This is a genomic window from Streptomyces sp. NPDC002577, from assembly GCF_053594815.1.
Window position 1 is genome coordinate 171,199 of record NZ_JBSFWK010000011.1, and the last position, 51,221, is coordinate 222,419.

46 protein-coding genes (1 of these 46 running past the window's edge) are annotated in these 51,221 nt (G+C 68.0%); 19 read left to right on the forward strand and 27 right to left on the reverse strand.

Features of this window, described 5'->3' with window-relative positions; all coding sequences use genetic code 11:
• From ACWD4J_RS17910 to ACWD4J_RS17920, 3 genes are all read left to right on the forward strand, one after another.
• Window positions 1-488 carry the end of a ParA family protein gene (locus ACWD4J_RS17910; RefSeq protein ID WP_451396375.1) on the forward strand. The gene continues 589 nt to the left of window position 1, outside the view, so the window shows 488 of its 1,077 coding nt (coding positions 590-1,077); the start codon falls outside the window, past its left edge; the stop codon is at window positions 486-488.
• Window positions 485-1,588 carry a ParB/RepB/Spo0J family partition protein gene (locus tag ACWD4J_RS17915; RefSeq protein WP_451396327.1) on the forward strand — a complete coding sequence of 368 codons (1,104 nt, stop codon included), beginning with the start codon at window positions 485-487 and terminating at the stop codon, window positions 1,586-1,588. The genes ACWD4J_RS17910 and ACWD4J_RS17915 overlap by 4 nt, the downstream gene beginning before the upstream one ends.
• A gap of 387 nt (window positions 1,589-1,975) precedes the next feature.
• A complete protein-coding gene (locus tag ACWD4J_RS17920) occupies window positions 1,976-2,593 on the forward strand; it encodes a GNAT family N-acetyltransferase (RefSeq protein ID WP_451396328.1) in 618 nt (205 codons plus the stop codon).
• A gap of 87 nt (window positions 2,594-2,680) precedes the next feature.
• Here the strand turns inward: ACWD4J_RS17920 and trxA are convergent, their stop codons facing one another.
• The 7 genes from trxA to ACWD4J_RS17955 form a co-directional block, all read right to left on the reverse strand.
• Entirely contained in the window at window positions 2,681-3,013 is a 333-nt protein-coding gene (gene trxA, locus ACWD4J_RS17925) for a thioredoxin (RefSeq protein WP_067281759.1), read from the reverse strand.
• A gap of 40 nt (window positions 3,014-3,053) precedes the next feature.
• On the reverse strand, window positions 3,054-4,013 hold the full coding sequence (gene trxB, locus ACWD4J_RS17930; protein WP_451396329.1) for a thioredoxin-disulfide reductase: 960 nt from the start codon (window positions 4,011-4,013) through the stop codon (window positions 3,054-3,056).
• 195 nt (window positions 4,014-4,208) lie between these two features.
• Complete coding sequence (locus tag ACWD4J_RS17935) at window positions 4,209-5,120, reverse strand: anti-sigma factor family protein (protein WP_451396330.1); 912 nt, start codon at window positions 5,118-5,120, stop codon at window positions 4,209-4,211.
• Window positions 5,117-5,848 (reverse strand): RNA polymerase sigma factor SigM, encoded by a 732-nt coding sequence (sigM, locus tag ACWD4J_RS17940; RefSeq protein ID WP_451396331.1) that lies wholly within the window; start codon window positions 5,846-5,848, stop codon window positions 5,117-5,119. Before sigM ends, ACWD4J_RS17935 begins: the two co-directional genes overlap by 4 nt.
• 25 nt (window positions 5,849-5,873) lie before the next feature.
• Window positions 5,874-7,613: a protein kinase family protein gene (locus tag ACWD4J_RS17945; protein ID WP_451396332.1), complete on the reverse strand. Its 1,740-nt coding sequence runs from the start codon at window positions 7,611-7,613 to the stop codon at window positions 5,874-5,876.
• Window positions 7,614-7,732: 119 nt separating this feature from the next.
• Window positions 7,733-9,973, reverse strand: a complete 2,241-nt coding sequence (gene murJ / locus ACWD4J_RS17950; protein ID WP_451396333.1) for a murein biosynthesis integral membrane protein MurJ — start codon at window positions 9,971-9,973, stop codon at window positions 7,733-7,735.
• Window positions 9,974-10,020: 47 nt separating this feature from the next.
• Window positions 10,021-12,363 carry a DUF6049 family protein gene (locus ACWD4J_RS17955; protein ID WP_451396376.1) on the reverse strand — a complete coding sequence of 781 codons (2,343 nt, stop codon included), beginning with the start codon at window positions 12,361-12,363 and terminating at the stop codon, window positions 10,021-10,023.
• Between the two features lie 222 nt (window positions 12,364-12,585).
• Between ACWD4J_RS17955 and ACWD4J_RS17960 the strand changes: the two genes are divergently transcribed.
• Window positions 12,586-14,058 carry a CCA tRNA nucleotidyltransferase gene (locus ACWD4J_RS17960; RefSeq protein WP_451396334.1) on the forward strand — a complete coding sequence of 491 codons (1,473 nt, stop codon included), beginning with the start codon at window positions 12,586-12,588 and terminating at the stop codon, window positions 14,056-14,058.
• A 139-nt stretch (window positions 14,059-14,197) separates the two neighbouring features.
• Here ACWD4J_RS17960 and ACWD4J_RS17965 read toward each other — a convergent pair whose 3' ends face one another.
• The 4 genes from ACWD4J_RS17965 to ACWD4J_RS17980 all read right to left on the reverse strand — a co-directional run bounded on the left by ACWD4J_RS17965 (window position 14,198) and on the right by ACWD4J_RS17980 (window position 18,092).
• Complete coding sequence (locus ACWD4J_RS17965; RefSeq protein ID WP_451396335.1) at window positions 14,198-14,707, reverse strand: LppU/SCO3897 family protein; 510 nt, start codon at window positions 14,705-14,707, stop codon at window positions 14,198-14,200.
• A 139-nt stretch (window positions 14,708-14,846) separates the two neighbouring features.
• Window positions 14,847-16,139, reverse strand: coding sequence for an MFS transporter (locus ACWD4J_RS17970; RefSeq protein ID WP_451396336.1), 1,293 nt, complete (start codon window positions 16,137-16,139; stop codon window positions 14,847-14,849).
• A 116-nt stretch (window positions 16,140-16,255) separates the two neighbouring features.
• Window positions 16,256-17,338, reverse strand: coding sequence for an inositol-3-phosphate synthase (locus ACWD4J_RS17975; RefSeq protein ID WP_451396337.1), 1,083 nt, complete (start codon window positions 17,336-17,338; stop codon window positions 16,256-16,258).
• 58 nt (window positions 17,339-17,396) lie between these two features.
• The gene (locus tag ACWD4J_RS17980) at window positions 17,397-18,092 is read right to left on the reverse strand and encodes a helix-turn-helix transcriptional regulator (protein ID WP_451396338.1); all 696 of its coding nucleotides are present in this window, start codon (window positions 18,090-18,092) and stop codon (window positions 17,397-17,399) included.
• A gap of 371 nt (window positions 18,093-18,463) precedes the next feature.
• Between ACWD4J_RS17980 and ACWD4J_RS17985 the strand changes: the two genes are divergently transcribed.
• The gene (locus ACWD4J_RS17985) at window positions 18,464-21,118 is read left to right on the forward strand and encodes a transglycosylase domain-containing protein (protein ID WP_451396339.1); all 2,655 of its coding nucleotides are present in this window, start codon (window positions 18,464-18,466) and stop codon (window positions 21,116-21,118) included.
• Window positions 21,119-21,230: 112 nt separating this feature from the next.
• Window positions 21,231-22,751, forward strand: a complete 1,521-nt coding sequence (locus tag ACWD4J_RS17990; RefSeq protein WP_451396377.1) for a glycosyltransferase family 87 protein — start codon at window positions 21,231-21,233, stop codon at window positions 22,749-22,751.
• Between the two features lie 110 nt (window positions 22,752-22,861).
• Here the strand turns inward: ACWD4J_RS17990 and ACWD4J_RS17995 are convergent, their stop codons facing one another.
• The 3 genes from ACWD4J_RS17995 to ACWD4J_RS18005 all read right to left on the reverse strand — a co-directional run bounded on the left by ACWD4J_RS17995 (window position 22,862) and on the right by ACWD4J_RS18005 (window position 25,761).
• The gene (locus ACWD4J_RS17995; RefSeq protein ID WP_451396340.1) at window positions 22,862-23,893 is read right to left on the reverse strand and encodes an alanine racemase; all 1,032 of its coding nucleotides are present in this window, start codon (window positions 23,891-23,893) and stop codon (window positions 22,862-22,864) included.
• A 97-nt stretch (window positions 23,894-23,990) separates the two neighbouring features.
• Window positions 23,991-25,112, reverse strand: coding sequence for a peptidoglycan bridge formation glycyltransferase FemX (gene femX / locus ACWD4J_RS18000; protein ID WP_451396341.1), 1,122 nt, complete (start codon window positions 25,110-25,112; stop codon window positions 23,991-23,993).
• Window positions 25,113-25,446: 334 nt separating this feature from the next.
• A complete protein-coding gene (locus ACWD4J_RS18005) occupies window positions 25,447-25,761 on the reverse strand; it encodes a hypothetical protein (protein WP_451396342.1) in 315 nt (104 codons plus the stop codon).
• Between the two features lie 306 nt (window positions 25,762-26,067).
• Here ACWD4J_RS18005 and rpsF point away from each other — a divergent pair, with 306 nt between their 5' ends.
• The 4 genes from rpsF (at window position 26,068) to rplI (ending at window position 27,768) form a co-directional block, all read left to right on the forward strand.
• A complete protein-coding gene (rpsF, locus tag ACWD4J_RS18010) occupies window positions 26,068-26,358 on the forward strand; it encodes a 30S ribosomal protein S6 (protein WP_004950685.1) in 291 nt (96 codons plus the stop codon).
• A gap of 72 nt (window positions 26,359-26,430) precedes the next feature.
• A complete protein-coding gene (locus tag ACWD4J_RS18015) occupies window positions 26,431-27,009 on the forward strand; it encodes a single-stranded DNA-binding protein (protein WP_451396343.1) in 579 nt (192 codons plus the stop codon).
• Between the two features lie 57 nt (window positions 27,010-27,066).
• The gene (gene rpsR / locus ACWD4J_RS18020) at window positions 27,067-27,303 is read left to right on the forward strand and encodes a 30S ribosomal protein S18 (protein WP_003949403.1); all 237 of its coding nucleotides are present in this window, start codon (window positions 27,067-27,069) and stop codon (window positions 27,301-27,303) included.
• An 18-nt stretch (window positions 27,304-27,321) separates the two neighbouring features.
• Complete coding sequence (rplI, locus tag ACWD4J_RS18025; protein ID WP_451396344.1) at window positions 27,322-27,768, forward strand: 50S ribosomal protein L9; 447 nt, start codon at window positions 27,322-27,324, stop codon at window positions 27,766-27,768.
• 184 nt (window positions 27,769-27,952) lie between these two features.
• Here rplI and ACWD4J_RS18030 read toward each other — a convergent pair whose 3' ends face one another.
• Window positions 27,953-29,290 carry an MATE family efflux transporter gene (locus ACWD4J_RS18030; RefSeq protein WP_451396345.1) on the reverse strand — a complete coding sequence of 446 codons (1,338 nt, stop codon included), beginning with the start codon at window positions 29,288-29,290 and terminating at the stop codon, window positions 27,953-27,955.
• Between the two features lie 459 nt (window positions 29,291-29,749).
• Here ACWD4J_RS18030 and dnaB point away from each other — a divergent pair, with 459 nt between their 5' ends.
• A complete protein-coding gene (gene dnaB, locus ACWD4J_RS18035) occupies window positions 29,750-31,228 on the forward strand; it encodes a replicative DNA helicase (RefSeq protein ID WP_451396346.1) in 1,479 nt (492 codons plus the stop codon).
• 88 nt (window positions 31,229-31,316) lie between these two features.
• Complete coding sequence (locus tag ACWD4J_RS18040) at window positions 31,317-32,705, forward strand: serine hydrolase domain-containing protein (RefSeq protein ID WP_451396347.1); 1,389 nt, start codon at window positions 31,317-31,319, stop codon at window positions 32,703-32,705.
• A 113-nt stretch (window positions 32,706-32,818) separates the two neighbouring features.
• On the opposite strand, the gene ACWD4J_RS18045 is transcribed toward ACWD4J_RS18040, so the two are convergent.
• Window positions 32,819-33,271 (reverse strand): N-acetyltransferase family protein, encoded by a 453-nt coding sequence (locus ACWD4J_RS18045; RefSeq protein WP_451396348.1) that lies wholly within the window; start codon window positions 33,269-33,271, stop codon window positions 32,819-32,821.
• A 28-nt stretch (window positions 33,272-33,299) separates the two neighbouring features.
• Window positions 33,300-33,821 (reverse strand): MarR family winged helix-turn-helix transcriptional regulator, encoded by a 522-nt coding sequence (locus ACWD4J_RS18050; RefSeq protein WP_451396349.1) that lies wholly within the window; start codon window positions 33,819-33,821, stop codon window positions 33,300-33,302.
• Window positions 33,822-33,960: 139 nt separating this feature from the next.
• Between ACWD4J_RS18050 and ACWD4J_RS18055 the strand changes: the two genes are divergently transcribed.
• Window positions 33,961-35,172 (forward strand): MFS transporter, encoded by a 1,212-nt coding sequence (locus ACWD4J_RS18055; RefSeq protein ID WP_451396350.1) that lies wholly within the window; start codon window positions 33,961-33,963, stop codon window positions 35,170-35,172.
• A 73-nt stretch (window positions 35,173-35,245) separates the two neighbouring features.
• Here ACWD4J_RS18055 and ACWD4J_RS18060 read toward each other — a convergent pair whose 3' ends face one another.
• Window positions 35,246-36,112: a GNAT family N-acetyltransferase gene (locus tag ACWD4J_RS18060; RefSeq protein WP_451396351.1), complete on the reverse strand. Its 867-nt coding sequence runs from the start codon at window positions 36,110-36,112 to the stop codon at window positions 35,246-35,248.
• A gap of 632 nt (window positions 36,113-36,744) precedes the next feature.
• On the opposite strand from ACWD4J_RS18060, the gene ACWD4J_RS18065 reads away from it, so the two are divergent.
• Window positions 36,745-38,265 carry a globin domain-containing protein gene (locus ACWD4J_RS18065; RefSeq protein ID WP_451396352.1) on the forward strand — a complete coding sequence of 507 codons (1,521 nt, stop codon included), beginning with the start codon at window positions 36,745-36,747 and terminating at the stop codon, window positions 38,263-38,265.
• A 76-nt stretch (window positions 38,266-38,341) separates the two neighbouring features.
• Here ACWD4J_RS18065 and ACWD4J_RS18070 read toward each other — a convergent pair whose 3' ends face one another.
• From ACWD4J_RS18070 to ACWD4J_RS18090, 5 genes are all read right to left on the reverse strand, one after another.
• Window positions 38,342-38,824, reverse strand: a complete 483-nt coding sequence (locus ACWD4J_RS18070; protein ID WP_451396353.1) for an NUDIX domain-containing protein — start codon at window positions 38,822-38,824, stop codon at window positions 38,342-38,344.
• A 92-nt stretch (window positions 38,825-38,916) separates the two neighbouring features.
• A complete protein-coding gene (locus tag ACWD4J_RS18075; RefSeq protein WP_451396354.1) occupies window positions 38,917-39,822 on the reverse strand; it encodes a LysR family transcriptional regulator in 906 nt (301 codons plus the stop codon).
• A 236-nt stretch (window positions 39,823-40,058) separates the two neighbouring features.
• Entirely contained in the window at window positions 40,059-41,240 is a 1,182-nt protein-coding gene (locus tag ACWD4J_RS18080; RefSeq protein WP_451396355.1) for a cystathionine gamma-lyase, read from the reverse strand.
• Window positions 41,237-41,728 carry a low molecular weight protein-tyrosine-phosphatase gene (locus ACWD4J_RS18085; RefSeq protein ID WP_451396378.1) on the reverse strand — a complete coding sequence of 164 codons (492 nt, stop codon included), beginning with the start codon at window positions 41,726-41,728 and terminating at the stop codon, window positions 41,237-41,239. Before ACWD4J_RS18085 ends, ACWD4J_RS18080 begins: the two co-directional genes overlap by 4 nt.
• A 45-nt stretch (window positions 41,729-41,773) precedes the next feature.
• Window positions 41,774-42,151: a phage holin family protein gene (locus ACWD4J_RS18090; protein ID WP_451396356.1), complete on the reverse strand. Its 378-nt coding sequence runs from the start codon at window positions 42,149-42,151 to the stop codon at window positions 41,774-41,776.
• Between the two features lie 58 nt (window positions 42,152-42,209).
• On the opposite strand from ACWD4J_RS18090, the gene ACWD4J_RS18095 reads away from it, so the two are divergent.
• The 4 genes from ACWD4J_RS18095 to ACWD4J_RS18110 all read left to right on the forward strand — a co-directional run bounded on the left by ACWD4J_RS18095 (window position 42,210) and on the right by ACWD4J_RS18110 (window position 44,597).
• Window positions 42,210-42,527, forward strand: a complete 318-nt coding sequence (locus tag ACWD4J_RS18095) for a cupin domain-containing protein (RefSeq protein WP_451396357.1) — start codon at window positions 42,210-42,212, stop codon at window positions 42,525-42,527.
• A 187-nt stretch (window positions 42,528-42,714) separates the two neighbouring features.
• On the forward strand, window positions 42,715-42,930 hold the full coding sequence (locus ACWD4J_RS18100) for a DUF5326 family protein (RefSeq protein ID WP_451396379.1): 216 nt from the start codon (window positions 42,715-42,717) through the stop codon (window positions 42,928-42,930).
• Between the two features lie 299 nt (window positions 42,931-43,229).
• A complete protein-coding gene (locus ACWD4J_RS18105) occupies window positions 43,230-44,075 on the forward strand; it encodes an IclR family transcriptional regulator (RefSeq protein WP_451396358.1) in 846 nt (281 codons plus the stop codon).
• Between the two features lie 84 nt (window positions 44,076-44,159).
• Window positions 44,160-44,597: an SsgA family sporulation/cell division regulator gene (locus tag ACWD4J_RS18110; RefSeq protein ID WP_451396359.1), complete on the forward strand. Its 438-nt coding sequence runs from the start codon at window positions 44,160-44,162 to the stop codon at window positions 44,595-44,597.
• Between the two features lie 75 nt (window positions 44,598-44,672).
• Here the strand turns inward: ACWD4J_RS18110 and ACWD4J_RS18115 are convergent, their stop codons facing one another.
• Complete coding sequence (locus tag ACWD4J_RS18115) at window positions 44,673-46,208, reverse strand: YibE/F family protein (protein ID WP_451396380.1); 1,536 nt, start codon at window positions 46,206-46,208, stop codon at window positions 44,673-44,675.
• 229 nt (window positions 46,209-46,437) lie between these two features.
• On the opposite strand from ACWD4J_RS18115, the gene thiC reads away from it, so the two are divergent.
• Entirely contained in the window at window positions 46,438-48,222 is a 1,785-nt protein-coding gene (gene thiC / locus ACWD4J_RS18120; protein ID WP_451396360.1) for a phosphomethylpyrimidine synthase ThiC, read from the forward strand.
• Window positions 48,223-48,292: 70 nt separating this feature from the next.
• Here the strand turns inward: thiC and ACWD4J_RS18125 are convergent, their stop codons facing one another.
• The 3 genes from ACWD4J_RS18125 to ACWD4J_RS18135 form a co-directional block, all read right to left on the reverse strand.
• A complete protein-coding gene (locus ACWD4J_RS18125) occupies window positions 48,293-49,180 on the reverse strand; it encodes a hypothetical protein (RefSeq protein WP_451396361.1) in 888 nt (295 codons plus the stop codon).
• A gap of 181 nt (window positions 49,181-49,361) precedes the next feature.
• Window positions 49,362-50,444: a metallophosphoesterase gene (locus ACWD4J_RS18130; RefSeq protein WP_451396362.1), complete on the reverse strand. Its 1,083-nt coding sequence runs from the start codon at window positions 50,442-50,444 to the stop codon at window positions 49,362-49,364.
• A gap of 277 nt (window positions 50,445-50,721) precedes the next feature.
• Window positions 50,722-51,221 (reverse strand): substrate-binding domain-containing protein (locus ACWD4J_RS18135; RefSeq protein WP_451396363.1); only part of this gene is annotated, 500 nt, incomplete at its 5' end.

A 51,221-nucleotide genomic window follows, 5' to 3' on the forward strand; every position in this document is an offset into this window, starting at 1 on the left:
CACTGGACTACATCCTCATCGACTGCCCGCCGTCTCTGGGGCTTCTGACGGTCAACGCCCTCGTGGCGGGTGCCGAGGTGCTGATCCCGATCCAGTGTGAGTACTACGCGCTGGAGGGGCTGGGCCAGCTTCTGCGCAATGTCGACCTGGTGCGCGGACACCTCAACCCTGACCTGCACGTTTCGACGATCCTCCTCACCATGTACGACGGCCGGACCCGACTGGCCTCTCAAGTGGCGGAAGAGGTACGCAATCACTTCGGTGAAGAGGTTCTTCGCACGAGCATCCCGCGCTCCGTGCGTATCTCCGAGGCGCCGAGCTATGGGCAGACAGTGCTGACATACGATCCAGGGTCGAGCGGTGCTCTCTCGTACCTGGAGGCGGCGCGGGAGATCGCGCTGCGCGGGGTGGGCATCCACTACGACGCACAGCATGCCCACCTGGGCGCTCAGAATGATCAGCAGAATTTGGCGGAGGGGATCCAGTGAGTGAGCGACGAAGGGGTCTGGGGCGTGGCCTCGGCGCCCTGATCCCAGCGGCCCCGACAGGCGAGAAGCCGATGCCCCCGGCAGCGAATGGAGCACCGGCCGCATCCTCCACCGTGCCTGTCCTGATCGCGGAACGGGGCGTGCCGGCCGCGAAGGTGGCCACGCTGGCTCAGCAGGGCTCTGTTTCACATGAAACAGCGGAGCCGTCGGACGCTGCGGAGGATTCTCTGCAGAGCCCGGCCGGAGCTCACTTCGCCGAACTGCCCCTCGACTCCATCACGCCGAACCCGCGGCAGCCTCGCGAGGTCTTCGACGAGGACGCCCTGGCTGAGCTCGTCACCTCGATCAAGGAGGTCGGGCTTCTCCAGCCGGTCGTCGTACGGCAGCTGGCGCCCTCCCGCTACGAGCTCATCATGGGCGAGCGCCGCTGGCGCGCCTGCCGTGAGGCCGGACTGGACGCCATCCCGGCGATTGTTCGGGCCACAGATGACGAGAAGCTCCTCCTGGACGCGCTGCTGGAAAACCTTCACCGTGCCCAGCTGAACCCGCTGGAAGAGGCCGCCGCCTACGACCAGCTGCTCAAGGACTTCAACTGCACGCATGATCAGCTGGCGGATCGGATCGGCCGGTCCCGTCCGCAGGTCTCCAACACACTCCGGCTGCTGAAGCTCTCGCCGGCCGTGCAGCGCAGGGTCGCCGCCGGCGTGCTCTCCGCGGGACATGCGCGTGCACTGCTGTCCGTGGAGGACTCGGAGGAGCAGGACAGGCTGGCGCATCGGATTGTGGCCGAGGGGCTCTCCGTGCGGGCTGTCGAGGAGATCGTGACCCTGATGGGTTCGCGGCCGAAGAGCACGGCGAGGTCCAAGGGGCCGCGTGCCGGAAGCCGGGTCTCGCCCGCGCTGAGCGACCTCGCCACGCGTCTCTCGGACCGTTTTGAGACGCGGGTGAAGGTGGACCTGGGCCAGAAGAAGGGCAAGATCGTCGTCGAGTTCGCTTCGATGGACGACCTGGAGCGCATTCTTGGAACCCTTGCCCCGGGGGAAGGACCGGTTCTGCCGCACGGCCTCACCGCGGACGCATCCGAGGAAACGGAAGACTGAGCGCTCTCCACGAAGGCTGAGGGCTCTCCACGAAGGCACAGCCTCTCCACGAAGGCTGCGTGCTGTCGAGCGGCGTAGACGATCTGATCTGCCCAGCAGAAAGAGCGGGCCATGTCCGGTCTGTACCGGAACACGGCCTGCTCTTTGCTTTCAGTCGGTATCGATGCAATCGCTGTGTGGATACGATGCGAAACGGGTTTGGCGCATCCATCTGGCGGCACCTTATGGGGAGGCGGGGGCCATGCGATCGGTGAGCCGCACCGGGCTGGTGACGACAGGCCTTGGGCTGGGGGCGGTCGGCGGGTTCGTCGGCAGTCTGCTCAGGGAACGGAGCGCTCTGACAGCCGCCCGTGATGCGGCGGGCGAAGGAAGTGAGGAACTGCCTTCATGGGGCGTCGGCTCGTACCGCTCACGCTGGACAATCTTCCGGATCTCCCCAAGCGTTGTCGCTCGTGTGTCTTCTGGGAGCTGGATCCGGTCAGCGGGCAAGCCGCGCTGAAGGCGGGGACGCAGGAGCTGGAGAAGGAAGCCTGGATCTCCGCCGTGCTGCTGGAGTGGGGCTCCTGCGGACGAGTCGCTTACGTTGACGACGTTCCTGTGGGCTTCGCCCTGTACGCGCCCCCGGCCTATGTCCCTCGGTCCATGGCGTTTCCCACGAGCCCTGTCTCACCGGACGCCGTCCAGTTGATGACCGCGTTCATCATCCCCGGTTACCAGGACCAGGGGCTCGGCCGCGTCATGGTGCAGACAGTGGCCAAGGATCTGCTGCGCCGCGGATTCAAGGCGATCGAGGCATTCGGGCACGCACAGTGGAAGGAGCCCGCCTGTGTGCTGCCGGCGGATCATCTGCTCGCGGTGGGCTTCAAGACGGTCCGGCCGCATCCCACATATCCGCGACTGAGGCTTGAGCTGCGTACGACACTGTCGTGGAAGGAAGACGTCGAGATGGCCCTGGACCGGCTGCTCGGAGCCGTCCAGAAGGAGCCGGCACTGCGTCCCCTGTAAAGGAGACCCGACACGGCCCGAGACATACGAATGGGCCAGCCCCACAGGGCTGGCCCATCCGTGTTTCACGTGAAACAGCGCCGCCGTTTACTCGGCGATGAAGTCCTCGAGGTCGCGCACGATCGCGGCCTTCGGCTTCGCACCGACGATGGTCTTCGCTACCTCGCCACCCTGGTAGACGTTCAGGGTCGGGATGGACATCACGCCGTACTTCGCGGCGGTGTTCGGGTTCTCGTCGATGTTGAGCTTCACGACCTCGATCTTGTCGCCGTACTCGGCCGCGATCGCCTCGAGGGACGGCGCGATCTGGCGGCACGGACCGCACCAGGCGGCCCAGAAGTCCACCAGAACGGGCTTGTCGCTCTTGAGCACGTCCTGCTCGAAGGAATCGTCGGTCACATTCTTCAGAGTGCCGGCCACGGCGGGCTCCTTAATCGTTGTGCGGTGGGGCGGGTGGTGGTCAGACAGTGGCGGCAGCGGTCTCGCTGTCCGAGAGGGCCGCGAGGTAGCGCTCGGCGTCGAGAGCCGCGGAGCACCCGGTGCCGGAGGCGGTGATCGCCTGTCGGTAGGTGTGGTCGACGACGTCGCCGGCGGCGAAGACGCCGGTGATGTTCGTCCGAGTCGAGGGTGCGTCGACCTTCAGGTAGCCCTCGTCATCGAGGTCGAGCTGACCCTTGAAGAGCTCGGTGCGCGGGTCGTGACCGATCGCGATGAACAGACCCGTCACGGGCAGCTCGGAGGTCTCGCCGTTCTTGATGTTGCGCAGCGTCAGGCTCGAGAGCTTCTGGTCGCCGTGGATCTCTGCCACCTCGCTGTCCCAAACGAACTTGATCTTCGGGTCGGCGAAGGCGCGCTCCTGCATCGCCTTCGAGGCCCGGAGGCTGTCGCGGCGGTGGACGATCGTCACCGACTTGGCGAAGCGAGAGAGGAAGGTGGCCTCCTCCATCGCGGTGTCGCCGCCGCCGATCACGGCGATGTCCTGGTCCTTGAAGAAGAAGCCGTCACAGGTCGCGCACCAGGAGACGCCACGTCCCGAGAGAGCGTCCTCGTTCGGGAGGCCCAGCTTGCGGTGCTGGGAGCCGGTCGTGACGATGACGGCCTTGGCCTGGTGCACGGTGCCTGACGTGTCCGTGACGGTCTTGATGTCACCGCTGAGGTCCACGGAGACGACATCATCGGGAACCAGCTCGGCACCGAAGCGCTCGGCCTGAGCGCGCATGTTGTCCATGAGCTCGGGGCCCATGATGCCGTCCTGGAAGCCGGGGAAGTTCTCCACCTCGGTGGTGTTCATCAGCGCGCCACCCGCGGTGACGGCACCCTCGAACACCAGCGGCTTCAGCGACGCGCGCGCGGTGTAGAGCGCCGCCGTGTAGCCGGCGGGCCCGGAGCCGATGATGATCACGTTACGGACGTCGCTCACGGCTTGATTCCTCGTCTCTGGGGACTGCTTCACTACTGCCGGTACTGCCGGTGGAGCCCGTTTCCGGGCTCTCACCCCACCCAACGGATCCTAAGGGGCGTGCATTCCCTCCGTGTCCGAGCACACGGCGGCGTACACGGTGGGGCACAGGGAGGTGTGCCGTGGCGTGATGGTTCCGGTGTTCCGTGGAGGCTGTCAGGGGTGGGCGTACGAGCGAGTGAGCAGGACCTTGCCTTTGGAGCCCGGCGACCCAGCCTTGCAGGAAGCATCGACCACGTACGCGGAGACCTTCATGGGATCGGATTCATGCGGGAGCACGACGAGGTAGGAGTTCTTGCCCTCGTAGGTGCCCTCCTCGACGCCGAGGGCGTCGTCGCTGCGACCGATACCTGCCCGGATGCAGGGGGGCACCCGGAGCGAGGGCTTCAGCATGGGCGCGTTCGGCTTCGTGTCCTCTGGATCGGTCTGAGCGTGGAAAGAGGGCTCGGAGCTGCCAGAACGGGATTCCGGGGACGAGCCCTTGCCGATGAGATCCTCCACCTGCTCCTCCAGCGTCCCTGCAGAGAAGGTCAGCTCGCTGGCGGCGCGTTCCTTTGTCGCCTGCAGGGGTTCGTCCGACGGAGTGCCGTCGAGTGACTGCACCAGCAGGGTGCCCAGTCCTATTGCGGCTGCCGTGAAGACGGCACCGAGCACCAGAGCCCTGCGACGGCGAGGGCGCACCTGGCTCTGACGCCCAGGGCCGGTGACCCCGCGGGGGCGTCCTGCCGGCCGGTCGGCCGGGCTGTCATGCTCGGCCGCGCGCGATGTTTCACGTGAAACATGGACGACGGTCTCTGCCGTCGCGGGCGTCGTGGCGTCGAGCAGTGCTTCCGCGGCCAGCGCGGCGTCGATACGTCCGGCGATATCGTCGGGCATCCGCGGCGGGCCCGGCAGGGTGCCGAGCAGGCCCCGGATCTCCTCGAGGGAGTCGTACGCATCGGCGCAGAGCGCACAGCCTTCCAGGTGCCGGCGCACATCGCCAGTGCGGGCGGGAGAGAGGAGACCCTCGGCCAGGTCGGAGATCTCGGTGACGTCCGGATGCCCGGCCGTGCCGGTCGTGGAACTCACGCGTGCCCACCTCCGCCCTTCACTGCGTCTGGGTCTTTCGGCTCTGCTGCTGGTGGGACGGATGACTCCTGCGTCCGGTTCCTTTCCGCACCAGGCTTCTTGCTCTGCTCCCGGCTCCCACCGCTGCTCCCGCTCTCACCGCTGCTCCCGGTTCCTGCCCGCAGATGTGTGAGCAGTGGGAGCAGTCTGGCTCTGCCGCGCGCACAGCGGCTCTTCACCGTTCCGGAGGGGACATCGAGAATGCGGGCGGCCTCGGCGACCGGATAGCCCTGCATGTCCACCAGGACCAGAGCTGCCCGCTGATCCGCGGGCAGGGTGTGCAGAGCCTCGAACAGCTGGCGATGGAGGTCGTTGCGCTCCGCGGGCGCGTCCGCTGACTCGTGCGGCTCGAGGAGCAGCTCCAGCCGTTCGGTCTCGTTGACGGGGGACGTCTTGCGGGAGGCGGCCTTGCGTGCCCGGTCCAGGCAGGCATTCACCGTGATCCGGTGCAGCCACGTCGTGACGGCGGACTGCCCGCGGAAGGTGTGAGCGGACCGATAGGCGGAGACCAGAGCGTCCTGGACCGCGTCAGCGGCCTCCTCGCGGTCCCCGAGCGTGCGCAGCGCCACCGCCCACAGGCGATCACGGTGGCGCCGCACGAGCTCGCCGAACGCGTCCTTGTCCCCCGCGACGTGGCGGGCCAGGAGGTCCTGGTCACTTACTGCGCCGTATCCGGCGTCGTCCACCACTGGGCCCCCTCCCCCTGGTGAGTGCTCAGCCTGTGAACTTCACGTCCGTGACGGCCTGCTTGTATCCCGCGCTGCTGTACTGGTCGACGGGAGCCTTCGGTAGCGCGGTGAACCAGACCAGCACGTAACGGCTCTTCACCGGCTTGTCGGCCGTCACCTTCGCGGTGGTGCCGCTCGTCGTCACGGTCCCGATCTTCTTCATCGAGCTGAGTGACGTCGACGAACTCATCGAGTCGGTCGCGTACAGAGTGACCGTCGTGTGGTCACCGGCGTACCGGAGCCCTATCGAAGCCGCCGACACCGCTTGCTCCGAGCCGAGGTCGTAGACGATACCGACGCCAGGCTTGTAGGCCGGGTTCATCTCCGGACCGTCTATGAAGCTCTTGGTCCGCCAGTACGTCGAGCTGTCGCCGTCATAGGTCTTGTCGACATCCTCGGGATTCTGCGCATCGCCCTTGGCGACGTATTCCTGCGCCCCCTCAATGGTGAAGGGCTTGGAGGCCTGCTTCTGCGTGCCCTTGTCACCACCGCTGTCGCCGTCGCCGGACGTCTGGGACGGCGGGGTCTCCTTGGACTTGCCCTGGTCCATCAAGGCGTCCGCGAGCTGCCAGCTGCCGAGTCCGAGTGCGGCGATGAGCAAGGCGGACACGGCCCACTTGAGGGCCTTGCCGGTACGGCTCTGCAGCGGGGGCGGTGGTGCCGGCACCGGCTGGGTGGCACCGGGGACGGCCTGAGAGCGGGCGTATGTGCCCTGCTGGTACGTCGTGCGCTGGTACTCGGGTGGCGTGGTGAACGCCGGCTCCGGCGGGCGGATGCGGGGCATCTCGCCGACCGCCTTCACCAGCTCCTCCGATGTGGTGCACGGAGGCTCCTGGCGCGAAGCCGTCGCGCCGTCGTTGACCAGGGCACGCATCGCAAGCTCGGACAGCCCTCGGTGCACGCCCGCCCGCACCTGGTCGGGGGCGATCAGTCCGACGTCCTTGGGCAGCCCGGAGAGACCGAACGCGTCGTTCTCGTACGGCCAGCGCTGCGTCAGGGCCGCGTACAGCAGCGCGCCGATGGCCTCGGTGTCGGTGCGCTGGGGCGTGTCGGAGCTGATGCCCCGCAGGGCGGCGTTCACGGCGAGGCCGCGGATCCGCCACTGTCCGGACGAGGTGCGCAGCACGGCGCTCGGCGTCAGACGCAGATGGGCCAGGCCCTCGCGATGCGCCGCGGCCATGGCCTGGGACACCTGGTTGACGAGCTGGTACGCGTCGTGCACCTCAAGAGGGCCGGCGGCCAGGAGCGTCGTCAGCTCCGTGGCGTCCGGCAGCCACTCGTGCACGACATAGACGAGGTCGTTCTCCTCGACCGCGTCCAGGACCTGGACGAAGCGCGGATCGCCCAGCAGCGCGGACGAACGGGCCGCGGCCAGCACCGAGCGGGCCCGCGGATGATCGGCAGGCAGCAGATGCACGCCGACGGCGCGGCGCAGTTTCTCGTCCACCGCACGCCAGCTGCTGAACCCGTCCAAACGGGTGACGCACTCCTCGAGCCTGTAGCGTCTGGCGAGCTTGTGGCCGCTGTGCAGTTCCGGTGGCGAGGCCTGGACCGGGGCAGCCTGCGGGGTGATGTCCCCGCGCGCCTCGTCCGTCTCATCGCCCGCTGTGTTGAGCTCCCCAGTCTCGGCCACCCCGTCGGCCGTGGCCTCGTCCGCCTTGGCGGCCAGCGGCTCATCACCGCTGTTGTCTGCCACGTCGACGGCAGCCGTGCTCCGTTCCGCCACCGTCGTTCCTGCCTCCCCATCCATTGCGCTCTGTTCAGACGCCAAAGCCAATTGTGCCCACAGTCCGCCGCTATGCACGACACACGGTGGTCGGCGATGGTTGTGCGCGTACCCGGGGTTCAGCGACCCAGGCGTCCGCGCACCATACCGACCATCGAGTTGAGCTCCGCGATCCGCATCCGCTGTGCGGCGATGTAGAAGACTCCGAGGAGCACGATGCCGCCGCCGAGGAGGGCGGCCAGCGAGCCGGCGACACCCTGTCCCAGCCCCTGGGTGATTCCGTAGCACGCCGCGCCCGCCAGCAGCGCAGCGGGCAGCGAAGCGATGCCGAGACGGGCATACGAACGGATGACGTTGGAGCCGTCCAGGTCGCCGCCCAGGCGCTTGCGCAGCCGCTGCCAGGCGACGCCCACACCGATCGCGTACGCGAGGCCGTACGAGGCGGCCATGCCGACCACGGCCCAGCGGGCCGGGAGCACGACGTAGCAGACCCACGAGGCCGCGGCGTTGACGGCGGCCACGATGAGCGTGTTGTAGAAGGGGGTCCTGGTGTCCTCGTACGCGTAGAAGGCGCGCAGTACGACGTACTGAACGGAGAACGGGATCAGGCCGAGACCGAAGGCCATCAGCATGTAGCCCATGTTGGTGGCCGCTCCCTCCCCCGAGGTGCCGAACATCAGCGTGCACATCGGGATGCCGAGGGCCACGAAGCCGAAGGCGATCGGGACGATCGCGACGGCCGTGGTGCGCAGGCCTTGGGAGATGTCGTCGCGGACCGCCCCGGTGTCTCCGTCGTGGGCCGAGCGCGAGAGCCGCGGCAGCAGCGCGGCCATCAGCGAGACGGTGATGATCGCCTGCGGCAGGCCCCAGATCAGCTGCGCGTTGGCGTACGCGGCGAAGCCCGTGCCCTTGACCGGGGAGTCGATACCCGCCGCCGTGGACAGCTGAGTGACGACCATCGCGCCCGCCTGGTTGGCGAAGACGAAGAGCACCGTCCACTTGGCGAGGGTCGCGGCTTTTCCGAGGCCGTGGCCCTTCCAGTCGAAGCGCAGCCGCAGCCGGAAACCGGTCTCGCGCAGGTACGGGATCATCGCGAGGGCCTGGACGACGAGGCCGAGGAGGACACCGACGCCGAGCAGCCGCTGGCCTTCCGGCGGGATGGTCTCGACCGTCATGTGAGAGTTACCCGCGGTGCCGTAGACCCAGAGGAACGTGCCCAGCGTCACGATGATGACGATGTTGTTCAGGACCGGGGTCCACATCATCGCGCCGAACCTGCCGCGGGCGTTCAGGATCTGCCCCATCACCACGTGGACGCCCATGAAGAAGATCGAGGGCAGGAAGTAGCGGGTGAAGGTGACGGCGACCTCGTTTGCCGCGGGGTTGTTGGCGACACCCACCGACAACATGCGGACCAGAAGCGGCGCGGCGAACATCGCGAGCGCGGTGAGGGCGCCGAGGACCACCATGACGAGGGTCAGCAGGCGGTTGGCGTAGGCCTCGCCGCCGTCCTCGTCCTCCTTCATGGCACGCACGAGCTGGGGCACGAAGACGGAGTTGAGGCCGCCGCCGACGGTCAGGATGTAGATCATCGTCGGCAGCTGGTAGGCCACCTGGAACGAGTCGCCGAGGACGCCGAGGCCGAGGGCAGACACGATCAGTGCGGAGCGGACGAAGCCGGTGAGCCGGGACACCATCGTGCCCGCCGCCATCACGGCGCTCGACTTCAGCAGGCCGGCCGCCCGGCCGGTCTTCTTCGGTGCGGAGACAGGAGAAGGAGCAGGAGCCGGGGCGGGCGCGGGCACCGTGGGCGTGGTGGGCGTGGCCGAAGGCCCGGCGGACGGTGTCGGGACGGCGGAGAAGCCGCCAGGGTGCCCGCCAGGGCCGCTCTGGTCCCGGAAGAGATGCGCGAAGGCGTCCGGCTCGTGATGCTCCTCTGCGGCCCCGGTGACAAGGTCGTCGACGCCCACGAACTGGGTCGTGAGGGCATCGTCGCCGTACGGCAGCTGCTGGCTCGGACCCTCGGGCTCGGGCGGCGGTGTCTGCGCCCAGATGCGCGGGTCGGGGGCGGGGGCGTACTGCGGGGCGGGCGGCTGTGCGTAGAGCGGCTGCGTCTCCTGGTACGTGCCGGGAGGCGGCGGAGGGTGCGCGGAGCGGTCGTAGAGCGCCTCCGTCACCGGGTCCTGGGCGGTGAGGTCCTGATCGCGGTACGGATCCTGGGCGTAGGTGTCCTGGAGGTACATGTCGGCGGCTGGCACCGGCGGCACCTGGCCCTCCTCGGGAGGACCGGCGGGCATGCCCTCGGACGATGCGTAACCGCCCGCGCCCTGGCCACGGTCACCGTCGTACGGCGCGTTCATGGTCTACCCCACCTCATCGTCCCCGGGCCCACCGGCCACGACATCGCTCAACGGTCCACTTTCTCACCCGTGCCGGACGGGTCGGTGCTTTCGGATGCGGTGTCCGGTGTCGGGTCACTCGGCTGCCCGGGATCCTCGGACCCGCTCTCCGCGCCGGACTCCTGCTCAGAGCCGCCCTCCGGAGTCTCTGCCTTCCGGGCGGCCGCGCGCTTGCGCTGCGTGTACATCCGGAAGCCGGCGAGCACGAGCAGCAGCAGCCCGCCTGCGATGACCAGCATCACGGAGGGCGGGACCTCGGTGACCTCCAGGTCGAAGCGCACCTCCTCGCCGTACGGCCGGCCGTCCTCCGTGTACAGCTGGGCGATCACCGGGACGGGGCCGTTGGCGTTGGTCGTTGTGGTGAACTTCACCGACTGGCTGTGCCCGCCCGCGACCTTGATCGGCTGCTCGTCATAGGCGCCGTCACCGATCGTGAGGCGCTTGGGCTTCGTCGAGGTGAGGCGCAGCACCAGACGGTCGACGCCCTGCACGAGGTTGTTCTGCACCGTCACCGGGATCGTCGCACTGCGGCCCGAGAGCTTCGCCGGGGACTTGTCGATCAGCCTCACCCGCTGGGTGAGGCTTTCGAGATACGACTGCACGCCGTCACGGAACTGCTCAGCCTCGTCCGCACGGCCTCTCCAGGACGTCGACATCTGCCGGTCGATGGCACGGCCGAAGGGCGTGACCACGCGGGACGAGTCGGTGAGGATCACCGTGAAGCTGTCGAGCGCGCTCTGTGTCTTCTGGATGGCCTCGAAGGCGGACTGCGGCAGCTCGTGCTTGCGCAGCGAAGACGGGTACTGCTTGGTGGAGGGCACCCGGGTCGTGGCGTTCGGGTCGGGCTTCGTCTTCGCGGCAGCGGAGAGGTCCTGGGCCTCGGACCAGCGACCCTCACCGAGGGCGGTCAGTGCTGTGGCCATGGTCTGCGCCTGGCTCGCGGACGGCATGCGCTGCGGGGCGACGACGATGCTGCGCTGCTTCTGCGGGTCCTGCAGCGTGATCATCAGGCTCTGTGCGAGGAAGTCCTGCACGGCGAGCGTGGACTTCTCCGCGTTCGTCATGTCGCCCTCGAAGGCGGTGGACAACCGGGCGTCGGCGACCACGGCCGTGGTGCCGCCGCCGATCGGCCGCGCCGCGTTGGGCGTGTACGTCAGACCGCCGGTCTCCTGCAGGCTGTCGCTGCGGGCGATCACCATGTCGGCGCCCGCCGAGGTCGCCACCTCGACGATGGACGGGTCGACCGCTCCGTCCACGGGCCAGGCGAAGTCCGTGCTGGGTTCCACGTGGAGAACCGTCTCCACGGTGCTGGTGGCCACGTCGGTGGCGTCCTTGAGGTGGCTGAGGGAGCCCGACACGTTCTTGCCGTTGTGTGCGAGCGAGGCCAGATCGGGGTCGGCGAAGGGCAGCGCGACGACCTTCTTGTCCGCCACCGCCTTCTCGAGATCGTCGAGCCACTGCTTGGCGACCGCCTGGTTCTTGCCGGCGGTGGTGCCGGTGCCGTCGTCCGCCCGGATCCGGTAGCTCCTGGTCATGGCGTCGACGGAGGCCAGCAGATCCGGGTCGATCACCCAGGTGACGTCCAGGTCGGCGCCGAGAGCGACCATCCGCTCCAGCCGACCGCCCGGGGAGATCTCCTCGGTCAGGCTGTCGTCCTGGAAGACCGGCGTCTGCTGCTCGTCCGAGCCGGTCTCCGCGGTGACGTGCGTGGACGAGATGAGCGGCCACAGATACGTCGTCTTGGTCTTGGTGTCCGTCTCGCCGGGCTGCCACGGCAGGAAGGTCCGCTGCACCCCGAGCACCTGCGGCCAGGGCTGAGCCGCGGTCTGTCCCGTCAGCGCGACGGCGAGCTGATAGACACCGTCGGCCCCGAGGTTCAGGTCCTTGACGGGGACCGAGATGCTGAAGTCCTGCGGGACGCCGGGCGCCAGCTTGGCGAAGTCCTTGGTGTACTTGCCGTCGATCGGGTTGCCGTCCGCTCCCGGGATGTAGCCGGTGCGCTGTTCGACGTTGTCGATCGCGCTACGGCTGTTCAGGAGAGGCCCCACCCGGAGGGCGACCTCGGCGCCGGTCACTGTCTGCTTACTGCTGTTGGTGACCGTGCCGGAGACGGTGACTGTGTCGTCTTCGCCCGGGGCCGTAGGAGTGAGGGAGTTCACGGAGACGTCGACGGTGCGCGAACCGGTGGCCTCGGCGACGGAGGTCTTCGTGGCGGCGTGAGAGGCAGACGTCTGAGGCAGCTGGACGAGACCTGCCAGCAGCGGCACCGCGACGAGCATGGCCCCTGCGCGCCGCAGCCAGCGGCGGGCAGGTGAGGGACTTGTCCCCGGGAAGTCTGCCGCCTCGGCCACGCGCTCGTCCGTCCTCGTCATGTCAGTGGTCGTCGGAATGTGCGTCCCCGCATGGTAACGATGTGCGCTCCCGTGAAGTGCCGTGGAGCGCCTCACAAGATCGGAGACCGGGACGGGGCAGACTACCGGTGCTCACCGAGAGCCGCAGGCCGGGTACCCCCCGTCAGCGAGGACGAAAAGGAGTGCGCCCGCGGCCGTCCGGGCCACGTACCCTTTTCTGTTGTGCCGAACGCCAACGAAGACAACTCCAGCGCACTGAGTCAGGTGCAGCACCGCGCGGTCAGCGAACTGTTGCGAGTGTCACCTGTCGCAGACGATCTCGCCCGTCGATTCCAGGAGGCCGGGTTCACTCTCGCCCTGGTCGGAGGATCGGTCAGGGACGCACTGCTGGGCCGGCTCGGCAATGACCTGGACTTCACGACGGACGCCCGTCCCGAGGAAGTACTGAAGATCGTTCGCCCGTGGGCGGACGCCGTATGGGAGGTCGGGATCGCCTTCGGCACGGTGGGCTGCCAGAAGAGCGCCCGCGTCGGAGACACCGATCAGAACTTCCAGATCGAGGTGACGACCTACCGCTCGGAGTCCTACGACCGGACCTCGCGCAAACCCGAGGTCTCCTACGGCGACTCCATCGAGGACGATCTCGTCCGGCGGGACTTCACCGTCAACGCGATGGCCGTGGCGCTGCCGCAGAAGGACTTCATCGACCCGCACGGGGGCCTGCAGGACCTCGCCGAGCGCGTCCTGCGCACCCCGAGCACCCCTGAGGAGTCCTTCTCCGACGACCCCCTGCGGATGATGCGCGCGGCTCGGTTCGCCGCGCAGCTCGACTTCGAGGTCGCACCCGAGGTGGTCGCCGCGATGAATGCGATGGCTGAGCGCATCGAGATCGTCTCGGCCGAGCGGGTCCGGGACGAGCTCAACAAGCTGATCCTCTCCGCGTACCCCCGCAAGGGGCTTGCGCTCCTCGTGGACACGGGTCTGGCTGATCACGTGCTGCCGGAACTTCCCGCGCTGCGGCTGGAGCGTGACGAGCACCACCGGCACAAGGACGTGTACGAACACACGCTGATCGTGCTGGAGCAGGCGATGGCGCTGGAGGAGAGCGGTCCCGACCTGACGCTCAGGCTCGCCTCCCTGCTGCACGACATCGGCAAGCCGAGGACGCGTCGCTTCGAGGGGGACGGCCGGGTCTCCTTCCACCATCACGAGGTGGTGGGCGCCAAGATGACCAAGAAACGTATGAACGCGCTCAAGTACTCCAACGAGCTCGTGAAGGACGTCTCGCGCCTGGTGGAGCTGCATCTGCGCTTCCACGGTTACGGCACCGGGGAGTGGACGGACTCCGCGGTGCGGCGTTACGTACGCGACGCGGGCCCCATGTTGGACCGGCTGCACAAGCTCACCCGTTCCGACTGCACGACGCGCAACAAGCGGAAGGCGAGCGCGCTGTCGCGTGCCTACGACGGCTTGGAGGAGCGCATCGCTCTTCTGCAGGAGCAGGAGGAGCTGGACGCGATCCGGCCGGACCTCGACGGCAACCAGATCATGGAGATCCTCGGCGTCGGACCCGGCCCGGCGGTCGGCCAGGCGTACAAGTTCCTGCTGGAGCTGCGGCTGGAGAACGGGCCGATGGAGTACGACGCGGCGGTGTCGGCGCTCAAGGAGTGGTGGGCCGCGCAGCCGCAGGGCTGAGGCGAAGCGGGCATGGGACCCGGGTCATGTTTCACGTGAAACATGACCCGAGGTTCTGATCCCGGGCATACGCGAGGGGCGGTGTTTCACGTGAAACACCGCCCCTCGCGCGATCACAGATCCATACGCGGTATGGGATCTACTTGTCCTTCAGGCAGAGCAGGAAGCTGCCGCTGTCGCCGGTCTCCGTGTACGCGTACTGGAAGTCTGAGGCCTCTGCCGCGCACTTCTTGTCCGCCGTCAGGCTGGTGAAAGAGCCATCGATCTTGGCGAGGACCTTGTATTCGGCCTTGGCGTCACCGCAGTCGACGACCTCGAGGTCCGGGTTGTTGTCGTCGGTGCTGCCGCGGTGCATGCAGCTACCCACGGCAGCCGTGTTCGCGTCGTCCCGGCTGGCCCACCAGCCGCCGGCGACCACCAGGGCGGCAACGATGAAGCCGGCGATGCGGAAGTACTGCTTGATGTTGCGACGCGGCTGCTGCGGCGCCGGAGCAGGCGCACCGAAGTACGGGCTCGGCTGCGGCGGAACGCCGGGCTGGCCAGGCTGCGGCGCGGCCTGCTGGGCGTAAGGGTTCCCGCCCTGGGGCTGGCCATAGGGCTGCTGACCCTGGGCAAACGGGTTCTGGCCCTGGGGCGGCGGAGTGGTCACTTTGGGGGTCCCCCTTGAACTGGGCGCACACGGGCGCGACATAAGACGCCCATAAGGGCGTTGATAAGACGCCCGTAAGTTACAGGGCCCCACTGACAACTCAGTAGTCCAGAGATGCACTGTGGCATTGATGTGACACTTACTGACGCTCAAAGTGGGCCATAGCAACAGCAATTGCTGCGTAGACGATGGCCACCGTGACCACGAGCGGAACCGACCGTCCGTCAGGAGGCAGCATCAGAGCGGCTACTCCTGCCGCTCCGACGAACGCGACATTGGACAGCATGTCGTACAGGGAGAAGATGCGGCCCCGGAAGCCGTCGTCGATCGAGGACTGCACGAGAGTGTCCGTGGCGATCTTGGCGCCCTGGGTCGTCAGCCCCAGTACGAACGCCGCGACCATCATGGGAGCGGGAGCGAACGGGAGCCCGAGCGCGGGCTCCAGCACCGCAGCGGCACCCGCGCACGCGGTGATCCAGCCGCCCGGACCCAACCGCCCGGCCGCATAAGGCGTCACCACGGCCGCGGCGAAGAACCCGGCTCCCGAAATCAGCACAGCGAGACCCAGCAGCGCCAGGCCGTTTCCCGCCGCACCGGAATCAGCGGCCCCACCAACCCCACCAGCTTCAGACGACCACGCATACCGGCACAGCATCAACACCATCACCGTCAGCGCGCCGTAGCAGAACCGCATCAGCGTCATCGCGGCCAGAGCGCGCGCCGCCACCGGCCGTGAGGCCAGATGCCGGAAGCCCGCCACCAGACCGCGTGCCGTGCCTGCCACCGCCGTCCACAGCCGCGGCTGGACCAACTCCAGGTCGGGTCCGAGAAGTTCGCGTTCCATGCACAGCGAGACAAGCGCGGCGCACAGATAGAGCCCCGCACCGGACAGGACGACTGCCGTGTCGGAGTCCGACACCACCAGACGCACGAGGAAGGCGAAGCCACCGCCCGCGGTCGCGGCGAGCGTCCCTGCCGTGGGCGAGAGGGAGTTGGCCATCACCAGGCGGTCGGCGTCGACGACGCGCGGCAGCGCGGCCGAAAGCCCCGCCAGGACAAAGCGGTTGACGGCGGTGACACACAGAGCGGAGGCGTAGAAGAGCCACTCCGGGACGCTGCTCACCATCAGCACGGCCGTCACAGCGGCCAGGGACGCCCGCAGCAGATTCCCGTAGAGGAAGACCTGGCGACGCTGCCAGCGGTCCAGCAGCACGCCGGCGAAGGGGCCTACGAGCGAGTACGGCAGGAGCAGCACCGCCATGGCAGAGGCGATCGCGGCCGGGGACGTCTCCTTCTCCGGTGAGAAGACGACATATGTGGCGAGCGCGACCTGGTACACCCCGTCGGCTCCCTGCGACAGCAGCCGAACGGCGAGCAGGCGCCGGAAGTTCCTGAAGCGCAGGAGTACGCGCAGGTCACGCACCACAGCCATGGGCACAGCCTCACATACGAGGAGGGTCCCCGGGCCAATTGCCCAGGGACCCTCGACGGTCGTACGACGGACGAGCCCCGGCGCCCGGCGCCGGTCTCGCCTGTGCTTGGTCGTGCTTAGCGCTCGACCTCGCCCTTGATGAACTTCTCGACGTTCTCGCGGGCCTGGTCGTCGAAGTACTGGACCGGCGGGGACTTCATGAAGTACGAGGACGCGGAGAGGATCGGGCCGCCGATGCCGCGGTCCTTGGCGATCTTCGCGGCGCGCAGGGCGTCGATGATGACACCCGCGGAGTTCGGGGAGTCCCACACCTCGAGCTTGTACTCGAGGTTCAGCGGAACGTCACCGAAGGCACGGCCCTCGAGGCGGACGTACGCCCACTTGCGGTCGTCGAGCCAGGCCACGTAGTCCGACGGGCCGATGTGGACGTTCTTCTCGCCGAGGTCCCGGTCGGGGATCTGGGAGGTGACGGCCTGCGTCTTGGAGATCTTCTTCGACTCGAGGCGGTCGCGCTCGAGCATGTTCTTGAAGTCCATGTTGCCGCCGACGTTCAGCTGCATCGTGCGGTCCAGGACGACGCCCCGGTCCTCGAACAGCTTCGCCATGACGCGGTGCGTGATGGTGGCGCCGACCTGCGACTTGATGTCGTCACCGACGATCGGCACACCGGCCTCGGTGAACTTGTCCGCCCACTCCTTGGTGCCGGCGATGAAGACCGGGAGGGCGTTGACGAAGGCGACCTTGGCGTCGATGGCGCACTGCGCGTAGAACTTCGCCGCGTCCTCGGAACCGACCGGCAGGTAGCAGACGAGGACGTCGACCTGCTTGTCCTTGAGGACCTGGACGACGTCGACCGGGGCCTCGGAGGACTCCTCGATGGTCTCGCGGTAGTACTTGCCGAGGCCGTCCAGGGTGTGGCCGCGCTGGACGGTCACGCCGGAGTTCGGCACGTCGCAGATCTTGATGGTGTTGTTCTCGCTGGCGCCGATGGCGTCGGCGAGGTCCAGGCCCACCTTCTTGGCGTCCACGTCGAAGGCGGCGACGAACTCGATGTCCCGCACGTGGTAATCGCCGAACTGGACGTGCATCAGACCCGGGACCTTGCTGTCCGGGTCGGCGTCCTTGTAGTACTCGACGCCCTGTACCAGCGACGCGGCGCAGTTGCCCACGCCGACGACGGCTACGCGAACCGAAGCCATTCCGGTTGCTCCCTGTCTGTTCTCGGTGTTCCGGTCGAGGCCCGCGGAGGTGCCGGCCTCATGTGGCGGTGCCGTCGGACGGATCCGGCCCGGTGGAGTCCCGGTGCCGGGGCAGGCCGTCCGACGCCCCTGATGTGTCGTGTCGAGCCGCGTCCCCCGAGGGGGAGGAGGCGTCGGTGGACCGTCGTTGGTCCCGCCCCGCTCGCTCGCTCTCGATGAGCTCGTTCAGCCAGCGCACTTCGCGCTCCACGGACTCCATCCCGTGGCGCTGGAGCTCAAGCGTGTAGTCGTCCAGGCGCTCCCTGGTGCGGGCCAGTGAGGCGCGCATCCTCTCCAAGCGCTCTTCCAGCCGGCTGCGGCGGCCTTCGAGTACACGCATGCGTACGTCCCGCGACGTCTGCCCGAAGAACGCGAAGCGGGCGGCGAAGTGCTCGTCCTCGTACGCGTCGGGGCCCGTCTGCGAGAGCAGGTCCTCGAAGTGGTCCTTACCTTTCGCCGTCAACCGGTAGACGATCTTGGCGCGGCGCCCTGTCAGGGGAGCAGCGAGGACGTCCTCGGGGGTGCTGCCCGACTCCTCGATCAACCATCCGTTGGCAACCAGGGTCTTGAGGCAGGGATAGAGCGTCCCGTAGCTGAAGGCGCGGAACACCCCCAGCGACGTGTTGAGCCGTTTGCGCAGCTCATAGCCGTGCATGGGTGACTCGCGAAGCAGGCCGAGCACGGCGAACTCGAGGATGCCGGAACGTCGGCTCATCGTCGCCTCCTCACTGCGTCGGTCCACTGGTACGGGTCTTTATGCCGTGCTGATGTATCGACTCGATACATCACGACGATAGAACGGCCTTCCGGCCGCGACAAGGGGGGTCGTGGTGAGCGGCGTCACATCACCGATTCGCAGGAAGCAAGTTGCCTGATTTGGGATGAAGTTCGGTCTAGGTGTGTTTTGGCGGTGCGTAGTCTGTGCGCCATGCAGTCCACCGGGAACCAAGTGACGTCAGTAGACGTCCTCAGTCCTTGGTGTAGTGCGGGTGAGTGCTGTCATGGCCTCGTCCGTACGTCGGGGGGAACCGGAAACCAGCCGCCGTTTCCAGGCGCGAGGGCGCCTGCCCGAGGAGTAGTCGTTCGATGAGCGAGCACCGTCGCAAACCGCCGCAGCCGCAGGGCGGCGGACGTGCCGCGGCCCGCCGTGGCCAGTCCGGCGCGTCATCCGGCCGCCGCGCAGCGCCACGAGGCGCCACCGGATCTCCCTCCGATGAATACGGACCGGGGGGCAACGGAGGCGAGGAACGCCCGTACGGCGGCCGCGCCGAAGCCCGCCGTGCCGCACAGCGGTCCGCCGGCGGTGGTCGCCGCAGGGCCGCCCCCGACGGGCCAGGCGGCGGCGGAGGCCGGCGAGGCGGCCCCGGCGGCCCGGGCGGGCCTCCAGGGCGCGGCAGGGGCCGCGGCTCCGTACCGGCGAAGAAGCGGTTCATCGACTACCCGCGCTCGGGGAAGTACGGGGCGGGGCGCTGGGTGCCGTCGTGGCGGCTGGTGACCGGGACGTTCATCGCCTTCTTCGGCGGTCTGCTGGTTGCGGCGGGGATCGGGTACGCCATGGTGGGGATCCCCAGCGACGCGCTGGCGGCGGCCAAGGCACAGAACAACGTCTTCTACTGGTCCGACGAGACCCAGATGGCTACAACGGGTGACACGAACCGTCAGATCGTGCCGAGCGCCCAGATCCCGAAAGACATCAAGAACGCGGTGGTCGCCGCCGAGAACGCCACGTTCTACGAGGACAAGGGCGTCGACCCGATGGGAATCGCGCGCGCCGTCGTGAACATGGCCCGCGGCGGTGAGACACAGGGTGGCTCGACCATCACTCAGCAGTACGTGAAGAACACGTACCTGAGCCAGGAGCAGACCCTCGGCCGCAAGGTCAAGGAGCTCTTCATCTCCATCAAGGTGGGCTCCCAGAAGAGCAAGGACGAGATCCTGGCGGGCTACCTGAACACGGCCTACTACGGCCGCAACTCGTACGGGATCCAGGCGGCGGCCCAGGCCTATTTCGGCGTGAATGCCGAGGACCTCAGCACCGAGCAGTGCGTCTTCCTCGCGGCCGTCCTCAAGGGCCCGAACCTGTACAACCCCGACGGGGGTGTCGGGGCAAACGCCACGGCCGAGGCGAACACTCAGCGCGCCAAGGAGCGGTGGAGCTGGATCCTGGACCGCGAGGTCGAGGTGGGGAGGATGAAACAGGCCGATCGGGCCAAGTTCGACATCGACAAGTTCCCCAAGCTCAAGAAGCAGACCTCGTCCCTGTCCGGACAGACCGGTTACCTCGTCGACATCGCCAAGGAGTACGCCGCGAAGAAGCTCGGACTGGAGCCCGAGGAACTGGACCGGCAGGGCGGCTACCGCATCTACACCACATTCGACCACACGAGGGTCAACGAGCTCGAGGCAGCCGTCAAGAAGACACAGAAGAGCTTCCTCAAGCCGAATGAACGCGCCAAGGACAAGAACGTCCAGTTCGGTGCGGCGTCGGTCGATCCGAAGAGTGGTGCGATCGTCGCCCTCTACGGCGGTGCGGGCTTCGACAAGGGCCACTACTCCAACAACGCCAACACGACGGGTGTGCCGGTCGGCTCGACCTGGAAGCCGATCGTGCTGGCGTCCGCGATGAAATACGGGACCTACCAGACCGACGGCGAGCCTCTGTCGCCGATGGCCCGGTACAACGGCAACGACCTCCTCGTGATCAAGGACCAGAACGGTGATCCGATCATGGGGTCCAACGGCAAGCCGTTCCGTCAGAAGAACGAGGGCACCACACAGTGGGGCATGGTGACCCTCAAGAAGGCCATGGAACAGTCGATCAACTCGCCGTTCGCCCAGCTGGGCGTCGACGTGGGCCTTGCCAAGACCCAGAAGGTCGCGGAGTCCATCGGCATCCTGCCGGAGTCCTTCGACAAGGGAAACCTGCGCAACGTGTCCTTCTCGCTGGGTACGTCGACGCCCAGCGCGATCCGTATGGCGGACGCGTATGCCACCTTCGCGGACTCGGGCAAGCACTATGAGCCGTACTCGGTCACCAAGGTGATCAGGGATGGGGATACGCTCGGGGGCTTCGATCCCCCGAAGCAGAAGCAGGCCCTGGAAGCCAACGTCGCCGACAACGTGACAGACGTCCTGCAGAACGTGGTCCAGAACGGCACCGGTAAGAAGGTCGCAGACATAGGGTTCCCGGTGGCCGGCAAGACGGGTACGACCGACAAGAACAAGTCGGCGTGGTTCGTCGGCTACACCAGGGAGCTGTCCACGGCCGTCACCCTGTTCAGGACCGAGCCGGACAAGGGCAAGCTGCTGTCGATGAACGGCACCGGCGGTGTGGCGTCCATCCATGGTGGTGACATCCCGGCCCAGATCTGGAAGGACTACATGGCGGAGGCTCTCAAGAACTCCGATCATGAGGCCTTCCCGGAGGCCGAGAAGATCGGCGAGATCATCGGCGCCAGCCCGTCCCCGACCGCCAGCGCCTCTCCCAGCACGGACCCCAGCGCGACGACGAGCCCCTCGTCGTCGCCCACCGCGAGCCCGTCGAAGACGAACGGCAACGGCAACGGCAACGGCACGTGCAGCCCCTGGGATGTGACGTGCAACGACAGCAGCGGCACCACGAGTGGGACCGACAGCGGCACGACCAGCGGAAGCACCGGCAGTGCCTCACCATCGCCCTCAACGAGTACCGGCAACGGCAACACCAGAGGCAACGGCAACGGAGGCTTCATCGGAGGCTGAGCGGGCTGATGCCCCTTCCTCGCCCTGAGCGCGCGTGTTTCACGTGAAACGAGGGCCGCCGCACCCGATCGGTGTGGCGGCCCTCGCCGCATTCTCAGGCGCGTACGGCAGTATGTGCGGCATGCCCAGTGCAGAGACGACGCGCTCGAGCGTGCACGAGCCGGAACCGGTACGGCCGACCAGGGAGGACGAGGTCGGCGCGGCCGGCAGTGAGCTGATCGGTGGCCCCCTCGGACGATGGGCGTTGACCGGGACCGGCTGGTGGACTCCCGTGCGCGTCATCGCGCTCGTCATGATCGGGATGTTCGCGCTCGGCATGGTGCAGAAACTGCCGTGCTACGACGGCGCCTGGTTCTACGGCGCCAGCTCGCAGTACACGCACGCCTGCTACTCCGACATTCCGCACCTCTACCAGGGACGCGGCTTCGCGGACGGCCTCGTGCCGTACTTCGACAAGCTCTCCGGCGACATGGATTACCTCGAGTACCCCGTGCTGACCGGAGTCTTCATGGAGGTCGCGGCCTGGCTGACCCCGGGCAGCGGAACCATCCAGCGCCAGGAGCAGATCTACTGGATGGTCAACGCCGGGATGCTGATGGTGTGCGCCGCGGTGATCGCCGTGAGCGTCGCCCGCACCCACCGGCGTCGCCCCTGGGACGCTCTCCTCGTCGCTCTTGCGCCCGCTTTCGCCCTGACGGCCACCATCAACTGGGATCTGCTCGCCGTGGCGCTCACGGCCGCCGCGATGCTCATGTGGTCGCGGGGGCGAGCCCTGGCCTTCGGTGTGCTGCTCGGACTGGCCACGGCCGCCAAGCTCTACCCGATTCTGCTGCTCGGTCCGCTGCTCGTCCTGTGCTGGCGCGCCGGCAAGCTGCGTGCGTACGGGACTGCCGTGCTCGGCGCGGCGGGATCCTGGCTCGTCGTGAACCTGCCTGTGATGATCCTGGCCACGGAAGGCTGGTCGAAGTTCTACACGTTCAGCCAGGAGCGCGGCGTCGACTTCGGCTCCTTCTGGCTGATCCTCTCCCAGCAGTCGGCCAGCCCGTTGAGCACCGATTCGGTCAACACGCTCGCCACGGTGCTCATGATGCTCGCCTGCGTGGGCATCGGCGCCCTCACCCTGACCGCGCCACGCCGCCCACGCTTCGCCCAGCTCGCCTTCCTCGTGGTGGCAGCCTTCATCCTCACCAACAAGGTCTACTCACCGCAGTACGTGCTCTGGCTGATCCCGCTTGCCGCCCTGGCTCGCCCGCGCTGGCGGGACTTCCTGATCTGGCAGGCCTGCGAGGTCGTGTACTACCTGGGCATCTGGATGTACCTCGCCTACACGACCAGTGGCGACGCCCACAAGGGACTGCCGACCGACGGCTACCACCTGGCCATCGCCGCCCACCTGCTGGGAACGCTCTATCTGTGCGCCGTCGTCGTCCGCGACATCGTCATGCCCGAGCGCGACGTGGTGCGGCGGTCGGGCGACGACGATCCCTCGGGCGGGGTGCTGGACGGGGCCGAGGACGTCTTCGTGCTCGGCTATGCGGCTCATCCGCCACGGCATGCCGCGCACTCCGAGGGACACAGCGTCCAGTGGGGCAGGGAAGCCGACGGGATCCCGCCGGCTGACATCCACGAGTGAGCCGCTTCGGAAGAACACATAGCTGAGCCGGAGGGGCTGCCGCAGAAGCGCAGACGCGCCGTGCGGCAGCCCCTCCGGCTCAGTGAGACCCGGGCGAACCCCTGCCGGCTCTACCTGTCGACGAGCCGGTCGAACTGCGTCGTCGTATGCCGCAGATGAGCCACCAGCTCCTCGCCCACCTTGGGTTCCGGCGCATCCGCCGGTACGAACAGGATCGACACCTGCATGTGCGGCGGCTCCGCGAACCAGCGCTGCTTGCCCGCCCAGACGAAGGGCGACAGGTTGCGGTTGACGGTGGCGAGGCCCGCGCGGGCGACGCCCTTGGCCCGCGGCATGACACCGTGCAGCGCCTTCGGGGCCTCGAGGCCCACACCGTGCGACGTACCGCCTGCCACCACGACCAGGTAACCGTCGGAGGCGGCCTTCTGCTGCCGGTAGCCGAAACGGTCGCCCTTGGCGACGCGCGTGACGTCGAGGACGGCGCCGCGGTACTCGGTCGCGTCGTGGTCGCCCAGCCACAACCTGGTACCGATCCGCGCGCGGAACCGGGTCTGCGGGAACTGCTGTTGCAGCCGCGCGAGTTCGTCGGCCTTGAGGTGGCTGACGAACATCGTGTGCAGCGGCAGCCGGGCCGCGCGCAGGCGGTCCATCCACCCGATGACCTCCTCGACGGCGTCCGAGCCGTCGGTGCGGTCCAGCGGGAGATGGAGCGCGAACCCCTCGAGGCGTACGTCCTCTATGGCCGCGTGCAGCTGGGGCAGATCCTGCTCGCTCACGCCGTGCCGCTTCATCGAGGACATGACCTCTATGACGACGCGGGCGCCGACCAGGCCGTGCACCCCGTCGATCGAGGAGACCGAGCGGATGACACGGTCGGGCAGCGGCACGGGCTCCTCGCCCCGGCGGAACGGCGTCAGCACCAGCAGATCACCGCTGAACCAGTCCTTGATCCTGGCGGCTTCGTACGTGGTGCCGACGGCGAGCATTTCGGAGCCGAGACGTGTGGCCTCGTCGGCCAGCCGCTCATGACCGAAGCCGTAGCCGTTGCCCTTGCAGACGGGGACCAGCCCCGGAAACTGGTCGAGCACGTGCTTGTGGTGTGCCCGCCAGCGCGCGGTGTCGACGTAGAGCGTGAGCGCCATGGCCGGTCCCCGAACCTTTCTCGTGATGTGCGGTGTATCAGGGTATGAGCTGTGGTGAGTCAGGAGAACGAGGGGGAAACGAGGAAAACGGGACAGGTCAGCGGCGCGACATGTAGATGTCGAGCGCCTTGTGGAGCAGCTTGTTGAGCGGGAAGTCCCATTCGCCGAGGTATTCGGCGGCCTGGCCGCCCGTGCCCACCTTGAACTGGATCAGACCGAAGAGGTGGTCGGACTCGTCCAGCGAGTCGCTGATGCCGCGCAGGTCGTAGACGGTGGCGCCCAGGGCGTAGGCATCGCGCAGCATCCGCCACTGCATCGCGTTCGAGGGCCGGAACTCACGGCCGATGTTGTCCGAGGCGCCGTACGAGTACCAGACGTGGCCGCCGACGACCAGCATCGTCGCCGCGGAGAGGTTCACGCCGTCGTGCCGGGCGAAGTACAACCGCATGCGGTTGGGGTCCTCGTTGTTGAGAGCCGTCCACATGCGCTGGAAGTACGACAGCGGACGCGGCCGGAAGTGGTCGCGCACGGCCGTGATCTCGTACAGGCGCTGCCACTCGGCGAGATCCTGGTAGCCACCCTGGACCACCTCGACGCCGGCCTTCTCGGCCTTCTTGATGTTGCGCCGCCACAGCTGGTTGAAGCCCTTGTGGACGTCCTCGAGTGAACGGCCCGCCAGCGGCACCTGGAAGACATAGCGGGGCTGCACGTCGCCGAAGCCCGCGCCGCCGTCCTCGCCCTGCTGCCAGCCCATACGGCGCAGCCGGTCCGCGACCTCGAAGGCGCGCGGCTCGATGAAGTCCGCCTCGATGTCGCGCAGGCGTTTCACGTCCGGGTTCTGGATGCCCTGCTTGATCGACGCCGCCTCCCAGCGGCGGATGATCACCGGCGGGCCCATCTTCACGGAGAACGCGCCCTGCTGCTTCAGGTGCGCCAGCATCGGCTGCAGCCAGTCGTCGAGGTTCGGCGCGAACCAGTTGATGACGGGGCCTTCGGGCAGGTACGCCAGATAGCGCTTGATCTTGGGCAGCTGCCGGTACAGGACCAGGCCGGCGCCCACGAGCTCACCCGTACGCTCGTCGAACCAGCCCAGGTTCTCGGACCGCCACTCCGCCTTGACATCGGCCCACGCCGGGACCTGCATGTGGCTCGCCGCGGGCAGGCTCTGGATGTACGCCAGATGCTGCTCTCGGCTGATGGTCCTCAGGGTCAGGCTCATTCGGGGCGCTCCTCGGGCTGGTGTGTCCCCATGGGTTCAGGGGCTCCGGCTCTCGCGCCGAAGCCTACTGCGCCGTTCGAGCGCCCTGTCTGGGCATACGGGACTTGGCCCCGGTCGGCACTCGACCGGGGCGTGTCAGACCCTCAGTCGGCTCTCAGCCGCGAACCCGGTCGGGCTCGGCCGCAAACCGCTCGTGATCAGTAGAGAAAACGATCGGTCTCAGTCCGGCACCGATCGAGATCAGCTGCTGATTGGGTTCAGTTGTGACCGGCACGCAGCCGAGACCGACCAGCCGCAGCGGAGACCGGCCCGCCTCAGCCGAGACCGACCTGCCTCAGCCGAGAACTCCGCCGAACAGGCCGCCGTGCGCCATGCCCAGGAAGAATCCGATCGCCGAGGCACCCAGGCCCAGGACGAGACCGAAGCGCTCGCGCGTCGTCTCCGAGATGAACTGGCCGTAGGCGCCCGTGAGGATCCCCACCAGACCGGCCCAGGAGCTGATCAGATGGAGGCCGTGGAACATCGCCGTGATGAAGGCGATGGCACCGAGGACCAGCGTCACGGCCGCCAGGACGTCCTGGCGAGGGTGGGGCTTGCCGTCCGTGGCGAAGAGAGAGGTCGCGGAGTTGGGTCGTACTGCCTGTGCCATAGGGGCACCTCCTGCGGAAGGCGGCGCATCGTAGCGCCATACACACCCGATGTGTACAGGTTGCCGGGCTCCGCCGCCGGATTTCAACCGGAAGCCGGTGTGCGGGTAGTCTGTACCCTCTGCACCGGTGTCTGCTCAGCCCTGCCCAGATCACCTCGATCACGGCCGGGAACCCCACCAGCGGTGCCTGCGCGGCAGCGATGCCGCCGGGCGTTGTCAGTGGCAGCCGATACCGTTGCGTACGCATCACAACCCTCCTGCCACGGAACGACCGTGGCCGCTGAGTCCAAAGGAGGTGGGTTCCACATGCGTCACTACGAGGTGATGGTCATCCTCGACCCCGATCTCGAGGAGCGCGCTGTCTCCCCGCTGATCGAGAACTTCCTCTCCGTCGTCCGTGAGGGCAACGGAAAGGTCGAGAAGGTCGACACCTGGGGCCGTCGTCGTCTCGCGTACGAGATCAAGAAGAAGCCCGAGGGCATCTACTCGGTCATCGACCTGCAGGCCGAGCCTGCGGTCGTCAAGGAGCTCGACCGCCAGATGAACCTGAACGAGTCGGTCCTCCGGACCAAGGTCCTCCGTCCCGAGACCCACTGAGCTTCCTAGCTCAGCGGTAACCGGGATTCGAGTAGCAACAAGCAGCCAGCAAACCCGCCGAGAGGTTCACCCATGGCAGGCGAGACCGTCATCACGGTCATCGGCAATCTCGTCGATGACCCCGAGCTGCGCTTCACCCCGTCCGGTGCGGCCGTCGCGAAGTTCCGTGTCGCGTCCACTCCCCGCACCTTCGACCGCCAGACGAACGAGTGGAAGGACGGCGAGAGCCTCTTCCTCACCTGCTCGGTCTGGCGTCAGGCGGCGGAGAACGTCGCCGAGTCGCTCCAGCGAGGCATGCGCGTCATCGTGCAGGGTCGGCTGAAGCAGCGGTCCTACGAGGACCGTGAGGGCGTCAAGCGCACGGTCTACGAGCTCGACGTCGACGAGGTCGGCGCGAGCCTGCGCAGCGCCACGGCCAAGGTCACCAAGGCCTCCGGCCGCGGTGGCCAGGGCGGCCAGGGTGGCTATGGCGGTGGCGGTCAGCAGGGCGGCGGCTGGGGCGGTGGCCCCGGCGGCGGCGGTCAGCAGGGCGGCGGCGCTCCCGCCGACGACCCCTGGGCGACCGGCGCGCCGGCCGGCGGCGGTCAGCAGGGCGGCGGTGGCTGGGGCGGAGGCTCCGGCGGCGGCTACTCGGACGAGCCCCCCTTCTAGGCCCTCGGGCCAAGGGTGGGCCGCACCCAAACTTCTTGATCACACAGGAGAAACACCATGGCGAAGCCGCCTGTGCGCAAGCCGAAGAAGAAGGTCTGCGCTTTCTGCAAGGACAAGGTCACGTACGTGGACTACAAGGACACGAACATGCTGCGGAAGTTCATTTCCGACCGCGGCAAGATCCGTGCCCGCCGCGTGACCGGCAACTGCACGCAGCACCAGCGTGACGTCGCCACGGCCGTGAAGAACAGCCGTGAGATGGCGCTGCTGCCCTACACCTCCACCGCGCGATAAGGGAAGGGTGACCGACACATGAAGATCATCCTCACCCACGAGGTCTCCGGCCTCGGCGCCGCGGGCGACGTCGTCGACGTCAAGGACGGTTACGCTCGCAACTACCTGATCCCGCGGAACTTCGCGATCCGCTGGACCAAGGGCGGCGAGAAGGACGTCGAGCAGATCCGTCGTGCTCGCAAGATCCACGAGATCGCGACCATCGAGCAGGCCAACGAGATCAAGGCCCGGCTCGAGGGCGTGAAGGTCCGCCTGGCCGTCCGCTCCGGCGACGCCGGTCGTCTCTTCGGCTCCGTCACCCCGGCCGACGTCGCCTCGGCGATCAAGGCTGCCGGTGGCCCCGAGGTCGACAAGCGCCGCATCGAGCTGGGCGCGCCGATCAAGACCCTGGGCGCCCACGCGACGTCCGTGCGTCTGCACCCCGAGGTTGCCGCCAAGGTCAACATCGAGGTTGTCGCTGCCTAAGCGCTGCGCTCGGTAGAGCTGAGAGAAGGGCCGCACCCACGAGGGTGCGGCCCTTCTCATTGCGTCACGTTCTGATGTGGGGCGCGCAACATGCGGCGGCTGCATGCCGTTTCACATGTTTCACGTGAAACGTCGTGCTCGGGATGGGGCGCGTCGCGCGGAGCGCCCTGTCGGCGGCGCGGTATCACCGCGTGGCCCCTGTGACGATCCACCGCCCCGAGCGGGAGCGCAGCCACAGGGTCAGCATCCGCACGGTCATCATCAGCGTCATGGCGCCCCACAGCGCGGTGAGTCCCCCTCCGAAGACGGGTACGAGCAGGGCCACCGGTGTGAAGGCCGCCAGGGTGACCAGCATGGCCCACGCCAGATACGGCCCGTCCCCTGCGCCCATCAGTACTCCGTCGAGGACGAAGACGATGCCCGAGATCGGCTGGGACACGGCCACCACGACAAGGGCGGGCAGCGCCGCAGTCTGGACGACCGAGTCACCGGTGAAGAGCGGGATGAGCAGTGGCCTGGAAACGATCACCAGCAGTCCGAGCACGATCCCGGCGGCGATGCCCCACTGCACCATCCTGCGGCAGGCCTCGCGTGCTCCCTGGGCGTCACCGGCGCCGAGGTAGCGTCCGATGATGGCCTGACCCGCGATGGCGATCGCGTCGAGCGCGAAGGCCAGCAGACTCCACAAGGACAGAATGATCTGGTGGGCGGCCACGTCCGCATCGCCGAGGCGGGCAGCCACCGCGGTGGCGATCATGAGAATGGCCCGCAGCGAGAGCGTGCGGACCAGCAGCGGAGCGCCCGCCTGGGCGCAGGCCCGGATACCGGCGGCATCCGGTCTCAGTGACGCGCCGTGCCGTCTGGCGCCACGGACGACGACGAAGAGATACGCGGCGGCCATGCCGCACTGGGCGATGACGGTGCCCCATGCGGAGCCGGCGATGCCGAGCCCGGCGCCGTAGACGAGGCCCGCGTTGAGGCCTGCGTTGGCGACGAAACCCGCAACGGCCACATAAAGAGGAGTCCTCGTGTCCTGCAGACCGCGCAGCACGCCGGTGGCCGCGAGCACCACGAGCATGGCCGGGATGCCAAGCGCGGAGATCCGCAGATAGGTGGTTGCGTGGGGAGCGGCGGTGTCGGAGGCGCCGAAGATCTCCACGAGGGCCGGGGCCGTGGGCAGGACGACGGCGATGACAGCGGCGCCGAGCAGCAGGGCCAGCCAGATGCCGTCCATGCCCTGGCGGATGGCTGCCTGCAGATCTCCGGCGCCGACCCTGCGCGCGACGGCGGCTGTGGTGGCGTAGGCGAGGAAGACGAATACGCTCACCGCCGTCATCAGCAGGGCTGAGGCGACGCCGAGACCGGCCAGCTGGGCGGTGCCGAGATGACCGACGATCGCACTGTCGGCCAGCACGAAGAGGGGCTCGGCGACGAGTGCACCGAAGGCCGGGACGGCCAGCGCGATGATCTCTCGGTCGTGCCGGCGTCGAGCGACCCTGGTCGCCGCGGAAGCCTGTGTCATGGGCACCAATCTAATCGTCCACAGGTAAGTGACGCAAAGGTATTGTGTCCCTTACCTAGGGGTCGGCTTGACGCTCGGTCATGTGCCGGTCGCAGAGATCTTGGGCCGATGGGGGAAGTTTTTCTTCTGCACAGCCGGTGGACGGGAAAAGTGCAGGTCAAGAGCGTTCTTCTGGCGAGGCTGAGGGCTTGTTCACAGGGCTGTCCACCGGGTCGTGCACAGGTTTGGCGAGGTTCTCCACAGCATCGGAGCCCTCGTCCACAGGGCCTGTGGATAACCAGATTGGCTGACGGTGCCGAGGGGCCTACCGTGGTGCGGCGCCCAACCCGTTCCACGGCCTCGTGAACCTCGCGGACACCGACCCGTCAGAAGCGGATCAGGGCCTCTCGTTTTGTCAGTGCCGTGCCGTAGAAAAAGAGGCGCGGCATGTCCGCGTGGAGCACGGCAGGAGGTGGCCCGGTGAGTATTTCCGAGCCCTTGGACGAGCCCTGGGCCGACAGCGGGCCAGGGGACCGTCTGCCTGTCTCCCGTCCGCGCCGCGAAGGCGGCCGCAGTCGCGACGAGCAGCATGACCGCGGCCGTGAGGGCGGTTCCTGGGACGGCGGCGGTTCCTCGTTCGAGCGCGTTCCGCCGCAGGATCTCGATGCCGAGCAGTCGGTCCTCGGCGGCATGCTGCTGTCGAAGGACGCCATCGCCGATGTCATCGAGGTGCTCAAGGGCCACGACTTCTACCGTCCTGCCCACGAGACGATCTATCAGGCGATCCTCGACCTGTATGCGAAGGGCGAGCCCGCCGACCCCATCACGGTGGCTGCGGAACTCACCAAGCGCGGCGAGATCACCAAGGTCGGCGGCGCTCCCTATCTGCACACCCTCGTCCAGACTGTCCCGACCGCTGCTAACGCCGAGTACTACGCGGAGATCGTGCACGAGCGCGCGGTCCTGCGCCGCCTCGTGGAGGCGGGCACGCGCATCACCCAGATGGGATACGCGGCCGACGGCGACGTCGACGAGATCGTCAACAGCGCCCAGGCCGAGATCTACGCGGTCACCGAGCAGCGCACGAGCGAGGACTACCTCCCGCTCGGCGACATCATGGAAGGCGCCCTCGACGAGATCGAGGCGATCGGTTCGCGCAGCGGCGAGATGACCGGTGTGCCGACGGGATTCACCGACTTCGACTCCCTGACGAACGGCCTGCACCCGGGCCAGATGATCGTCATCGCCGCCCGGCCCGCCATGGGAAAGTCGACCCTCGCTCTGGACTTCGCGCGCGCCGCCTCGATCAAGCACAATCTGCCCAGCGTGATCTTCTCCCTGGAAATGGGACGGAACGAGATCGCGATGCGTCTGCTGTCCGCGGAGGCTCGGGTGGCGCTGCACCACATGCGGTCGGGCACGATGACGGACGAGGACTGGACCCGGCTGGCGCGCCGGATGCCGGATGTGTCGGCCGCGCCGCTCTACATCGACGACTCGCCGAACCTGTCGATGATGGAGATCCGCGCCAAGTGCCGCCGTCTCAAGCAGCGCAATGACCTGAAGCTCGTCGTCATCGACTATCTCCAGCTGATGCAGTCCGGGGGCTCGAAGCGAGCCGAGAGCCGTCAGCAGGAGGTCTCGGACATGTCCCGAAACCTCAAGCTGCTGGCCAAGGAGCTCGAGATCCCGGTCATCGCGCTCTCCCAGCTGAACCGTGGTCCCGAACAGCGCACCGACAAGAAGCCGATGGTCTCGGACCTGCGTGAGTCCGGCTCCATCGAGCAGGACGCCGACATGGTCATCCTGCTCCACCGCGAGGACGCCTACGAGAAGGAGTCGCCCCGCGCGGGCGAGGCCGACCTGATCGTGGCGAAGCACCGTAACGGCCCGACAGCGACGATCACGGTGGCTTTCCAGGGCCACTACTCGCGGTTTGTGGACATGGCGCAGACCTGATCCGTTCCGCTCCTCCAGCGACGCGCCCGCGGAGGCTCCTCGCGAAATCGCTCGACGTGTCGTGGGTGGCCCGGGTGGACTGGGGATCATGACAACACCCCATGGAGAACTTCTGCCGGCCACGCGTCGCGCCCTGCTGCACCGCATTGCCACTGCTCAGGCTGAGGGGAGGACGCCCTCGCTGGTGGCAGCGGTCGTCCGGGGCGACGGGATGGTGTGGAGCGGGGCCCGCTCCTGTGTGGACGGTCACGCCCCGGACGACACCGTCCAGTACCGCATCGGTTCGATCACCAAGACGTTCACCGCCGTGCTGGTCATGCGGTTGCGTGACGAGGGCGTGCTCGATCTCGGTGACCCCCTGGAGAAGCATCTGCCGGGCACGGGCGCAGGGCATGTCACGGTCCGCGAACTGCTCGCGCACACGGGCGGGTTGGCCGCCGAGACCCCAGGCCCCTGGTGGGAGCGCACCCCTGGCTCCCTGAGGCCCGAGCTCTCGGACGTACTCGGCGAGCAGCCCTTCAGGCACCCGTCCGGCCGTCGCCACCACTACTCCAACCCCGGCTATACGCTGCTCGGTTCGCTGGTGGAGGAGGTGCGGGGAGCGCCGTGGGAGGAGGTGCTGCGCCGGGAGGTCCTCGAGCCGCTCGGACTCCACCGGACGAGCGGTCAGCCGACGGCCCCGCACGCGGGCGGCTGGGCGGTGCACCCATGGGCCGACGTGATGATGCCCGAACCTGCCGAGGACCTGGGGCGCATGGCGCCGGCCGGGCAGCTCTGGTCGACCACCGGGGACCTGGCGCGCTTCGCGGTCTTTCTGACCAAGGGCGATGAGCGGGTGCTGTGCGCGGACTCCGTTCTGGAGATGCGTACGCCCACGGCTCCCTCCGAGGCCGCCGAAGTCGCGGAGGGCCGTGCCTACGGCCTCGGCATGCAGATCCAGCACCGGGACGGACGGACGCTGGTGGGGCACTCCGGCTCCCTGCCCGGCTTCCTTGCCGGTCTCGCCATCAGCGTGGACGACGACCTGGCGGCGGTCGTACTCGCCAACTCCACATCGGGGCCGCTCGTCACGACGGTCGCCGGTGATCTCGTACGGATCGTGGCCGAGGCCGAGCCGCGCATTCCGGAGTCGTGGCGCCCGCTGCCTGAAGTCGACGCTGCCCTCCTGGAGTTGGCCGGCCCCTGGTACTGGGGAACGCAGGCCGCAGTGTTGCGACTGACAACCGGCGGGGACCTTGAGTTCGGTCCCTTGTCGGGGGCGGGCCGCCGTTCCCGGTTCCGGGCGAACGGGGACGGCACCTGGACAGGTCTGGAGGGTTATTACGCGGGGGAGCTCCTGCAGGCCGTGCGGTGGCCGGACGGATCGGTGAGCCACCTGGACCTCGGGTCGTTCGTCTTTACGCGCGAGCCGTACGAGGAGGGCGCTTCAGTGCCCGGCGGAGTGGACCCGGAGGGCTGGCGAGGGCTGCCGCGGTAATCGATGCACCGGTGAGGGCCTCCGTGGGGAGAGACCGCGGAAAGCTGCCCGTTTCACGTGAAACAGACAGCTTCCCGCGTCCGATTCTTCCTGCGCCCGAGCCGCACTTGCTCTCAGAGTTGGAGTTTGAAGCCGACGTGTGAGGCGGTGAAGCCGAGCCGCTCGTAGAAGCGGTGGGCGTCCGTGCGGGTGGCGTCCGAGGTCAGTTGCACCAACTGGCAGCCCTGGCGCCTGGATTCCTCGACCGCCCACTCGATGAAGCGGCTACCGAGACCGCTTCCGCGTTCGTCGGCATGGATCCGTACGCCTTCGATGATCGAGCGGGTGGAGCCCCTCCGGGACAGTCCCGGGATGATCGTGAGCTGAAGCGTTCCGACCACCCGCCCATGACGCACGGCGACGACCAGGTGCTGGTTCGGGTCGCCGGCCAGCCGGGCGAACGCGGTCGCGTAGGGCTGGAGATCATCCGGCGACTCCCGCTGAGCGCCCAGAGGGTCGTCGGCCAACATGCCCACGATGGCTGGGATGTCCTCGGCGGTCGCGGTCCTTATCTCAAGATCTGCCATGAACGGCAGCGTAGAAGTATCCCTGTCTCTATGCGGACGCGGTCACTTGCCGGGCTGGTGCATCCGATGATGCGTCTCGCCCATGTGAGAGTTCGCCGGACATGCCCGCCGACTCCATGGCCTTGACCAGCGGGGTGAGTTCCGGGTTCTTTGCCGCTTGGTCGAGAGCCTCACGGAGTGCGGCGTCGTTGGTGGGACGGGCTTCGGTCAGGAGCCGGGCTCCGGCGTCGCTGACGTCCGTGTAGATGCCGCGTCGGTCCGTGGGGCACAGGTAGCGCTTGAGCAGGCCGCGGTCCTCGAGCCGGGTGACCAGGCGCGTGGTGGCGCTCTGGCTGAGTACGACGGCATCGGCGACCTGCTTCATCTGCAGATGGCCGCCCTCGCCGTCGTGCTGACGGCTGAGGGTGTTGAGCAGTGAGTACTCCCTGACGCTGAGGCCGTGCTCGGTCTGAAGGGCGCGTTCGATGTGCGCCTCGATCTTTCCGTGGAGCAGCGAGAGGGCGCACCAGCCCTGCGAGAGAGCGGTGAGTGCGGGATCGGTAGCGGTCATGGCTCTTGGTCCTCCGTCGCGGAGCGGCTGAGACCAGGATATGGCACGGATGCAATAGTCCGCGCTTGCAGATAGCCAGCGCCTGCAATTATTGTGGGCGCACGTTAAGCGCATCTGCAATCTTCTGGAAGGTGTATCCATGCCTCTCGCGCTTGTGGCCCTTGCCATCGGGGCCTTCGGCATCGGAACCACGGAATTCGTGATCATGGGGTTGCTCCCCGAGGTTGCGGATGACTTCGGCGTGTCCATCCCCACCGCCGGCTTTCTCGTGACCGGCTATGCACTAGGCGTCATGTTCGGAGCTCCGCTCATGACGGTGCTCGGCACCAAGATCACCCGCAAGCGCATGTTGATGCTGCTCATGGGCCTCTTCATCGCCGGGAACCTGTTGTCCGCGCTGGCTCCCGCTTTCGGTGTGATGCTCGCGGGCCGGGTGGTTGCTTCCCTGGCCCACGGAGCCTTCTTCGGCATCGGCTCCGTGGTCGCCGCGGACCTGGTGGCCCCGGCGAAGAAGGCCGGCGCCATCGCCATGGTGTTCACCGGTCTTACCGTCGCCAACGTCGTCGGCGTCCCCCTCGGCACCCTCATAGGCCAGAGCCTCGGGTGGCGGATCACCTTCGTACTCGTCGCCGCCCTTGGCGTCATCGGTCTGGCGGGCGTCGCCAAGCTCGTTCCGAACGTGCCGAAGCCGGAAGGCGTCCACCTGCGCCACGAACTTGCCGCCTTCCGCAACGTCCAGGTGCTCCTCGCCATGGCGATGACCGTCCTCGGCTTCGGTGGTGTCTTCGCCGCGATCACCTACATCGCGCCGATGATGACCCGTGTCGCCGGCTTCGCCGACGGCTCCGTCACCTGGTTGCTGGTCCTGTTCGGCCTCGGCATGGTCGTCGGCAACCTCGTGGGCGGCAAGTACGCCGACCGCGCGCTGATGCCCATGCTGTACGCAGCCCTGGGGGCGCTCGCGGTGGTCCTCGCCCTGTTCACCGTCACGGCCCACACCAAGGTCCTTGCGGCCGTCACCATCGCACTGGTCGGCGCTCTGGGCTTCGCCACCGTGCCCCCGCTGCAGAAGCGGGTTCTGGACCAGGCGCACGGGGCGCCCACCCTGGCCTCGGCGGTGAACATCGGTGCCTTCAACCTCGGCAATGCGCTGGCTGCTTGGCTCGGCGGTCTCGTCATCGATGCCGGCCTCGGCTACACCGCACCCAACTGGGTGGGCGCGCTACTGGCGTTCGCAGCGCTCATCCTGGCCGTCCTGTCCGCGACGCTGGAGCGCCGTACCGACCAGCCCAGCCGCGTTGTCGCGGGTGTCGTGACGCCTGCCGAGCACACCAGCCCCGTACACCGCTGATCAGGGGCTGCACAGCTCCTGTCACAGACACAGTGAGGCCCGGTCCCAGGGGGACCGGGCCTCACTGCCTGTGTCATCCAGCGGCCACCGTCAGGGGCGCGAAGCGCCGCGTCCAGTCGCCGGGCAGATCAGGAATGCCATACGTCATCACGGAGTTGGGCCCCTGAGACTCCACTCCTCGCTCCTTGATCCACGCGAGCAGCTCTTCATGGCGTACGTCGATGTCTGTGCGCAGGAGGCGGTCCGTGCCGGCGGCGAGCGAGGTCACGAGCGCCTTGGCTGTCTCCGTGTCGCGGGCGATCAGCGGGCCGACCACATGGGTCGCCATGTTGGGCCAGACGGCCGCGTAGCCGACGATCTCGCCGTCCTGCTCCGCAACCCTCAGCTGGTCGGCGAATGCGGGCAGCCGCGTGATCACGTGGGTGCGGTCGGTGCCGAACACCTCGCCGTCGAGCCGAAGAATGCCGGGCAGATCCTCGGCGACGGCGGGCCGGGTGGCGACAGTGGGTGGGGGACCGCCGGGTTGGAAGCGGCCCTGAACCATCTGTGCCTGTCCCAGAGACTTGAATCCCAGCTCCTCGTAGAGAGGCCGGCCGGCAGATGTCGCGTGCAGCGTGAGCGGGGTTGCGCCGGCTCGGGCGATGACATGCTGCATCAGCCGGCGGCCGACGCCTTTACGGGAGTGCCGCTCCGCGACCAGCACCATGCCGACCGCCGCCAGATCTGGGCGGGCACGCGGACCGTATTCGGTCACGACACAGGCGCTGACAAGGCCGCCCTCAGGATCGTCGATGCCATAGCCGGTACCGGCCGTCAGGAGAAGCCGCCACTTGTGTTCTTCGCGTGGCCAGCCTCGGTCCTGGGACAGATCGGCGCAGGACTTGAGATCTCGCGGGGTGAGCTGACGAATCGGCAGGGTGCTGAGGGAGGGCGTCGACACGCAGGTCAGGCTTGCCGATGCGGGCAGTGATGTCCACCGGTTTGCGGGTCGCTGCGTGCACCTTCGGCCACGTCAGGTGGACTATCTGGCGGTCTGCTCGGTTTCACGTGAAACGTGGTGTCGGGCGAGGGGCGATGGGCGACGGTCTGACAGCGGGGGGACAGGGCGCGTACGAGCCTCGTAATCCCTGACGTGACCTGCGTATTCGTGTGGCTGTCGCCAATTGGCTGCATTTCGCTGTGAGTCCTCTGAATTCCTTGTGAAGGAACGAGGGACTTGTGTGTAGGGCGTCTGCCGGTATGGTCGAGTCCGGTTCGGCCCTCGTGCGCCTAGGTAACCAGCGAGGTCGAGCGCGAGCCACCGCAGCCTAATGGGACGGAGAGATCGAAGACTCGTACTTTCCGTTACATGGCGGGCCTTGTGGCGCATTGTGGGATGCTGCCGTCACAAGGCTGCGGCCAATGTCACAATCTCGCCCTACTTGTCCTTGGAGGGTGGGGCCCAAGGTTCAATGTGGACCGCATTGCATCCGGGCGGTGCAGAGAAAAGAGCAAGTGCAGCGGGGGAATCAAGCAACTTCCGACAGGGGAAGTGCGCAGACCGACCGAAAGATGTTCGAGGCGAGGCACAGTATGGACGCTCCGACCACGAAGTCGGCCGACAACGGCACTTCCGGCGACAACAGCGGTGGCGGGGGTGGCTGGTTCACGCCCCGCAAGAAGCCTGCGAGGCCCGCCGACGAGGAGCCGGATGCGGTCGAGGGCCGTCGCATATCGCCCATACGCCCTGTCGGCAGGCCCGTATCAGAGCCCGTTCCCCCATCGGAACCATCCTCCGCGTCGGCACCGACGGCCGCCGAGACGGCGCTTCTGACCCGACCGGAGCCTGCCGTTGGATCAGCGGCTCCTCACCCGGCACATGCTGAGCCGCGTGCCGCCGAAGCGACCGCTGCCGCGCCGGCCCCCACTCCCGCCCACGCGTCTCCCCACGTGCCCACCCACGACCCCGACCCCGCTCGCCACCACGTATCGGACGGTGCATCGCCGGACGCCGTTCTCGTCCGGCGCACCATGGGCGAGGTCGGCCCTGTCGCGGACAAGGTGACCTCCTACTTCTACGCACTGCTCTTCGTCCGCCACCCCGAACTGCGGTCCTTGTTCCCCGCCTCCATGGACACTCAGCGCGACCGCCTCCTCAAGGCGCTGCTGACCGCCGCGGAGCACATCGACAACACCGACGTCCTCGTCGCCTATCTGCAGAACCTCGGCCGCGGGCACCGCAAGTACGGCACCCGGCCCGAGCACTATCCGGCTGTCGGAGAGTGCCTCATCGCGGCGCTGACCCGATATGCCACGACCACCTGGGACGACGAGACCGAGGCTGCCTGGGTCCGTACGTACACGACGATCTCCCAGGTCATGATCGATGCCGCAGCGGAGGACGAGTTGCGGTCTCCCGCCTGGTGGTACGCGGAGGTCGTCTCGCACGAGCTCAGGACATCCGACATCGCTGTCGTCACGGTCCGCCCGGACCAGCCGTACCCGTTCCTGGCCGGTCAGTACACCAGCCTGGAGACGCCGTGGTGGCCGCGGGTATGGCGTCACTACTCGTTCGCTTGCGCGCCGCGTCCCGACGGCCTGCTGTCCTTCCATGTCAAGGCGGTGCCGGCCGGCTGGGTCTCCAACGCTCTGGTCCACCGCGCCCGTCCGGGCGATGTGATCCGGCTCGGCCCGCCGGCAGGGTCGATGACCGTCGACCACGGCACCGACACCGGCCTTCTCTGCCTCGGCGGAGGCACCGGCATCGCGCCCATCAAGGCGCTCATAGAAGATGTCGCCGAACACGGTGAGCGGCGCCCGGTCGAGGTCTTCTACGGCGCGCGTACCGATCACGACCTGTACGACATCGACACGATGCTGCGGCTGCAGCAGTCCCACCCCTGGCTGGAGGTGCGGCCGATCGTCGATCAGCAGGCGCATCTCCAACTGCCCGACGCCATACGCGCATACGGCCCGTGGAACGAGTACGACGCCTATCTGTCGGGACCTCCCGGCATGATCCGCCGTGGCGTGGACGCCCTGAGGGACATCGGCATTCCTTCGGACCGGATCCGCCACGACGCCATCGAGGAGCTCGTCACGGCCGGCGACTGATCCGCTCGGCTCCAGACGTCAGCCCGGTCGAAGACAACGGGCCAGCCGAAGTCATCAGCCCAGGTGGCTCCAGGCATCAGCCCAGATCAGGCGCATGCATGGCGCGTACGCCTTCGATGTTGCCGTCGAGATAGTGCCGCAGCGACAGCGGGACCAGATGCACGGATGCGATGCCGACACGGGTGAAGGGCACACGGACGATCTCGTACTCGCCGCACGGGTCCTCCACCTCCGGGCCGTGCCGATGGGCCTCGTCCATGGATTCCAGTCGGCAGACGAAGAAGTGCTGCACTTTCACGCCGGTCGCGCCACCGTCCTCGCCGATGTGCTCCACGGTGTCCACAAAGCAGGGCACCACATCGACGATCTTGGCGCCGAGTTCCTCGTGCACTTCGCGATGGAGCGCGTCGACGACGGTCTCGTCCTCGGGCTCGACCCCACCACCGGGGGTGACCCAGTAGGGGTCGACGCCAGGCTTGGTCCGCTTGATCAGGATCAGGTCTTCGCCGTCCAGCAGGACGGCACGTGCGGTGCGCTTGACCACGGGTCGGACGGTCATGGGAGAAATGTGGCCCCGTCGGTTCCACGTGAAACCTCGCGAATGCCCCTGGTACGTCCTCGCGCGTCCTGGCGGACCCGCTGGTTCCGCGACTACGCCCAGTCGGCGGCAGCGTGCAGTAGCCATTCGTGCGCTCGCGCGATATGCGGCATGGCGAGTGTGCCGGTGCGCACCGCCAGGAAATACGTCCGCAGCGGCGGCACCGTCGGCTCCAGGGGCGCGACGATGTCTCCGCGTTCCAGGGCCGGGGCGCACAGATAGCGAGGCAGCACGGCCAGCCCGGCACCCGCGACAGTGCAGGCCAGCACGGCGCGTAGATCGGGAACGATGACCGTGCCGGAGATCGCCGGACGGCAGTCGAAGACGGCGGCCCAGTACCGCGCCACGAGCGGCAGCGACTCGTGCACCTCCACCACCGGCAGGTTCTCCAGGGCCGGTGGATCATTGCGGTGCAGCTTGCCGGAACTGATCTGGGCGGCCCAGCGGGGAGCGGCGACGAGGACGTGCTCTTCGTCGCAGAGTGGAGTCGCGGTGAGCAGAGCACCCCGCGGACGGGCGGTCGTAATGGCCAGATCGTGATGCCCGGCGGCCAGGCCTTCGAGCGTCTCCTCGGCATTGCCGAACGAGGCACGCAGGGCGAAGGCCTGGCCGTCCTCGCGGGTCAGTGCGGCAAGGGCCGGCAGAGCACGCTCAGCGGTGAACTCCGGGGGGCCCGCGAGATGCAGGGTGCGTAGGGAGGAGTCCTCGTCGAGCCCGGCTTCGGCGATCTCCACCAGCGCGTCGAGATGCGGGGCGGCCTTGTGCGCCAGCTCGTCGCCGATCGTCGTGGGAGTGACGCCACGCGCCTGACGCAGAAAGAGCGGGCGGCCCAGCTGCCGCTCCAGCGTACGGATCTGGGAGGTGACCGCAGGCTGCGAGAGACCGAGCAGTGCGGCGGCCCTGGTGAAGGAACCAGCCCGGTGCACGGTCACAAAAGTGCGCAGCAGGGCCAGATCCATCGGTAGCTCCTCCCCTCCCAAAGCCCCCAGCCGCGCCCAACTATAAATAAGTCGATAGGTCTCTGTCGCTACAGTGATTGGACACTGACAGAGAGTCAACTAGCCTTGTTTCTGCGGTTCTTCGCGCGCAGAACCGGGACGGTCCGAGCCACGAGGGGGGAGGCTCGGACCGTCCGCTGTGTGTACGGCCTCAGCCGCGGGCGCACGGGACCCGCGGCGGGGCGTTCCGGAAGCCGTCAGTCCGCCGACTCGTCGAGTGCGCGCAGCACATCCGACACCAGATCATCGGTGTCCTCGGCGCCGGCCGAGAAGCGGATGAATCCTTCCGGAACCGCGTCGCCGCCCCACCGGCCGCGCCGCTCGGCCGTGGAACGCACACCGCCGAAGCTCGTTGCATCGTCGACGAGCCGGAGCGCGTCCAGAAAACGATCGGCACGCGCGCGCGTGGGCAGCGTGAACGAGACCACGCACCCGAAACGGCGCATCTGCTGAGAAGCGATCTTGTGCGAGGGGTCGTCCGGCAGACCCGGGTAGCGCAGCCCGGTCACCTCTTCCCGGTCGCGCAGCGCCTCGGCGACCGCCAGCGCGTTCGCGTTCTGGCGGTCGGCCCGCAGCTGGAGCGTGGCGATGGCGCGATGGGCGAGCCAGGCCTCCATCGGGCCCAGGATGGCCCCGACGATCTTGCGCCAGCGCCGCACCGACGCCGCAAGATCGGCGTCGCGGCATGCGACGTACCCCAGCAGGATGTCGCCGTGCCCGGTGAGCTGCTTGGTGCCGCTCGCCACGGTGAAGTCGGCACCGAGTTCCAGCGGGCGCTGGCCGAGCGGGGTGGCGAGGGTGTTGTCGACGGCGACCAGCGCGCCACGCGCGTGTGCCGCCTCGACGAGCCGCCGCACGTCGCACACGTCGAGCCCCGGGTTCGACGGCGTCTCGATCCACAGCAGTCGCGCCCCGTCCAGGACGTCGAGCTGGGCATCGCCGCCGGTCGGCGCGGTGCGCACCTCGATGCCGTACGCGTTCAGCTGCTCGCGCACCAGCGGCAGGACCTGGTAGCCGTCGCTCGGCAGGACCACGGCGTCGCCGGCGCGCAGCTGCGAGAAGAGGACGGCCGAGATCGCGGCCATGCCGGACGCGAAGACGAGCGTCTCCACGTCCTGCCCCGGCGCCTCGAGCTCGCCGATGGCCCGCTCCAGATGTGTCCAGGTCGGGTTCTCGTCGCGGGCGTAGGTGTACGGACCCGTGGGATCGCCGGGCAGATGGAAGTGCGCCGCGAACACCGGCCCCGGCAGGCTCGGCTCGTACTTCACGGGCTCCGGCAGGCCGGCCCGCACCGCGCGCGTGCCGTCGCCGGCCGCGGATGCCTTGTCCGTACCGTCCGGCTCCCGGGGGGTGTCCGCCTTCTGCGGGGTGTTCGTCATGCCGCCTGTCCTTCCACTGCCTTGCGCACGGCGGCGAGCAGACCTTCGCTCGCCGCCTCCACCATGTCCAGGCACTCCTCGAACCCGTCCAGGCCCCCGTAATAAGGATCGGGCACGTCCAGATCGCCGGCCGCGGAGGGGTCGAAGGAACGCAGCAGCCGGACCTTCTCCGCGTCCGCCGGGGTCGGCGCCAGGTGGCGCAGGGCCCGCAGGTGACCGGAGTCAAGGGCGATCACCAGGTCGAGCCGGGAGAACCAGGAGGCCTGGAATTCCCGGGCCACGTGTGCGCTCGCGTATCCGTTCGCCTCGAGGACGGAGACGGTGCGGGGGTCGGCGCAGTCGCCTTCGTGCCATGCCCCCGTGCCCGCGCTGTCGACCTCGATGAGATCGTCCAGACCGGCCTCACGGACACGCTCCCTGAAGACGGACTGGGCCATGGGCGAGCGGCAGATGTTGCCGGTGCAGACGAAGCACACGCGATACGGCACGGAGGGCGCCGACGAGCGGGCAGGGAGGGAAGACATCGAAAGCGCTCAGTCCTCGTCCGGGAGCACGACGTTCAGGGCCCAGGACACGATCGAAATGATCAGGCCGCCCAGCACGGCGGTCCAGAACCCCTCGACATGGAAGCTCACGTCGAGCTTGCCGGCCAGCCAGGAGGTCAGCAGCAGCATCAGCGCGTTGACCACGAGCGTTATCAGGCCGAGCGTCAGGATGAACAGCGGGAAGGTGAGCACCTTCACGATCGGCTTGACCAGGAAGTTCACCAGGCCGAAGAGCAGAGCCACGATGATCAGCGTCAGCACCTTGCTGCCGGTGTTGTCACCGGTCAGGGTGATCTTGTCGAGCAGCCATACGGCCACGGCCAGAGCCCCGGCGTTGGCGAGCGTCTTGACTACGAAATTCTTCATGTGTCTGATCGTGGCAGACCTGAGCGGATCACGAATACGGCCAAGGGGCAACGAAGCGATGAAGGCATTCCGGTTGGACGAACTGGAGGCGGAGCGTGCCGCCAATGACGGTGCGTATCTGCAGTTCCTGCGGGAGCGGAACATGTCGGTCGGCCTGTATGCGCTCAACGCCGGCGAGCACGATCCCCAGCAGCCGCACAACCAGGACGAGGTGTACTTCGTCGTCAGCGGTCGCGCGGCGATCACCGTCGGCATGGAGACCACGCAGGTCGCGCGGGGCAGCGTCGTCTATGTGCCGGCCGGAGTCGCGCACAAGTTCCATCACATCTCGGAGGACCTGCGCGTTCTCGTGGTCTTCTCCCCGCCGGAGGCCTGAGCCGCCCGGGGGCCGCTTCGGTGACCGCTCCGGCGCTCCTCCTGGGGAATACGTCTCGGTCTCGGGGTTCCCTAGGGGATCGATCAGGGAAGGACAGGGGGCCCGGGGCCCCCACAGCCCCCCACCGCGCCCCTAGCATCGATAGCACGGACCAAGGCGTGTGCGGAAAGAGGTAAGGACGATGGCAGTGCGGGAGATCTTCGCGGGTATGCCCTGGTGGGTGAAGTGGATCGCGGTGCCGGTCATCGCCCTGGTGGTGTTCGGCGGGATGATTGCGAGCATTGTCGGCTTCGTGATCGGTCTGCTCTTCAAGGTGCTGTTGTTCGTGGCGCTCGTCGGTGGACTCGTCTACGTCGTACGCAAGTTCATGTCGTCCTCGTCCTCGCGCAACAGCGACTGGTAGGCCGCGCAGCGGGCGGCCGGTGGAGCCGTAGCACCGGCCCGACGGCCGCCGTATCAGCGACTGAGGGATCGCGTAGTAACGACGGAGTGGTCCCAGGGTGACCCGAAATCAACGTGGCAGGGTGCGAATTCCAGCGTGGTTCCCTCGGCAGGGGGAAGTTTCCCGGCGAGGCAGCCGGCGGTCGGCGCCCAAGGGCTAGAGTCCGGTAATCCGACGCGGGGTGGCCCCCGCGAGCGGGCTCTCAGCCCCTTCCCCGTGTCCCCCGGCACGGGCGGAACCCACCGCTTCGGGAGCGACCCTTGGCCAAGGTTGACACCACACCCGCTGACAAACCTCCCAACTGCCTCCCGACCCAGCCCGGTCCTCGTTCGAGCGATGCCCAGGCGCCGACCCTCATCGGATCGGTCCAGCGGGCCATACGCCTGCTCGAGGCCGTCGCCGCGCACGACCACGGCGCGCCCGCCAAACAGTTGGCCCGCGAGACCGGGCTGGCGCTCCCCACCGCGTACCACCTGCTGCGCACGCTGACGCATGAGGGTTATCTCCACCGGGAGGACGGCCGGTTCGTCCTCGGCGAGGCCACCGAGCGGCTGAGCAGCAAGGGTGCTCAGCAGAAACGTCGCAGCAGTATGGGGGACGCACTCGCGCACTGGTGCGACTCCCTCGGCGTGCCCGTGTACTACGCGGTCTACCGGGACGGCGAGATCGACGTCCTGGCCGTGGCGGACAGTCCGGCCGCCCCCGCCGTGCCGGAATGGGCGGATTTCCGCGAGACCGCGCACACCCATGCGATCGGCCAGTGCCTGCTGTCCCAACTGGACGACGAAGGGCGCCGGGACCATCTGGACCGCTATCCGGTGCAGTCGATCACCCCGTACTCGGTCCGTGATGAAAGAACCTTCCTGCGTCGGCTCGAGACGATGCGGCGGATGCAGCCGGTCATCGAACGGCAGGAGTACGCCCTCGGGGCCGTGTGCGCCGCGATTCCCCTCACGTTCGGCACCACGGCCGCCGCGATCGCGGTCTCCGTCCCGGCCCATCAGGAGGAACGGCTGCTGCCGGTGACCCGGCGCTTGCAGACCGAGATAGGCCGGCTGTCGGGGACGCTCGGTCTCTATCAGGATCTGAAAAATCACTCCTTGTGATCTGTTGTGTACGTTGAGCAAGATTCCAGATGCGTGCCAGGGGCCCATCCCTGGCCAGACGACGGCGAATTTGACGGGGCGGCGATGCGCGAGTCCGTACAGGCTGAGGTCATGATGAGCTTCCTCGTTTCCGAGGAGCTCTCCTTCCGTATCCCGGTGGAGCTGAGTTATGAGACCCGCGATCCCTATGCCGTGCGGTTGACTTTCCATCTGCCCGGCGATGCTCCCGTGACCTGGGCGTTCGGGCGGGAGCTGCTGGTCGATGGAGTGGTCGCGCCGTGCGGCGACGGCGATGTGCGCATCTCTCCCACCGGGGACAAGATGTTCGACGAGGTGCTCATCACGCTTCAGGTGAGTTCGGACCAGGCGATGTTCAGGGCCGGGGTCGCACCCCTGGTGGCCTTCCTCGACCGCACCGACAAGCTTGTGCCGCTTGGGCAGGAACGTGCCCTCGCCGACTTCGACGCCAGTCTCGACGAGACGCTGGACCGGATCCTCGCGGAGGAACAGAGCGCCGGCTGACGGAACGAAACGGCACGTGCACCTGCAGTTGCCGTAACGCTTCGTCTGCCATGGACAGGGCGCGTCGTTCCGGCGTCAGCGCTTGCGGCGCCGCCCCCGTCCGCCGCGCGGCGTCGGCGGCCGGGTGCCCGTTGCCGACCGGGCACCCGCCGCCCCCGTCGCTTCCGGGTTCTGCCCCGAACCCGGACCCGGCCTGTCGGCAGAGACCACCAGCGCGGCCAGGGCAGTGGTGAGCGGCACCGAGGCGACGAGACCGATCGAGCCCACCAGGGTCCGTACGATCTCCTCCGCCACCAGCTCGCTGTTGGCCACCGCGCCCACGCTGCTCTGGGCGATCGAGAAGAGCAGCAGCAGCGGCAGGGCCGCGCCCGCGTACGCCAGGACCAGCGTGTTCACGACCGATGCGATGTGGTCGCGGCCGATCCTGAGCCCTGCCCTGTAGAGCTTCCGCCAGCCCACGGTCGGGTCGGCCTCGTGCAGCTCCCACACCGCCGAGGTCTGCGTCACCGTCACGTCGTCGAGCACGCCGAGCGAACCGATGATGACGCCCGCAAGCAGCAGACCGCTCATGTCGATCTTCGGGTACAGGCCGTGGATCAGGCCGGTGCTGTCGTCCGTGTTGCCGGTCAGCGAGGCCCAGTCGATGAACAGTGCGCCCAGCAGGCCGATCAGCAGCAGCGAGAACAGCGTGCCCAGCACCGCGACCGACGTACGGGCCGAGAGCCCATGGCAGAGATAGAGCGCGATCAGCATGATGGCGCTCGCTCCGACCACCGCGACGACCAGCGGATTCGAGCCCTGCAGAACCGCGGGCAGGATGAACAGCGTGAGCACCATGAAACTGATCGCGAGCGCGACCAGCGCCATGAGACCGCGCATCCGCCCCACCACGACCACGGCGAGCGCGAAGATTCCGGCGAGCAGCGCCACGGGGAACCTGCGGTTCACGTCGGTGACCGAGTACTGCAGCTCCTTGGGCGCGTCAGGCGCGTACGCGACCACCACTTCCTGTCCCTGGTGCAGCTGCCGCGGTGCGTCCGGCTGCACGATCTCCGTGAACGTACGGCCCTTGTTCTTGCCGGTCGTGACCTCGACCGTCGCCTTTCCGCAGATCCCGTTCGCCTGCTGCTCGGCGGAAGAGCCCTCGGCGGTCGATGTGTCGCCCGTCGGGGTGTCCCCCGATGCGTTCACGGACTTGCAGTCCACCTTCTCGACCTTGACGACCCTGGCCTGCTCGGTCTGCCGGTCGAAACCGACTCCGGTGCGCTCGTGCGGCGGCGCGCCGCCCGGCCAGAGCACGACGAGACCTACGACGACCGCGGCCGCGAAGGGGATCAGCACCGCGGCGATCACCTTGCGCAGATGCTTCGAGACGGGCGCGGCCGGCCCGTGGGCGTGCGAGTGACCATGCCCGCCTGCACCATGTCCGGGGCCGGCACCATGGTCGTTGCCGTTGCCCACCCCGTGCCCGTGCCCATCGTGCACGTGCCCGTTCTCCGGTCCGGGTGGGCCGTCCCCGTACCGAGGCGCTGGCGGACCACCCTCGTACGAAGGTCTGGGCCGGCCCTGTCCACGCGGCGGTTCGGAGGGCGGCTGCGGGCGCTGCTGCATGGGGCTCACGCGCAGATCATCGCAAGAACGACAGGGGGCCTCTGTTCAGCTCGCAAGATATGACGCTAGCGTGGAGGCACTTTTGCAATCGCGGGAGCTCGGAGCACCGGGCTGAGAGGACGCTGACCTTCGTCGTAGCGATGTTTCACATGAAACATCGGCAGACGGAAGCCGCTGCGTCGACCGCCGAACCTGTTACCGGGTAATGCCGGCGTAGGGAGTAGGTCTCATGACCAACAAGGACGCACGCACGCCTGCCTCCACGCAGAACTCCAGCACTGGGGAGGCCGGGAAGTCCATCGGCTGGCACAAGGCGTACGTCGAGGGTTCGCGCCCCGACCTGCGCGTGCCGGTCCGTCAGGTGCATCTCACCAACGGGCAGTCCGTCACGCTGTACGACACGTCCGGACCGTACACCGATCCCTCCACCACCACCGACGTCCGCAGGGGCCTGCCGCCCGTCCGTGAGAACTGGATCACCGCCCGCGGAGACACCGAGGAGTACGCGGGCCGCCCCGTCCGCCCCGAGGACGACGGCATCAAGCACACATCGCCCCGCGGCGGACTGCGCAACCTGGACGCCGTCTTCCCCGGGCGTCCGCGCCAGCCGCGCAGGGGCCGCACCGGGCAGGCCGTGACGCAACTCGCGTACGCGCGACGGGGCGAAATCACGCCCGAGATGGAGTTCGTGGCGATCCGCGAGAACGTCGACCCCGAGGTCGTACGCGAGGAGATCGCCGCCGGCCGCGCGGTGCTGCCCGCCAACGTCAACCACCCGGAGATCGAGCCGATGATCATCGGCAAGCGATTCCTGGTGAAGGTCAACGCCAACATCGGCAACTCCGCCGTGACCTCCTCCATCGAGGAGGAGGTGGAGAAGATGACCTGGGCGACCCGCTGGGGTGCGGACACGGTCATGGACCTCTCCACCGGCCGTAACATCCACACCACCCGCGAGTGGGTACTGCGCAACTCCCCTGTCCCGATCGGCACTGTGCCGCTCTACCAGGCCCTCGAGAAGGTCGACGGCAAGGCCGAGGAACTGACCTGGGAGATCTACAAGGACACGGTCATCGAGCAGGCCGAGCAGGGCGTGGACTACATGACCGTCCACGCGGGCGTGCGCCTGCCCTATGTACCGCTGACGGCCAACCGCAAGACCGGCATCGTCTCCCGCGGCGGATCGATCATGGCCGCCTGGTGCCTCGCGCACCACAAGGAGAGCTTCCTCTACGAGAACTTCGAGGAGCTCTGCGAGATCCTCGCGGCCTACGACGTGACCTACTCGCTCGGTGATGGCCTGCGGCCGGGCTCGATCGCGGACGCCAACGACGAGGCGCAGTTCGCGGAGTTGCGCACGCTCGGGGAACTCAACCGGATCGCCAGGCGTTTCGACGTGCAGACCATGATCGAGGGCCCGGGACACGTCCCGATGCACAAGATCAAGGAGAACATCGACCTTCAGCAGGAGATCTGCGATGAAGCTCCGTTCTATACGCTCGGCCCGCTGACGACGGACGTCGCGCCGGCGTACGACCACATCACCTCCGGCATCGGTGCCGCGATGATCGCCTGGTGGGGCACGGCGATGCTCTGCTATGTCACGCCCAAGGAGCACTTGGGCCTGCCCAACCGTGACGACGTCAAGACCGGCGTCATCACCTACAAGATCGCCGCCCACGCAGCCGACCTCGCCAAGGGGCACCCGGGCGCCCAGGAGTGGGACGACGCGCTGTCGGACGCCCGCTTCGAGTTCCGCTGGGAGGACCAGTTCAACCTGGCCCTGGACCCCGACACGGCACGGGAGTTCCACGACGAGACGCTCCCGGCCGAGCCGGCGAAGACCGCGCACTTCTGCTCGATGTGCGGCCCGAAATTCTGTTCGATGAAGATCTCGCAGGACATCCGCCGCGAACACGGCACCACGAAGAGCGAGATCGAGGCGGGCATGGAGGAGAAGTCCAAGGAGTTCGCGGCGGCGGGCAACCGGGTGTATCTGCCGATCGCCGACTGAGCGACCGACCGGCTGAGCGGTGGTCGCCCGGGCCTCTCACTCGTGCGTCGAGAGGCCCAGGCGGCCCGGCTCACTCCGGCCTGTGCTCCGGGCCTCCGAAGTCCGGGCTCGTGAAGTCCGGGCTTGTGAAGCTCGGGCGCGGGCCGGCTGCGGGTCCGCCCTCCGGGCTGCTGAAGCCGGGCCTGTCGTACCCGAGGTGAGGGATACGGCCGGCCGGAGCGGTCGGTGTGGGGCGGCTCGGCGGTGCAGGGGCGAGGCCCTGGCCGGGGTCGGTCAGGGCCTCCCTGAGGAACGGCACTATGCCGCGCTCCAGGAGTGCCTGGTGCCAGGCTTCCCTGGCCTGGTCCACCGCCTCGCTGTGCTCGTAGTACTCATCGGCCTGGAGCGACGTGGAGGCGTTGCGCAGGGCGGTGAGCAGCAGGCCCACCGCGGCGACCAGGATGGCGGCGGCCGTGATCGCGGTGAACACCCAGCCGGTGGTCAGCAGGGTGTGTGCGAACGCCTCCTGGGGCTCGAGCGCCTTCAGGATGTAGCCGACGAGCAGGAAAATCGCGGCTGCGGTGCCGGCGAGGACCGGGGTGAGCACCGCGACGACGGCGGTCACGCCGGCGCCGGCGGCCTCGGTGGCCTGGGTGGCCTCGCCCATGGCGGTGGCGAGCCCCACGGCGCCCGAGCCGGGCTCCGTGCGGCTGGCCCCGTCGCCCACGGCCGTGCTGGGCCGTGCGGGTTCGCGGAGTTCGTCGCGGACCTTCACATAGTGCTGATACTCGGTTGCGGCGGCTGCCGTGATCAGTGCCGTGGCATTCAGCGCCATGGTGCGCAACTGCTCGGCGTTGAGCTGTCGGCCTGTCGCGGCCAGATCAGGACGGTGTGGTGCGGAGCGCAACGCCTCATCGAGGACCCGCTCGTACTCCTGGCGGTCCTCATTCAGCAGCTGCGGAGCGCTGTTCATGTGCATCCCCCGATGCTCCGTAGGGCTTGGGAGCTCGCAGGCTTGCGAGCCGTGGCAGAAACGGAGGGGAGCCTGCTACGGATAAACCGATGGTAGAGCGGTCACGGCCGGTGGTGACAGGGGGTTTCCGGAAATTGGGCCCCTGGCCAGAGCCGCCGTCGTCGGTGGGCGCCTGCCCGGCGAACGGTCATTTATCCATGGGGAGTTGGCAGACCAGCAGTTTTCCGGCCATGGTCACGCCCCCGTCCATGGCGATGGCCAGACCGCCGGCGTAGATGTGCGGTCCCTCGACCGCGGGCCCCGCGCCGTTCTCGCCCTCCTCCGATCCGACCTCGCCGAGGAGGTACGGGATGGGGCTGTGGCCGTGCACGATGCGCGTGCCGCCGTAGGCGTCGAGGAGTTCACGCACGGCGCCGGGGCCTGCTTCGTCGTCGCGGAAGGCGAAGCGCTTGGTGAACTTGCGGAAGAGGTCCCAGCATTCGTCGGCGTCGTTGCGGGTGAGGGTTTCGCGGACCGTGTCGTTGACCGCTTCGATGGAGTCGCCGTACTCGAGGTAGGCGGTGGTGTCGGAGTGCACCAGGAGATAGCCGTCCTCCTCCATCATCGCGTCGAGGCGGGCCATCCACTGCAGATGGTGGTCCTGGAGGCGTTCCATGTCGGTCTTCTGGCCGCCGTTGAGCAGCCAGGCGGCCTGGAAAGTGGCGGTTCCCGCTCCCGAGTTGACCGGCGTGTCGCCGAAGCGCTTGGCGCCGAGCAGCAGCAGTTCGTGGTTGCCCATGAGGGCCTTGCAGTAGCCGCCGGCGGCCGCTGCCTCGGCGGAGAGCCGCATCACGAGGTCGATGACGCCGACGCCGTCGGGCCCTCGGTCGGTGAAGTCGCCGAGGAACCACAGCCGCGTGTTGCCCGCGGACCAGTTGCCCTCGGCGTCGACGAGGCCCTTCTCCTGGAGCGCCTCGACGAGCTGGTCGAGGTAGCCGTGGACGTCGCCCACGACGTAGAGGGGGCCGAGGCCTTCGGGGGTTGCCGGGTCGGGCGCGGGCTCTGGTGCGAGCGGCAGATGGAGGGTGTCTCCGCGGTCGACGACCGGGAGATCACGCTGGGTCGGTGTGTAGCCCGCGGGCTCCGCGGTGTCCTCGGGCACGCCGGTGCTCTGCCCTGTGGGTGCGGCACTGTGCGCGTACGGACCGGTCTCATGGACGTACGCGGGTACGCGGAAGTCGCGCAGCGTCGCCGTCCGCACCTCGGGTCCCTGACCGGCCCCCTGAGTCATCGACCCCTCCACCACCATTGCGCCGCATCTGCACCGGATCGGACTGCCTGGTCGCAGCGGCCCGCGGTGTCGTCCGCCCATCATAGGAATGCGGCTCGTTCTGTGTGATGACCCAGGGGTGGTGAATCGGCTTCGTACCCCGGTTCACCGAAGTTTTCTCCCGAATTGGGCAGGGGTTTCCCTGCAGGCCATGGCAGCTACGTGTGTTCCCACTCTCCCCGTCTGTGTCGTCTCCGCCTGGTCTGTCCCGGACCGGTGATCTACCCCGATCGGTGACCTATCCCGGACCGGGGGAGCGAGGTGGATTGACCATGACGCGCGGCTGCCGCCGCTGGGAGGAGGCCCGCACGATGAGTTCGGTCGGTATCACCTGCTCGACCGGTTGGTCCGATTCGACGCCTTCGATGGCGTCGATGAGGAGTTGCACCACTGCGGTGCCGATGCGGCGCGGCTTGAGGGAGAGGGTGGTGATGGGGGGTTCGGTGTTGGCGTAGACGGACGACTCGCTGCAGCACACCAGGAGCAGGTCGTCGGGTACGCGCAGTCCGTACCGGCGGGCTGCGGCCAGCAGGTCGGTGCCGTTGGGGTCGAAGAGTCCGTAGACGGCGTCGGGCCGGTCCGGGCGGGCGAGCAGGCGGTCGGCGGCGACCGCTCCGGCGCACGGGTCGTGGGCCGGGTACGTCTCGTACACGGGGTCCTGCCCGACGCGCTCGCACCAGTTCAGGTACGCCGTCGTGGACAGGTTGGTGTACGTGTCGGTGGAGGTGCCGGTGAGCA

Bases quoted from the DNA above. Each gene is read 5' to 3' on its own strand.
- ACWD4J_RS17920 (WP_451396328.1), top strand. From the start codon at position 1,976: ATGGGGCGTCGGCTCGTACCGCTCACGCTGGACAATCTTCCGGATCTC.
- murJ (WP_451396333.1), bottom strand. From the start codon at position 9,973: ATGAACGCGCCGTACGACGGTGACCGTGGCCAGGGCGCGGGCGGTTAC.
- ACWD4J_RS17970 (WP_451396336.1), bottom strand. From the start codon at position 16,139: ATGGCTGTGGTGCGTGACCTGCGCGTACTCCTGCGCTTCAGGAACTTC.
- ACWD4J_RS17975 (WP_451396337.1), bottom strand. From the start codon at position 17,338: ATGGCTTCGGTTCGCGTAGCCGTCGTCGGCGTGGGCAACTGCGCCGCG.
- ACWD4J_RS17980 (WP_451396338.1), bottom strand. From the start codon at position 18,092: ATGAGCCGACGTTCCGGCATCCTCGAGTTCGCCGTGCTCGGCCTGCTT.
- ACWD4J_RS17985 (WP_451396339.1), top strand. From the start codon at position 18,464: ATGAGCGAGCACCGTCGCAAACCGCCGCAGCCGCAGGGCGGCGGACGT.
- ACWD4J_RS17990 (WP_451396377.1), top strand. From the start codon at position 21,231: ATGTGCGGCATGCCCAGTGCAGAGACGACGCGCTCGAGCGTGCACGAG.
- ACWD4J_RS17995 (WP_451396340.1), bottom strand. From the start codon at position 23,893: ATGGCGCTCACGCTCTACGTCGACACCGCGCGCTGGCGGGCACACCAC.
- femX (WP_451396341.1), bottom strand. From the start codon at position 25,112: ATGAGCCTGACCCTGAGGACCATCAGCCGAGAGCAGCATCTGGCGTAC.
- ACWD4J_RS18005 (WP_451396342.1), bottom strand. From the start codon at position 25,761: ATGGCACAGGCAGTACGACCCAACTCCGCGACCTCTCTCTTCGCCACG.
- rpsF (WP_004950685.1), top strand. From the start codon at position 26,068: ATGCGTCACTACGAGGTGATGGTCATCCTCGACCCCGATCTCGAGGAG.
- ACWD4J_RS18015 (WP_451396343.1), top strand. From the start codon at position 26,431: ATGGCAGGCGAGACCGTCATCACGGTCATCGGCAATCTCGTCGATGAC.
- rpsR (WP_003949403.1), top strand. From the start codon at position 27,067: ATGGCGAAGCCGCCTGTGCGCAAGCCGAAGAAGAAGGTCTGCGCTTTC.
- rplI (WP_451396344.1), top strand. From the start codon at position 27,322: ATGAAGATCATCCTCACCCACGAGGTCTCCGGCCTCGGCGCCGCGGGC.
- ACWD4J_RS18030 (WP_451396345.1), bottom strand. From the start codon at position 29,290: ATGACACAGGCTTCCGCGGCGACCAGGGTCGCTCGACGCCGGCACGAC.
- ACWD4J_RS18040 (WP_451396347.1), top strand. From the start codon at position 31,317: ATGACAACACCCCATGGAGAACTTCTGCCGGCCACGCGTCGCGCCCTG.
- ACWD4J_RS18045 (WP_451396348.1), bottom strand. From the start codon at position 33,271: ATGGCAGATCTTGAGATAAGGACCGCGACCGCCGAGGACATCCCAGCC.
- ACWD4J_RS18050 (WP_451396349.1), bottom strand. From the start codon at position 33,821: ATGACCGCTACCGATCCCGCACTCACCGCTCTCTCGCAGGGCTGGTGC.
- ACWD4J_RS18055 (WP_451396350.1), top strand. From the start codon at position 33,961: ATGCCTCTCGCGCTTGTGGCCCTTGCCATCGGGGCCTTCGGCATCGGA.
- ACWD4J_RS18065 (WP_451396352.1), top strand. From the start codon at position 36,745: ATGGACGCTCCGACCACGAAGTCGGCCGACAACGGCACTTCCGGCGAC.
- ACWD4J_RS18070 (WP_451396353.1), bottom strand. From the start codon at position 38,824: ATGACCGTCCGACCCGTGGTCAAGCGCACCGCACGTGCCGTCCTGCTG.
- ACWD4J_RS18075 (WP_451396354.1), bottom strand. From the start codon at position 39,822: ATGGATCTGGCCCTGCTGCGCACTTTTGTGACCGTGCACCGGGCTGGT.
- ACWD4J_RS18080 (WP_451396355.1), bottom strand. From the start codon at position 41,240: ATGACGAACACCCCGCAGAAGGCGGACACCCCCCGGGAGCCGGACGGT.
- ACWD4J_RS18090 (WP_451396356.1), bottom strand. From the start codon at position 42,151: ATGAAGAATTTCGTAGTCAAGACGCTCGCCAACGCCGGGGCTCTGGCC.
- ACWD4J_RS18095 (WP_451396357.1), top strand. From the start codon at position 42,210: ATGAAGGCATTCCGGTTGGACGAACTGGAGGCGGAGCGTGCCGCCAAT.
- ACWD4J_RS18110 (WP_451396359.1), top strand. From the start codon at position 44,160: ATGCGCGAGTCCGTACAGGCTGAGGTCATGATGAGCTTCCTCGTTTCC.
- ACWD4J_RS18115 (WP_451396380.1), bottom strand. From the start codon at position 46,208: ATGCAGCAGCGCCCGCAGCCGCCCTCCGAACCGCCGCGTGGACAGGGC.
- thiC (WP_451396360.1), top strand. From the start codon at position 46,438: ATGACCAACAAGGACGCACGCACGCCTGCCTCCACGCAGAACTCCAGC.
- ACWD4J_RS18125 (WP_451396361.1), bottom strand. From the start codon at position 49,180: ATGCACATGAACAGCGCTCCGCAGCTGCTGAATGAGGACCGCCAGGAG.
- ACWD4J_RS18130 (WP_451396362.1), bottom strand. From the start codon at position 50,444: ATGACTCAGGGGGCCGGTCAGGGACCCGAGGTGCGGACGGCGACGCTG.